Below are 57,671 nucleotides of genomic sequence, written 5' to 3'. Positions count from 1 at the left end.
ACATTATTACGTATGCGGACGTATTCAGCCTTTGTGATATAGGTCGTCCTTTTCGCCAGTCCACTTCCTGCACTGACAATAACGTAGTCACCATTAACCTTGCCAATAAACAGGAATGACTCAAATAACCAACCAGAAAAGTTATTCTGATAGTGGAAAACATACTCATTTGATTCTGCTGTTAATGATTTGTCCAACTTAACAATCAATGGAATCTTGCTTTCTTTTGGAGTACATGTGAGGTTCGTCGTTAAAGGATTTGCAAAGGAAGCAAACGATAGCAATACTAGGCATAATGTTAACGTTTTTTTAGCGTAATGGAATTTCATATGTCTTCCCTCGTCTCGGATGCAACCATGGGCTCAGGTTTTTCTTTTTGCCACAATCCTACTTACATGCGAATAGTGTAATTTAAAATAATCACCCAACTTTTTCCTTGCTCGACACATAGCGCAAACTTACGCCTTGATGTTGCTTTAGATTCTCCAAATAAGGGGTAACATTTTATCGATTTAAATCCATTCTGGAGCTTATGGTTGTTCCATCATAAAATGCCCAGTATTTTGATGGCTTTTATTAAACATTGCTTATAAACAACATTGGACTAGCTAAAAGGCAAAAAGATAGACCTGACCCTATTGGTTTTAAAATAACCTTCAAATTTGTTTAGACTGTTCATTTCACCAAAGGAAGTTACACAAAATCAGAAAGTGCTAAATTAACCCATTGCAACTATTTTTCTAGATTAAAAGTCTATTGAGGCCCCTTAGTGATCATGATCTCCATAAACAAGTATTCTATCTGAATCCATAGGTTTATAGAATCCAACACTTTTTGACTGAGACTTGAAGATTTCCACCGTAACATCTAACTCTTCTAGTGATTTTACCCAAGTAAAACTATCACTAAAACAAGAGGAAAACTCATATTCGAAAGATACATTTGAAGGGTAGCCTCCAAACTCCAATATGACACTTTCCTTAAAAGGCTCAGGACCGCTCACTTTATGTTCTTTGATATAAGAAACGTTTGGGTCTTTAGATTTCCAGTCCATTAGACACTTTCTTTCATAAGGATTAGCTAGAATAAAAACCCCATTCTTATCATGGTTATAACCATAAGCTATATAAATTAATACAAAATTTAGGATTATCGATACCAAAAAAATTATACTTCGCATATGACCCCTTTATTCCCAAAACCACCCAATACCCGAAAGTGAGACTTGCTACCAATCACTGTTTGTGACTCGTAGTTAATTTCAGTAGAATAATCAATTAAATTATCGTTGATTAAGGTTCCATCTTTAAAAAAACTCATACTAATAAAAATCTTCACTATATTGAGCTTGGTTTGTTGTGGTCACATCCACAGTCCCCCAGCAATTGCTTGGATTATTACACGCCCATACGTTGCATTGGTTTGAATTTTCCCAACACCTTTCTAATAGCAGCAGTGATAAAACTATGTTCAAATTTACCCCCCTTGGAGCTCTGATAGAACGCCTCCAGCAGTTGTTTGCTTGAGTTAAAAAGAGCACATCCTTGCTAACATTTACTTTTTGACACTCAACTCAAAAATCAGGTTTTCATTTCCTTCTCTAAGGTAAGCAATTTTAACAACTCGCCCCTCTTGGATTGTATCTGAATCATGCTTTCTATTCGCAAAAAAGGAGTTTTCTGTTCCGTAATCATTGTATTTAAAGCGTACTCCATCAACAGTAAAAGCCTCTTCTCTACTATTTCTTTCAACAATTTGAATATCTTCAATAGTTCCTTCAACTGTAGAATAATCTCCAGAATCTATGTCATTAGATTTTAATGCTAGACCATAAAATGACAGTGACTGCATTACAAAAAAGCCAAATACAAATAAGAAGCCAAACCAGAAGTTAACTTTCTTTTCAAACTGTAGTTTATTTTCGTACCAGTATTTTATCTTCGGGCAGCACAATATTAATAGAACAGAACAAACAAGTGAAAAATAAAAACCAAGCCTGGTGCCTGAAAAATCAGACTGAAAATAAAGTTCATACATTAACTAAATCTCCTATGGCTAATCTATGGGCCGAAGTTGCCGTATGAACCATGCTGGTTTCTTTTCCCCGAGACAATATCGAACGAACACAAAATGGGATCAAGTCTTTCTTTTTTGACCTCAACTAAAGACTAAACTGAAGTGGTTATTATGATTTAGAAGGAAAAATGTAGCTTGACCTCTTTGGATAGATAAAAGCTACTTACCATTATTATTTATTTTTAAAGCTTAAATCATTTTGACAAAAAGCATCTATTAAACCATCACTATCCGCTTTATTTATTTTTGCTTCTTTAGGGAGCTCTATATGCAAATAATCATAGTTGTATTTACCTTCATCAGTTATTCGATTGAGTTTATATCCAATCATAAATTTATCACCTCCACTGTAATCTAACACTGATATGTTACAACTAGTTGTGTAGTTAATCGAAAATACTAATGAAGCTTTAGCATCTTCGAATTCATCATAGCTCCCAAATAGAGGCACTGAGAAACTATCTATCACTCCAGTGTATTCATCAAAAGCTTTTTGTTTATCTAAAAATGAATCTACTTCAGAATTGACAATATTGATAAACTTTTCTATTGAAGGTTTAATATCATCGAATTCAATACTTGTGTTTCTATTCTTAAAGAAAGTCATATCCTCAGCAGTGTAACCATATACTAGGCATTTGTTTGCTGTAAAAATATCACCTCCGATTCGGCCTAACAGATAAGAGTCTTCACAATATTCAGATATAGGCTGTAACGCCATGCAAATGCCGCTTTGGAATAAAAGGATAAAGATAAAATATCTCATAGTAACTCCACCATTTAATTTGAAACTCTACGATTAGCTCAGAAAAAAGCTGTTACGTTGTTTGGCATAGTGCTTAACCATAATCCACGAAAGAGAAAACAAGAACCTACACACACGGTGTCAGGTCTTGCTTTTTGCCACTACCCGACTCGCGCTTGAGTAGGAGAAATGAAGCTTAAGATAATCACCCAACTCTTTTCAACACGTTAAGAATTTCTATTAAACATTGCTTATATATGACATTGGACTAGCTAAAAAGAAATACCTGACCCTATTGGTTTATTATACTAGATCTCAACGCTTACTTTTTATTTTTTATATAGCAAGGACTAAACTTAGTGTACTTTTCGTTTTCATCATATTTATGAACAAAAGAGACCTTATCTAAGACTCGTCTTTCAGAATTATCTTTATGAAAAGTAAATCTAGCTTTTATAAACACATAGCTTTGCACGCAAGCATCAAGTAAATTGACTCCATCATAGAAGGTGATGACATCTAAATATCTATCTTTGAGAAAAAACTCACTATCTGACTTTGAGGGATATAACTCATAAATCCCGCCAGTATTCCTCACAAGATAGCCAGAAAATTTGACTTCCTTATTTAAATATTTGTCAGAGTTTCCTAGCAAAGAATATATATTAGTGAACACTACTTTGCTTTGTAAACTAAAACTAAAAAATAAAAAGCAAAGAAAAAGGGACCTTAACATTTACCATCTCCTGAATATATAGTACAAGACCATCTACCACTATTGCTGTTATATTGATAGTGATAAGTAACTTTTTGGGTAGTCTGATATGCATAAACACTGTATATGCCAATCACTACCGCTCTGTGATAGTACGTGACCATGGGTTAAGCAATGAAATAATCGTACCATGTACAACCCATTAGTTTCCTAACTTTGATCACATATCCCCCACGTATATAAAACGTTAAATAAATCACTTTTGTATGCTGCTAACAGGGTTAAACTCTTGCAGTAATTTAAAATCAGCATCATCTGTATAGGTTGAGTGACTAAATAATAGTTTACGTAACTTAATTTGCAGCTCTCGTTGTTCACCTTGATCACTATTGAACTCTGTGTCATACGCCTTTAAATGTACTACGCCATTAGCTAATTCATTCACTTCTAACCAAGGCACACCGTTTAAAGCAGACTTTTCAAGATTAACCGCTTTAAAAAATGCATCCCCTAGCCACATTTGCGCGGCTACCCCTTCTATATAACCGTGTTTAAATCGCCAATGACCTGGGTTTACTCGGGTATCAATAATTGTTTCATCTAATGGCGGTGGTAGCCCATTACCTATTTTAGGTAAATATTCATGGGACCAACCGCTTAACTCATAACCCCATACTGAATCATCATTTTGTTTCGTGTTATAATCTTGATCCATCAAACGCGCCATTAAGAAATTAGGATGATTTAACAATGGCTTCCACCAAGTGTCGCGGGCTCGAATTAAGTTATCAAAGCCCTTGATGATTAACTGATCTATGCGCCAATCTGAAAGGTGTCCAAATTTTATATAATGCGTTCCCTGTATATTTATATCTGGGCTCGGATGCGTAATTGAAAAAATATCAGATTTTTTTATATCTTTTGCTTTGCTTTTAATAAAGTTTTCAACTTTTATGGTTGTGCCTTTGTTGATATTAACTAACTTAGTTAACTGCTCATGCTGAATGAGGCCGTTGCTTAAATCAGCCAACTCCCAAAGCGCTAACGCTTTGGGAAAGCTCTGGGGCAAAAAGTTGATATTTAAATATAAACTCATTGACCTGTGTACTCCTTAATCACTATTGTTATACCTGCGTGCTCTGCATATGTTTCTAAGACACCTGTAGCAGCAAGGCCCCCAGGTTGAGCACACATGGGGTCAGGTATTGCCTTTTGCCACTACCAGACTCACGCTTGAATAGTGTAATTGAAATAATCACCCAATTATTTTCCTTGCTCGACAAATAGCGCAAATTTTCGGCTTGCTATCGCTTTAGATTTTCCAAATAAGGGGTAACATTTTATCGATTTAAATCCATTCTGGAGCTTATGCTTGTTCCATCATAAAATGCCCAGCATTTTGATGACTTTTATTAAACATTGCTTATAAACAACATTGGACTAGCTAAAAGGCAAAAAGATAGACCTGACCCTTTTAGATTTAGTAGATTTAGAGTTTTATAAAGTCTCATCACACACTACGCTAGTAACGCTTTTTCATCAAAGCCTTGCTCATGTAACTTGACTACAAGCTGTTCAAGGACCTCATCTTTTTTAGGGGCTACAGGCTGCGTTAATAGCAAAGAAGTAACATTGCCAAAACCAGGGTGCTCAAAATCAGGGTTCTCAAGGCCATGTTGTGCTCTTAGCGTTAGCAGCATAAGTGCAGCATAAGGCGTAAATTGCCAGTTCATATTATCGAACTCAAAAAACATCTTACTCGGTGGTGATGCAACCTGAGCGACTTGATCATCACATAACTGATTTAGATAAGCGGTAACTTTTGTTAAGTCTGTACTATCCCAGTTATCTAAAATAGCTTGATAAGCAAAATCATCTACGATCGGTTTTAGGGTATTGCCACCTTCTACCTTATCAAACAACAGGATAATAAAGTCACCTATATGACTTTTCGAACGGTTTATCCAATTTTTCATGTAACCATTTTGAAATAATTTATAAAATTGCTGCGCATAATCATACTGATGTAATAAAACAGCTGTAGCTAATTGAAATACACTTCCAGGTGATATCACTCTTTCATTATCTTCCCCGAAGCGAATAACACAGCGCTTTTGTTTTATATGCACAATTGCTAATTCATAGTATCCATAATTTAAATAATAACTTAAGTGCTCAGTATCAATCACACTGTCATTAACTAAACCAGCTTGTGCAATATTTTCGTAAATTTTACATTGGCCTGACAGTTCAATATTAAGCTTTTCCCAAGGAGCAAAAGGTAATCGATCATTAGAAAACTCTTCCCCCTGGGTTTTACCATGCTCAATATAGTAAGTAATTCTAACAATATTATCCTCAAAAATATTTTTATATTTTACCGGGCCTTTGATTGCATGCTTACGCTTTCGTAAAAATTTTTCTAATATTTTGTCCATTATTTACCTGCTGGAGTCATTGAAATTGTAGCAGTGTCAGCAAGCATCTAGGGGTTAGGTCTGCCTTTGCAACAATCTTACTAACACGCGAATAGTGTAATTAAAATAATCATCCAATTCTTTTCCTTGCTCGACAAATAGCGCAAACTTAAGGCTTGATGTTGCTTTAGATTTTCCAAATAGGGGTAACACTTTGCCGATTTCAAGCCATTCTTGAGCTTGTGCTTGCCCATCGTAAAATGCCCTACACGTTGAGAACTTCTATTAAACCATTGCTTATATGACATTGGACGAGCTAATAGGCAAAAAAATACCTGACCCTATTGGTTTATATGAAAATAGTGCTTTAAACCTAGAGTAAGTTTTAAGTCCTGACTGTCACTAATAACTAAAGTAATTTGCTCATCAAAATTTGTAAAACAGTAAGACTTAACCCCACTTAGTATGCATAATCATCCCATTTCTAAAAAATATTGTTGCAACTTTTTCAATTGGACTAGTGAAAGAAATCCAAGTATCAAAATGGTAATAGTTTTCCAGTAATGAGGTTTAGAAAACATATCAACTGCTGCAAATAAAGCAATTACAACAATATACGATACAAAAACATGCTTATCTAATGTTCTGACATTACTACGAATATTTTTAATGTAGGGCAAAAAGCTATAGCTACCCAAAAACAATAAGCACATCAAAATACCTAATTGCCAGCCATGTTTAGCTAAAAGTACAAGGGGTGCACCATACAAAATAAAGCAGGCTAATGCTTTGTTATTTGAAGATTGCTCCATTGAATTACCTATATTCCTTTATTAATTATGCAAGTGTGCGATATGCACATATGAGGTCTGGGCTTGTATTTTTCTCTCAACTAATAGCTTAAATTTAAATGGTTTTCATAATTCAGTTAGGGAAAGTAAAGCTTAACCGTATTCTCAAATTTTGGTGTACATTTTTTATGATGATGGTAGAGATAACCATGTCTCTTTACTTATCAAAATTACACTTATAATTGACTTTCCCTCCAAATTCAGCACCGGCATATTCAGCGCTCGTCTTCAAAACCAATACCTTCTCTCCTCTAAACTTTGCTGAAATAAGGCAATAATCAGAAAAACCCAAAAACTTTTCAAAAAGACTGACTTCTATAATTAAAAGCCCACCGTCAAAAAATAAAGTACCACTTTCAAATTCATCTCCGGCGCCAATCAATACTGATTTAAAACCTTGATCATAAGTGTACTCAGAGTAAGCAACACCTTCCTGTGTTCTTATTGAACTAAATTCTGTATCAAAGTGAAAATAAAAAGGCTCAAACTGATTTTTAATAAATACACCAGCATCTTTTGTTATGTACCAAAATAAAGTTAATACAATAAAGATAACTAAAAATAGTTTTCCAAAGACTTTCATAAAAACACTCATTAAATTTGAAAAACAAAATCGAGATTATGGATTATCAATACAACGGTCAGCCTACATAGCTAAAGGTCTTTCATATTTGCCTCAACTAAAGACTAAACTGCATTGGTCATTATGATTTAGAAGGAAAATGTAGCTCGACCTCTTTGGATAGATAAAAGCTACTTACCATTATTCTTTATTTTTAAAGCTTAAATCATTATGACAAAAAGCATCTATTAAGCCATCACTATCCGCTTTATTTATTTTTGCTTCTTTAGGGAGCTCTATATGCAAATAATCATAGTTGTATTTACCTTCATCAGTCATTCGATTTAGTTTATATCCAATCATAAATTTATCACCTCCACTGTAATCTAACACTGATATGTTACAACTAGTTGTGTAGTTAATCGAAAATACTAATGAAGCTTTAGCATCTTCGAATTCATCATAGCTCGCAAATAGAGGCACTGAGAAACTATCTATTTCCCCAACGTACTTATAAAAAACTTCTTGTTTGTCAAAGGATGACCCTCCATCGGTATTGACAATTTTGACAAACGTATCAATTGCAGGCTTAATTTTTTCAAATCTAATACTTGTATTAATAGCTTTAGAAAAGAACGCATTCTCTGCATTAAACCCATAAGCCAAACAATTTGTTGCTGCAAAGGTATCACCAGCAAAACTGAGTAACAAATCAGAATCTTCACAATATTCAGATATAGGCTGTAACGCCATGCAAATGCCGCTTTGGAATAAAAGGATAAAAATTAAATATCTCATAGTAACTCCACCATTTAACTTGAGTCTCTACGATTAGCTCAGAATAAAGCTGTTACGTTGTTTGGCATAGTGCTTAACCATAATCCACGAAAGAAAAACAAGAACCGACTCCTAGCTCTGTTGAACTCCATTCAATTTTATTAAAAAAACCATAATGAAAAAGATTACTACAATTGCTATAGATGAGTATTTAATGGCTTTACAAGCCCACTCTTTATCTTCCCGATAGGATTCAACTTTGAACAGCTTAAAACCATGATAAATTGCACCTGTTCCGCCGTAGTAGTTTATGAAAAGCTCTTTTTTTGCGTATTTTGGAGCTAAGATAAACAAAACCATTACAAACAAAAATAAAACAGCCGAAAGTACCATCAAAATAATAAGAAAATAATCTATCATTTCACCAGTTCACATTTACATATTTATCAGTAACTTACTATACCAATAAAAAGCAAGTTATGCTCCAACCAAACTTAAACAAAATCTGGTGTTTTTAGTTGATAGTAAAGCACTGCGTTTGCTATTTTACCCCCTAATACTAAATATGTAATCGAGGACACATGGAAGCGCCTACTTTTGAATTAACCCGTGATAACTTTAACTCAATCTTTTTTCAGACTTTCATAAAAACGAAAGTGCAACCTGAAATACCTATTTTGAGATGCGCAGTCCCTTTACCTAAAGCACAGAAATTCAAAGCAAAATTAATCACTGGTGCTATATTCATCATTGCTTGCCACCTTGTTTGGAAAACACAATCCGGTGCAGGTGCAATTGCCGCTGTGATCATTACTTATCTCAGTTACTTTTTAGTTCAGATGTTTATTGCCAATAAGCGTTATTTCATCCATGAATCCCCGTTGTGCGAAATTAAAATAAACCAAGAACAGGTTTACCTGCCTGCACTTTTATTCGATGACAGAAAACCACGAACAATTAAAAGAGAAGATTTACTTAATGTTGAGGCCATATGGAATTTTACACGCACCAAAAGCGGCTACGATATTAACGATCCACAACCTAGGCGTGCCTATCTATTTTCTGTTATTTTTAAAACTCGCTATGGTGATTCAATTCCTTTAAATGACTGGAGCTTAGAACATCCTGAGCTCTTCAAGACACTTGTTGAGTATGATTACCCAGTCACTATGATCAGAACAGCCAAACGCGGGTCACCAATAACAGTTCACATAAAATGGTTCTTCCTATTTACCTTTATATGTACTCTCATCTACTCACTTACAAAGTATGTGATTTAGCGGACTTATAAATATTCAATTGGCAAAGTAACTGCGAACAAGCGCTTTGCCTTAAACTTAGGCTTTATTGTTAAACAGCATACCAGAGTGATTACTAGAAGTAGGAGCAAACAATGAGTTTATCATCGTAGAAACATTACTTTTTACGGCAAGCTGGACTGCATTTATTTCTTCATCAAGTTGTTTATTAAGCTCTAGTAACTCACTTTCTCGTTGTTCTGGAGCTAGGCCTTTGTTGCTTTTTAAACTATTAATCTTATTTTGTAACTCCTTTATTTTTACTACTAGCTCTTGTTGTGTTTGTGATGTCTTTGATTGAGCTTCTGCTTGTGGATCAGAATCAACGCCCGCTTCTAGTTGTTTAGAGCCTTGAAGGTCTGTTGTTTTTTCACTTGCTGGGTTTAGCTCATTTTTATTTTGCTGATCTAATAATGGCTCTTTTAGGAATGAAGATGTGTACGAAGTTAGCTGCATAGTTTTCCTATCGTTAATTTTTTGACGTTTAGCTATAAACCTTTTGAAAACAAAATAGATGCACAATCCGTACCCATTTACTACCCAAAACTTTTTATGTTGCTAAGCATGTATCTTCCTTTAAGGTTATCGATATTAAACTTTAACTATTAATCCCCTCTTTCACAAACCAATACTAAAAAACCAGTTTTTAACTTTTGAATAACCTTTTGTGATCGCTTTTTAAACACCAGCCGTAAGCCTTATTGAATGGACACGTCGTAACGTCCGAACATACAAAGATATAAGGAAGAACGATGAAATACATACTTCTGGCTAGCAGCTTACTTTTTCTCACCGCGTGTAGCGATGATGATGACGATAATACCGAAGTTGTTACACCTCCCCCAGTTCAAGAATTCACTCCAAGTAAAACCTATTCTGTAACTTTAAGTGGCAAACAAGAAGTGCCAATGAATGACTCAATGCAAACAGCGACTGCAACGGTAGAGCTTGACGAAAGTTTAATGCAATTTCGTGCAACACTTGATGCAAGCTCAGTCGACGGTTTTAGCGCAGCACACATACACGACGGTGATTTAGGCGCTAATGGTGATGTTGCTTTTGCATTTGAAGCCACTACCGATGGTATGTATGAAGTCGCAATTACCGACCTTGATGAAAGCTTGATCGCTGATTTAATAGATGGCGATTGGTACATTAACCTTCATACCGAACAATATGCAAACGGCGAACTTCGTGCGCAAATTGTGCCTGATACAACCAGCATCATCACGTTTGTTTTAAATGGCGATCAGCAAGTGCCTATGAACGACAGTGACGCAATGGGTTACGGCTATGCATCTTATGATAGCGCCACGACAGAATTACGACTTCGTGCGGTGACTATGGGTGTTGATGACGCTACAGCAGCTCACATCCATACAGGAAAATTAGGCTCAAATGGTGATGTATTCGTGACTTTAGAACAAGACGACGAAGTCATGACTGACTGGGTTGTACCAGAAGGCACCATGATCGACAGCGACACTCTGGCAGTACTTTTAGACGGCGGTCACTATGTTAATGTTCATACGCCTGAATTTGCCGGTGGCGAAATTCGCGGCCAAATCTTAACAGACAACTATGCAGTTGCGACCTTTGACTTGAGTGGTGCACAAGAAGTGCCTATGGTCAGCACCATGGCTGATGGTGATGGTTATGCCCTTGTTGATACAACAGACTACAGTGTAGAGCTTACTGTTGTCACGTCAGGCTTAGACGATGCAAGTGCTGCGCATATTCATACAGGTCGTATCGGTACTAATGGCGATGTATTAGTAGCTCTTGAACAATCAATGGACGACAGTAACGTCTGGATGACACCAAGCAACACGCAAATCAATGCAGATATTTTTGCAGTGCTGGCTTCTGGCGGTCACTATGTCAATGTTCATACACCTGCTAATGCTGGCGGCGAGCTTCGTGGGCAAATCCTAACCAGTAACTATGGCTTTACGAGTTTTAAACTAAGCGGTGAGCAAGAAGTTCCTGCCATCGAATCTGATGCAAGTGGTGAAGGTTATGCATTAATCAACATGGATAACTATGCCTTAGAGCTATTAGTAAACACAATGGGTGTTGATGATGCAACAGGTGCACACATTCACACTGGCCGAATTGGCACGAATGGCGACGTACTCGTTGCACTTGAGCAGTCAACAACTGACGCAGGCATGTGGATGACACCAGCAAATACCATGATCAACGCAGAGATATTTGAGGTACTTGCATCAGGTGGTCATTACGTTAACGTGCATACGCCTGCTAACACGGGTGGCGAAATTAGAGGTCAGATCCTAACTGATAACTATCAGCTCGTTACTTTCCCACTCAGTGGTATGCAAGAAGTTCCTGCGGTTGATACGATGGCATCAGGTAGTGGTTATGCCTTAGTCAATATGGATAATTACCATCTAGAATTAAGAGCGTTAACCGAAGGTGTGAGTAATGCTACTGCTGCCCACATTCATACAGGTCGTATAGGCACCAATGGCGACGTTCTTGCCGCGTTAGAGCAGTCAAGCGATAACATGAACCTGTGGCAAACACCTGAAAACACCATGATCAATGCAGATATTTTTGCAGTACTCGCATCAGGTGGTCACTACGTTAATGTGCATACTCCAGCTAACCCAGGTGGTGAACTACGTGGTCAAATCCTTACCGACAACTACGTGTTTGTAACCTTCCCGCTTTCTGGTGAACAAGAAGTACCCGCGGTCACAACGGATGCATCTGGTGATGGTTATGCGCTAGTGAATACCAATGATTACAGTGTTGAGCTGCAAGTATTAACATCGGGTGTAATCGATGCAACTGCTGCACACATTCATACCGGTGTAGCCGGTGAAAATGGCCCTGTGTTAGCTCCTCTTGTACAAGACAGTGATGATATGAATCGCTGGATGAGCAGCACAGGCTTAATGATAGATGCCGATATCTTTTCAGTTTTAGCTTCAGGCGGTCATTATGTAAACATTCATACGCCTGCAAATCCAAGCGGTGAGATACGAGGCCAAATTCAATAATTTTATAGAGTCAGAGGCCAATATTTTTGGCCTCTTTTCGTTACTTTCCTCGCTCAATTAATCTCACAATAGCACCCCTCAGCATCTGAGTTAATAAACTGGCTATTAAAACCCGCACGTAAGTTTGCGATTACTAGCTCAACAAAGCCATTCTGACTTGAACAGGCGAGTCCCTTTGATAATGGCCCTGCATACACAAGCTGTTGATTTTCTGAAACAAGTACTGCGGCAGGTTGAGCGGGTAATATTGCAGCAACCGCAGATGTTGGTTTAAGTTTTATTACTTCAATACCTTGCTCTGCTGCATAGCTGCTAAGGCTTGTTATGTGCGGTTGTGAGCGCTCTGAGCATACACAGGTATTTTCATCAATAATGTACAAGGTATCGGCATTGTTGATGTCAAGCCCCATACTTTGTTGAAAAGCAGGTAACCAATTAGCTGTGGCTAGCTTTTTATCTGGATCAAAGGTGCTTGCTTGTTGAGAATAAGCAAACACCAAGGCTAATGCTACAGAGGCAACCCAAAGTAGAGTTGCCATTATCAGCCATTTGCTATTTGAATTTAGCAATACCTTGCTCCAGTACATCGATACTTACATCAATTAACTGTACGCGATCGGTGAGCTTTTCAATCATCAAGTTGTCGTTGGCTTGGTTAGCAATTAAGGCTTGTGAGTTCTCGGCAATAGCACGTGTATTACCCGCTTGATTTTGCACTACATGAGCAACCGATTGTGAGCTACTTGCGGCAACATTCACCTGCTCTGTCATCTCGGTAATTTGCAGTTTCATCTGCGAACTAATGGCCGACAACTGCTCTATAAGCGCAACACTACCCTGCATAGACTTGGTTGATGAGGCACTGTTTTGCATCAAGCTTTCAAGCGTATTAGTTATTTTATCCGTCGTGTTTTTACTGCGTGTTGCCAAGTTTCTAACTTCATCAGCCACTACCGCAAAGCCGCGGCCTTGTTCACCTGCACGTGCAGCTTCAATTGCAGCGTTAAGCGCAAGTAAATTCGTTTGCTCAGCAATTGACGAAATTTCATTAAGTAATTCTGAGATATGCGAACATGCACTCACCAGTTGGCCTATATTTTGATCTGCTTCTTGAAGGTTATTAGCAAGCTCAGCCGTTTTGCTGTCTGTATTCGCCACTTCATTTAATGCCTCTGTAGCACTTAAATGGAGCTGCTCAAACTGTGTTTGTAGCTCATTACTTTCTTGTTCAACATGAGCAAAGCCTTCGGCGACTCGTTCACCTGACTGCGCGATATCCGTCGATAGCTGCTCACGATTAAGTGCTTGCTCATGCAGTTCGTCGTGTACTTCAAGTAATTGTTTAGACTGGTTTTTTAAAACACTACTTTGGCTTTGAACATCACTAATCACGCTCGATACAAAACCTAGTAAGCGGTTAAAACCCGCCACGGCTTCACTGTGGCTATCATCCGCTCTTAAGCTAATATTTATGCTGTTTTCGTCGGCCATTATCTGCTCTGTAGTTGTGCTTAACGATAAGCCAGAACTACGTTCAAGATGAAGGGTTTTTGCAATGTAGCCAGCTACAATCGCTTCAACAATGGCATACACGGCATGGATAAGTACGGTGCTAAAATACAATCGATCTGGGTCAAAAACGTATAAACCGACTTCGTTTATCTGTAAAAAGTAAAAGCTCAAATGGTGAACTGCCACAAAAGCAAGTGCAGTAATAAACACGCGCCATTCAACAAACATGATCAACACGGCCATTAAAATAAATATTTCAAAGTGAACTTCAATTAAGCCGTAGCTTTGTTGGATGTGTAAAAACGAAAACATCATGCAACCGGCAGCCACAACATGGGCTGTTAATTTGCTCGTTGGGTATTGATGGAGCATCCAAAGCGGTAAAGATAGCAATAATAAACCGGTTACCACACCTGTAATTAGGGTCGAATAGATAAAACCCAAAACTAAAGATTCAACAAACAATAAAAGGAACAAATAAGTAAAAAGGCGGCGCACACTCGTCATAGATAAAGCCTTAATTATTAAATAATATACAAAAATACAATTAATCGAGCCAATACGGTTTGATGCGCATCATGGTTCACTTTATTAATTGCAATAATGCTCTAAATTGATCAGTCCCTGCTTTTTCTAGCCATTGAAATATCAAACTTTCTGTACAAGTAATAATAGCACCTGCTGCCGATAGCTGCTTAATTGCTAACTCTTTGTGTTTTTCGTTACGTGATGCAATGGCATCTTCCACTACAAACACTTGGTAACCATTGGCAATTAAGTCTAAACATGTTTGCAGTACACACACATGCGACTCTGTACCCGTTACCACTATTTGCTTACGGTTAAAGCCAGCCAATAGGTTGTTAAATTGAACCTCTTGGCATGCGCTAAAATGTATTTTGTGATGGCAGTTAGTGCCACTTATAAAAGGTAAAAGCTGTTCACTACTTTTACCTAACTTGGTTGGGTTTTGTTCGGTAAATAAATAGGGAATATCTAAAGCTTTAGCTGCTTTTATTAACTTTTCGGTCTGATTAACAGCTAAGCCAAAGTCGTTAATTACCGGTTCAAGCCCTGCCTGAAGGTCAATAATCAATAACAATGCATTACTTTTTTGGCTTATAAATGAATGGCGCATCACGTTCTCAAATTGCTGATAATTGAACTAGTTATAGCATAGGTTTCAGTTTCAGCAACAAGTAGACCTTATTACTATTTTTTCTTTTCAGAACCATTAATTACGGTCATAATTGTGCTATATTTTGTTAAAAATTATGCGCAAATAATAATTTAGGGTTAATCAGTCAGTGCCTAAACTTTTTCTTTTGATTTTCAGTTTGCTGTTCTTCACGCTTTCCTCTTCGGCGTTGGCACAAAACTATGCTTTGCAAATGCAGCGTATTTCAACCGATGAAGGCCTTACGCAAGGCAGTGTAACTAAAATCGTGCAAGATGATTTAGGCTTTATCTGGATTGGTACCTATCAAGGCTTAAATAGGTATGATGGTTATCAGGTAGCGCCTTTTGCTGGTGAGTACATACTTGATCAGCGACAAATTACCGCAATGCATAAAACTGACGACGGAAACATTTTCGTCAGCACTGAGTTTTCAGGTGCTTTTCTAATAGACCCAAAAACACTAAAAGTTGAAAAAATCTATTCTGGCAAACTAGACCCTGAAGATGTTTTCTTTTCGCCTATTTTAGCAATCACTGAAGACGATTACTTTTTTTACTTCGCTATTGCTCAGCACGTTTATTCATACAACAAGCAATCAAAAAAGTTTTTGCATGAGTTTTCTATCAATAAAGAAGAGCATATTGTTCGGGCACTCACCCTGCACGACAACTTTTTATATATCGGCACATCAAATGGGCTTTTCTCAAAAAACCTTGCAGATGATCATATTTCGCATATTCCGCTAACCGATAAATCTCAGGTCACCGAAGATAATAAAAACGTAAAATTTTTAAGGGTCGATGCGCAACTGGGCTTATTTGTTGGCACTGTAGAGGGCATGTTTGATATACCTTTTAACGCTAACCGTTTATTGGCATTTGATAAGGTAAGGCTGTTAATCCCTAACTTAAATATTTGGGACTATTCTGTTAGCTCATTCGGTGAATATGTTGTCACAGAAAAAGGATTGTTCGAATTTAATCGCCAAACAATGTCGGTTGAGTTCATCTTAAACTTTGAACAAAGTAAGTTTTTGATGTCTGACAATTCAATTCAAGATGTCATGATTGATAAAACAGGGCTGCTGTGGCTTGCCTCTCGCTCACAAGGTGTTTTTACTTGGTCAACACTCGCAAGACGTTTTAAACATATTGAATTAAAAAATAACCAAGCTCGCTTCAACAATAATGTCTGGTCGGTATTACAAGATCAAAACAATACCGTTTGGATAGGTACAGATAATGGCCTAATGAAGTACAACCAAGTTACTAAAGATATTACACCCTACTTAGTTAGTAACGATGAAAAAGCCTTTCATGGTGAGCATGGTATTTATGGTATTACCGAGGCTAACATTGATGACAACAACCGTTATCTGTGGCTAATGAAATACATAGGTCTTGCCTTGTTTGATAAACAGACCGGCGAACTAGTGCCTATAAAAGGCAATGCTGAGGCCATGCACCTTATAAATTACGGCCCTAACTGGGGCTTTCGTGCTATGGGTAATGATCAATTTGCATTTTTAGATGACCAAAATTTTTATAAATACAATGGTAAAACAGGCGAACTTTCAACAATTAAAGGACTAAAAGAACAAGTTGACCTAGTTAATGCCCATGCTTTTTTAAAGCCACTGCCTGATTATCCAGATGAGTTTGTACTGAGTATGTCTGGCAAATTGTACCGCTACAATGAGCAGGCTCAAAAGTTAACACTGATATACCAAACAGAAAACTATAACCCTTTAGCGTTCACCACAATTGATGACTGGGTGATGGATTATAACAATACCCTTTGGCTTGGCTCGGCTGACGAAGGACTTATTGGCATAGATGCTAAAACTTACGAAGTTAAACACCGTATTAATATACAGTCGGGCTTAAAAGCTAAATCTGTTTTTGCATTGCAAATAGATCGTTTTGGTTTTTTATGGTTAGGGACTCAAAATGGCCTTTACCGCCTTGACTTAAGCTCCTTAGAACTTGACCGTTACTTTATTCGCGATGGTTTAGCCGTTAATGAATTTAACATTGATGCCGACACCACCTTACATAACGGACAACTTGCATTTGGTAGTACCCGAGGCGTACTTTTACTTTCACCAGAAGACTTTTTATCGTCGCCTGTAGAGGCAGGTAACATAAATACCGAAATTACCAATGTAACTTTGCTTTCGCGAGAGCTTAACTACCATCCATATAAATATGTGAATACGCCTCTGCAGATCACTCATGATGATATGGGCTTAGCAGTCACCTTTTCTAATTTTGATACCATCAATAAAGATAAAACATCGTACCGAGTGACCCTTGATGGGCCAACCTCACTGCAATACGACAAGCTGACAACCAATGAGGTCTTTTTCACTAAGTTACCGCCTGGTGATTATGTGTTATCAGTGTCGTCGTCAACCGAGTTAAGCGATGCAATATCAGCGTCTAGACAACTAAGATTCAATGTTGCACATGCACCTTGGTCATCCCCTTCTGCAAAAGCAAGTTATGTCATTATTGTTTTAGCTGTTTTGTTTTTCCTATTTTGGCAATACCGTGCTCGTCAGCAAATGATCGGCCGTGCGCATGCAGAAGCTGTAAAATCACAACAACAAACCGAACTCGCTTTAAGTAGCACTAAAAGTGGTGTTTGGGAGATTAACCTAGCAGAACAATTTTTAAGAACGACTCGCTTTTCTGCTGAGCTGGGCTATGCCGAATATAAAGATGGTATAAGCCTAAACGAGTTTGTTGGCTTAGTGCACCCGCACGATCGCAATAATGTAACTAGCCAGTGGCAACTATTTTGTAAGCAAACAAATAACCAACAATGGAATACCACTTACCGTTTAAAACATAAAAATGGTAGCTGGCTTTGGTATGAAGACATTGGTCGTATTGTTGCAACCGATGAAAACAACCGCCCATTAAAAATAACCGGTATTTATACCAATATTACCGAGCAGCGCGCTAATGCCCAGCAAGCCAGTGTGCTCGGCGAAGCATTTGGACAAATAAACGACTGGTTGCTAATTTTAGACAATCAACTCAAACCATTTTCTGCTAATTCTAGTTTTGGTGAAGCATTCGCCACGCCAAACAATGTTGCAGAGCTTACTAGTCGCGACTTTATTGCAGCCATAGGCCGTGCAAAATACCTTGAATATATAGACGTATTAAAAACACTTAAACCAAAGCAAAATTGGAAAACAGAGGCTGTCATTCGTACTTTAAAAAGCCCTGCACACCCAGTTCATATTAGTGTCACGGCTGTAGCCAAGGAAAACCAATCAATTAGTCATTATGTAATTGTAATTTCAGACTTAACAGAGCAAAAGCGCGCTGAAGACGATTTGCGCTATTTAGCAAATTATGACCCGTTAACGGGCTTGCCTAACCGCTCCCTAATGCATACAAAAATTAGTAACTGCATTAATAACGCTAAAAAATACAATAAACTAGCTGCATTATTGTTTATTGATTTAGATAAATTTAAGCCTGTAAATGATTCATTCGGTCATGCTGTCGGCGACCAATTACTTTGCGATATCACGCAAAGAGTAAGCCTAATGTTACCTGATAACGCCGTAATAGGCCGTCAAAGTGGCGATGAGTTTTTGGTACTTGTTAAAGATTTACACTCCCCGCAAACACTCAGTGAGCTCGTTAAAAAGCTCACAGAAGAACTGGCAAGCAAAGTTATAATTGACGACTTTTCAATCAACATTTCTGCGAGTGTTGGTGTCGCTCTTTACCCATTTGATGCGAAAACAGCAGATGATTTAATTAAAAATTCAGATATAGCCATGATGCATGCTAAGCAATCTGGCCGTAACAATTTTAAATACTTCACAGAGCAGATGAATAACCAGCTAACCAAAAAGCTGTTACTTGAAAATGCCTTGAAAGATGCGTTTAAAGACGATGAGTTATTTAATAACTATCAGCCTATTGTTAATGCTAAAACTAAAAAAATAAACGGCGTTGAGCTTTTAATGCGCTGGAAGAACGAGCAAGGTTTTGTATCACCTGCTGAGTTTATCCCTATTGCCGAAGAAATTGGTTTAATCGATGCGCTGACTGAGCAAGCCCTTGATAGAGCGCTAACAGAGCTGCTACCTATGCTGCGTGCTAACCCTCAGTTTTATTTATCATTAAACCTGTCACCGACGCACATTTTAAAATCGAACTTAACTGAACGTTTATTACTTATTTTGAATAATCACATGGTTAAGCCGGTTCAGCTACGTCTTGAAATTACAGAAAATACGCTTTTAGAAGATAAAGAGAAAGCCTCTAAGCAGCTGCAAAAACTTAAAAATGCCGGCTTCAAACTATTACTTGATGACTTTGGCACAGGTTACTCGTCACTAACTTACCTAAGTCAATTCCCGATTGATGTGATCAAAATAGACCAAAGCTTCGTGCGTAATATCGGCCAAGATAAAAGTAATGAATCGATTATTAAAACCATCCATGCGCTGTCATCGAACTTAGGCTTATATTGTATTGCTGAAGGGGTTGAGACAAGTGAGCAAATCAGCTTCTTAACAGAGATGGGCTGCGAAGATTTACAAGGTTACTACTTCGCGAAACCCATGCTGGCCGATGACCTCATTGCAGAAAGTACGATTCAGGCAATCATTGATCGACTAAACGCGCTTTAAACCATTTATTTAAGCAGCGATAAAGCTCATCTTTATTTATGGGCTTTGAGATAAAGTCATCCATACCCGCTACAAGGCAACGTTTTTGATCTTCTTCAAAGGCGTTCGCCGTAATAGCAATAATGATAGCTTCGCCATACAGCGCAGGATTCTGTTTTATTTCTTGTGTACATTGATAGCCATCCATGTGAGGCATTTGGCAGTCCATCAAAATAATATCTGCCGCAAAGCTTTTAAGCTGCTCAAGCGCCTGTAAGCCATCGTTTGCCATTTTGATAGTACAATGGGTGTCTTGCATCATTTTTTGCAGCACGATTTGATTGACAGGATTATCTTCAACAATTAATACTCTAACCCCACTAAGTGTTGGCTTGTCTGTACTTTGTTCTGCCGTAGCTTCTGCGTCGCTCACAGTGACTGGGATGGCAACAGTAAACTCACTGCCCTCACCTTCTTGACTCACTAATGAAAGCTCTCCATCCATCAGCTCTATAATGCGCTTACTAATGGTTAATCCTAGACCAGTACCGCCATATTTACGGGTGGTCGATATATCGGCTTGAGTGAACTCTGTAAACAGTTTGGCCTGTTGATTGGCTGAAATACCAATGCCTGTATCACGAATTGATATTTCAAGAGCGCCATCGACCATTTGGCATTGCATGTTTATTTCACCTGACTCAGTAAATTTACCCGCGTTACTCAAAATATTATTGATTACTTGGCTAAACCTCAGTGGATCTAAACGGATATACTCAGGTATGTCCTTTGCTATGCTTAAGTTAAATTCGACACCCGTTTTCACACTGGTATTGCTAAATACTTTTGCTAATTGTTGCAGTAAAGCCTTAATCTCAACGGCGCGGTTTTCTAATTTAAGTGCCCCCGCTTCAATTTTCGAAAAATCTAAAATATCATTTAAAATCAACAATAAGTTATTGGCACTTTGATGGATCATCGCCAGCTCATCACGTTCAGTTTCGGGAAGTTTAGGATTTTCTAATAGCAGTTGAGTCATGCCTAAAATACCATTGAGCGGGGTGCGGATTTCATGGCTCATGTTCGCTAAAAATTGCGACTTGGTACGGTTAGCTTGGTTCGCTAAGCGCACAGCTTCGACTAGCTCATTAGTTTTATCATTAACTTGTTGCTCGAGCTGGGCATTAAAATCAGTCAATTTGTTATTCAACACTTCGTTTTCGTGATTCGCTTGATGTAAGCGATTAAAATTAAGCGCCAGCTTATTTGCTAAACTCGAAAACTGCGACTGCAAACGACTCACTTCTAGCCAAGTTTGTGGTAAGTCGGTATCTGTGATTGCCCGCTCAGGCTCAAATTTGTCTATTTGTTCAGCTAACTTTTCTATAGGAGCAATTAACCAGCGGCTTAACTGCGTTATGAACACACTGGTTAATAAAATAATGAACAATATCATCACCAAAGACTGACCCCATGCACTCACCGCAACATTGTTGGCATGTTTGCGATTGAGCATGGTCATTACAATCCAGTTATGCTCTGTTGAGCGAGCTTCTCTGGCGTAAAACTGCTGTTCGTTCTCAGCATCAAACATTTTAAAGCGTGCTTCGTCTGCAAATGAATCTATTTCTTCATCTGTTAATTGTTGTAACTCTTTAAAGTCATCTAATGTGCTAAATACCACTTTGTTGCTGGCATCTAAAATCAACAACTCGCCTTGGTGACTAAATAGACTGGGCCTAAGGCCTGCAAAATAATCAAACATCAGTGAGCCTTCAACGACGCCGGTAAAGGTATTTTCAATATAAATCGGTGCTGATACTGCAACTATAGGTAAAGAGCCAAAACCGCGGCCCTTAAATATTGTTGAGATATAACCAAGCTCATTATTAGGCGCATTGATAAAGTAATCTCTATCTGCCACATTGGCGCGAATGTTTGACTGCTGCAAACTAATCGCTAACGATTGTGGATAAAAGTGAGTGACATCAGCAAGGGCATCAACAATGATTTGTGTTCTAAAATCAGGGTATAGATTTGCCATATTTTCAAGGGCAATTTGACGAGGAACTCCATTGGCTATACTTCTGGCAGTAAGTACCACCCCTTTTTTATGGTGATCGAGGTGACCATCAATTGTGCGTGCGATTTCTTTGGCTTTTTCTTTTAACTGTGCATTTATCTCATACTCAATGCGCGCATAATGGTTATTGGTTAGTACTACTGAGGTTAATATAACTACCAGCACAACCAGCAAAGTAACAACATAATTAAGTATTTTATAGAGTGACGAATAATGTTTATGCCACGAATAGCGGCTAAAGAAGAAGCTTAGTAAATCAATAACAGATAAGTAAATTGCCGCATTTAAGCAGTATTTAGCAAGTGCGATGGCAATGGTTAAAATTGGAAGACCTAAAAAGAAATGGCCAAAACTCCAAAGTAAAGGTAAACCAATTACAAACCAAAACAGCATGCCTCGTAAAAAAACTGGCCGCGCTTTTGACAAACAGAATACCTGCAAGCAGATGAGCTCTAAAGCAAACACAATGGAAGGCCAAGCATGCCCCCAGCGGTAAAAAATAAACCCTGTACTTAAAATAAAGGTGATTATTGCGAACCGCCAACCGAATAGCAGCAAGCTTAAGATCACAAAAAACTGACCAAGAAGAAATTCTGAGCTATCTAAAAACCAAATTGGTAATAAATTAACAACTCCCGCAATACAACCAAGCAGTACTGCGGCTAAAAAGTTGAAATATGAAGGCTTATTTTGAAGCAAAAAAGGTATCCTAACTTCATAGTGATACCTTTAAATTAAAAGAAAATTAAACTTTTTGCCACTTTAATTAACATGCTGGCATTCATGACTTTCTATTTGCAGCACACTTTTTCCAATTTTAAAGCGCGATTGCAATAGTTTTTCGACCTTTAAGCGACATGCTTCGTCATGCTTTTCAACGGTACAATGCTGTTTTAAAACAACGTGCGCGCCAACAATAATGTCTTTGTCTTGGCGCATTACCGTGACATTATGAACATTTTGTACATGTTCAACCGAAGCGATACTTTGTTCAATATCAGCTACATTCGGCAGCTTACTTCTATTTTCAAGTAAGCCTTGAATACAACGAATGATCACTTTAACCCCAGTAAACAAGACAAAGGTAGCAATCAACATACTCGAAATAATATCAATTTCGGCCCAGCCAGTTAGGTGGATTAAAATACCAGCGAAGAAGGTTGAAACCGTTGAAATTAAATCAAAAAACGAGTGTAAAAACACCGCATACACATTAATGCTTGCTTTGCGCCCTTTGTATAGCACCCATGCTGCAGCACCATGAAACAAAAAACCAATAGCTGAAATGACCGACATTAAATAGCTATTAATTTGTAAATCATGACCATCGCTATGATGAAGGTAGCGCTCACCCCCTTCATAAAGAATAATTAAGCTAATGCTTAAATATAAGATGCCATTGATCAAACCACCCGTAAGCTCTGCGCGCTGGTAGCCATCATTAAAGTTTTTCGCGAAATATATCGCCATGCTTGAGGCAATAAGCGCGATGAATAAAGAACTGTTATGAACAAACAAATGCCCAGCATCAGCAAGTACAGCAAGCGAATTCGAATAATAGGCGCCAATAACCTGTATCACCATAAACGAGCACGTTATAGCTAAGGCAATCAACAAGCGGCGTCTAGATGCTTGGTGTGTTGTAATATCTGTCATGAAGAAGTGAAATACCTATCAGCTGGAAATGCGGTAATGATATAAAGTCTCAATTGTAATACGCAGCGCACTTAAACGCACTAAAAACTTAGTTAATAGTCCCTTTTTGAAAGTTTTTTGCACGATGTGTTACTAATAAGAAAGGAATTAGCAGCGAATAAGTAAACTGAATCACTCACTTGTAAGCTAAAAAATATTAAGGCGTTAACAACACATGTTGTTAACGCCTTTTACTCGAAGCAGATTTAAAAAGCAGGCTATTAAACTTTAAACTGACTGACTAAATCTTTAAGGTGCTGAGCACGCGATAATAAGCTTTGCGTACCACGCTGTTGTTGCTCTGCGTTATCATGTATTTGCATTGCACTGTCTGAAATATCATGAGCCGACTGATTGATATGCTCAACCACCGTGCCCTGCTCTTCTGTGGCTGCTGCAACTTGGTGATTGCCTTGGCTGATAATCTCAAACTTCTGCTGAATAGACTGAAGTGCAGACACTGCAATATGCGTAAGCTCAGTCACTTTTTGACTACTTTGCGTACCTTCGGCAATCGCTTCTTGTGATTGCAATGATGAGCTTTGTAAACGCGAAATCTGTTCCCTAATTTCAGAAGTCGATGTTTGCGTACGCTGTGCAAGTGAGCGTACTTCATCAGCGACGACCGCAAAGCCACGACCTTGCTCACCCGCTCTTGCCGCTTCAATTGCCGCATTGAGTGCCAATAAATTAGTTTGTTCTGAAATTGCATTGATTACTTCAACAACCGAGTTGATCTCAGCTGCTTGATTTGCAAACTCACCGATACTTTTATCAACCGTGATCAAAATGTCATTCAGTTCATTCATGGTTTGCGCTGTGGCAGCCATACTTTGATTGGTTTGCACGGTTTCTCGTACCGCTTCTTCCGTGTCGCTTGCTGTGCGATGAGCAATATCAGATACCTCGTTAATAGTTTGCCCCATTTCTGTAATAGCTGTGGCAACTTGATCGGTTTGCGCGCGCTGATCTTCGGTAGCAACAAAGGTTTTATTGGCAAAGCTCGCAAGATCGTCAATCCCTTCTCGCATAGCTTGCTCGGTAACACTTATTTCATCTACCAGCTCGGCTACTTTACCAATAATGGCATTAAAGCCCTTAGCAAGATGTCCCAGCTCATTATCAACACTGTCATCTAAACGTTTTGTTAAATCACCGCCGTGACCTGCCATGCCCAGTAGTTCATCACCAACACTGCGTATTTTCTTACTTAGCCAATTAGCAAAATAAAGTGTAAGCACCAAAAAGATACCCGCAAGCACAACACTTACGATAATCGACATCCAAACGACTGTATTAATCGCGCTTGATATCTCTTGCTTAGGCTGAACCGCTACAAGAGTAAGGCCTGTTCCTTCAATTGGCATAACCCCAGCATAAACATCTTCATCTGCGAGCTCGACTTGCGATAGAGTAAAGCCAGTATGTTTACTGCTCAAAAAGCTTTGTAATGCGCTTAATGAAGCGACGCTTGTGACTTGTTTACCAATATAAGCATCGTTTGCGTGTGCAATAATTCGCTTGCTGTCATCAATTAAGAATAAATACCCTTGCTCACCAATTTTACGCGACGTAACAATGCTAGAAATATCTGAAATATCATAACCAAGCCCCGCCACACCGAGTCGTTGCCCTGCAATTTCAACCAAGGTGTTAACGTATAAAGTGAGGTGTCCACCCTGCTCACTCACATCTAAAGCGAGCGCTTGGCGTTTATCTGAGCTAATAAAGTCAAAAAACCAACTGTCTCTTGGCTCACTTTGTGAGATTGATTTGAAAAAGCCGTCTTGTGTGTAATAACTCATTGAGTTTTTGCTTACCCAAAACACTGATGATGCACCGCTTTTTCTTTGTAAGTCAGCAAAGTACGCCATGACACGCTGATGAATTGGCGAGCTTTTCTCACCTTCGCTCATCCACGTATGCAGCATTTGGTTTTCAGCTAACGACTGTGACACAGAGATGGGGTAACGCATTTGAGCGTCAATTTCGGCAGCCACTTTACCCACAGCGTCAGGCAATAATTGCTTTTCGGTTTGTTGGTAATAAAGCCGAGAGAATTGGCTGGTATTGATTAAGGCGCTAACCACAGTGACAACAAACAATGCAATTAACACAAAACTAATAAAAATAGTGCGCAGCGATAGATTTCGCATTCAGCAAGCCTCATACTTAATGGTGGAGTTTTGGTTTTAGATCATCCTTGCGTCCTATCAATAATTTTAGGTAACAAGTCGGTGTTAAGCAATTGCTATTTAAGCTTTTACTGTTGTTTTTGTATGAATAATTATCAAACTCAAACAGAATAGGAACAACCGCCAACTTGTACCTTTTTACTAGTTAAAATAATAGCTACAAACAGCTCACTGAAAAAAGCCGTGCTTATTATGACCCTGCTATTATTGCCATTTTTTGCCTGTAGGTTTTTGGCGACATGCCATACCAGCGATGAAATGCATGATGAAATGCACTAATTTCAGAGTAGCCACATAAAAAGGCGATCTCAGTAACTGAAAGATCTGTTTCGTTTAACAACGACACACTTTTTTGCTGTCTTAAACTTGCTAATTCGTTACTAAAACTTGTGCCCTCTTTTGCAAGACGGCGCTGCAGCGTTTTTTCACTCATATTAAGTGCTTTTGCCATTGCTTTACTGGTGGTTTGGCCTTGAATTAAATGCTCTTCAAGTAAAATTCTCAGTACCTGCGTCACATTCGTTTGCGTCACTAGTTTCATCTGGCTTGATAACACAGGCTCACTATCGGTATTTTCGCTAAAAAACAGGCTATGGGTCGTTGCGCCGTATTCAATGTTGCAATTAAAGTGCGTATTAATCTCACTATGTGGCTCTTTACGCTGCAAACAAATTCGCGTTGGGTGCCAATCTTTTCCCTTTACAGTGCGTGCTATTTTTACACAAAACGCCATGGGCGCTTCGTAGCTTAGCAGTGACATATCACGTTCACCATCACTAAAGTTAAAGCGAAGCTCATACTCACTACCGTGATCGATCAAAGATACATTATGGGTATCGCCCATTAATTTTTGATAACGCAATATCAGCCGAAAAGCACTCAATAACTGAGTTGACTGAATAATCGCCATGCCTACCACCGGAATAGCGCGTACATTCATGTTACTGCCAACATAAAGACCTAAATGGGTGTTTGGTAACATGGCTTGCGCCTGCTTCCAAAGCATACTGACACTGGCTTGTGGGTATCGGGCTGTTTGGCTACTTAATTCTGCCAAAGGAATATTTGCCGCTGCAAACAATTCATTAATTGGTAAACCCTGCCACTTAAACGACTCAGCCATAGCACGAAGCCACCAGCTTGATAAGGTTCTCATGCACGTCCTAAATAAACAATTTAATGACCTATATTATCAAGTAAATAAAAGAATAAAAGCCTATTGTTAACCTGTAATTAACAAAGGAGACAACAATATGGGCACTGTAGCAAGTAAACGCGAGTTCGCGAGCTTTAAAGAGTTTTACCCCTATTACTTACAAGAACACAAAAATAAAGTCTGTCGACGCTTACATTTCATTGGCAGTTGGATTGTTTTGGCTATTTTGTTTGCCGCTATTTATCAGCAGCAATATAGCTGGCTAATTTTATGCCCAGTTGTGGGCTATGGCTTTGCTTGGGTTGGTCATTTCTTTTTTGAAAAAAATCGCCCCGCTACTTTTACACACCCTTTTTATAGCTTTATTGGTGATTGGGTCATGTTTAAAGACATTATTATTCGCAAAGTACCATTTTAGGAAAACACCATGACCATGAAACACACAGTATCAGAGCAAGAATGGCAAGCCCGTGTTGAGCTTGCTGCCGCGTATCGCCTAGTTGCTTTATATGGCTGGGATGATTTAATTTTTACCCATATTTCAATGCGCGTTCCCGGCACAGACAACGAATTTTTGATAAACCCGTATGGCATGATGTTTCACGAAATTACCGCATCAAGTCTTATCAAAGTAGATCAACAATGTAATAAGCTGCATGACAGTGAATACCCTGTTAATCCTGCGGGGTTTAATATCCATAGCTGTATTCATATGGCGCGTGATGATGCCCATTGCGTTATTCACACCCACTCACTCAATGGCACGGCAGTGTCTGCTAACAAAGACGGCTTATTGCCTATCTCTCAGCAAGCTGTTGTTGTGCACTCAGGTTTGGGTTATCACGACTACGAGGGCATTGCCCTTAATCCTGCAGAGCAAGACCGTTTAGTGAATGACCTAGGTTCTAATAACTTTCTAATGCTACGTAATCATGGCCTATTAACAGTAGGTAAAACGGTCGCTGATGCATTTTTGTTTATGTATGTTTTTGAAGCTGCATGCGCTGTACAAACTCGTACTTCACAAAATACCGAGCAACTCGTACAAGTACCTAGCGCGATTATTGAGGGTATCAAAGGGCAAACTGAAGTTGCTACTAAGGGACTGGGTGGCGCAATTGCTTGGCCTGCCTTACTGCGCTTACTCGACAATAAAAGTCCGGGTTACGATCAATAAGGATATACCATGCAAATTGATATCATGACTAAAATAGTGCTGCCTTTAGCACTATTTATCATCATGTTTGGCATGGGCTTAGGGCTTAAAAAGCAAGACTTTGGGGCATTATTTATCAGCCCCAAAGCACTTTCAATAGGCTTAAGCTGCCAACTACTGTTATTGCCTAGCGTTGCGTTTGTATTAGCAATGAGTTTTACCTTGACCCCAGAGCTCGCTATAGGTTTGATTTTAGTGGCTTGCTGCCCTGGCGGTGTGACCTCAAACCTTTATACCTATTTATTCAAAGGGGATGTTGCGCTGTCAATAAGTCTAACAACGCTAGCCACATTTATCTCACCCTTTACCTTGCCACTGATTATGCATTTTGCCATGCAAACATTGAGTGTGCCGGGCCACGAATTCGCTTTGCCAGTGATTAAAACCATAGTGCAAATGCTGATGATAACGGTGCTTCCTGTTTGCTTAGGAATGGTATTTAATCACTTAAAACCCCATTTGAGCTTGAAAATAGAACCCTTTATACGTCGTTTTTCGAGTGTGTTCTTAATTGTGATAGTGCTTAGCATTATTCATAAAAATGCTGACCAAATGCTGAGTTTTTTTGCGACCAGTGGCATTGCAACGCTGACATTAAACCTCAGCACGCTGTTACTAGGGCTGTTTTTTGCAAAAATATCGGGCTTAGATCACAAGCAACAAATGAGCATTGCGGTTGAAGTTGGGCTACAAAATGGCACCCTTGCCATTTTAATTGCGAGTACCTTAATCAATAATGCCGCCATGGCAATTCCTGGAGCAACCTATAGCTTATCAATGTTTGTAACGGGTTATATTTTTTGTCGCTTATTTAGCGCGCATCATACAAAACACCTTGCCATTCTCAACAAAGCATAAAAGCCAAAGTGATGACTAAAAACAAGGAAGTTTTTAATCACACAGTAATAAAAAATAGTTAAAATTTGAGATAACCAAACGAGTCTAAAACACACCTAATAACAAAGTTCATCACCCATCCTAACTATTAATTTTTTTATTTATTTTTCATAACTATACCTAAATCATTAGTTATAATTTTTGCTCTGTGGTCAGTCTTGTTTAATAAGATATTTTCGTTCACTATCAATTTATGGCTTGTTATATAGGGACATATTGTGGCCGAACTTAATAACTCTAAATTGCCCGTTCATGTTGCTGAATTAAAGTTTGCACTTGATAACGTACCCGCATACGTTTACATAAAAAATGAGCTCGGGCATTACGTTTATGCTAATAAGCTTACCTTGGGTTTATTTGCTTGCTCTGAGCAAGAATTACAACATAAAAGTGATGTGGACTTTTTCCCAATTCCTGACGTAAAAAAGCTAGCCAAAATAGACAAGCGGGTGCTCAGCGGTGAGCGTACCCGTGAAGAAGTTGAGCTTACCTTTCCCGACGGACACCAATATATTTTCTGGGAAGTGAAAACCCCTATTATTTGCGACACAGAGCCGAACAAAGTCATCGGCATTTTAGGTATTGCAACAGACATTACCGAACGAAAACACCTTGAAGAACAACTCCTTTATGCTGCCTCTACCGACCCGTTAACTGAACTTTTAAACCGCCGCTATTTTTATATTCGTTTATCGCTTGCGTTACAAATGAGCAAGCGCGACCAAAACTATGGCGCGGTGATATTTATCGACCTGAATAAGTTTAAAAAGTTAAACGACCAATATGGCCACAACACAGGCGATGCTTACCTTGTTGAAATTGCTAATCGAATGAAAACGGTTGTGCGCGAAAAAGACTGTTTAGCTCGCATTGGTGGCGATGAGTTTGTTGTATTACTTGAAGGGCTTGGTCGTGATGAGCAAACAGCTAAACACAACGCTCATCGTGTTGCCGATAAACTGCAAACAGCAATAGAAGCTCAATTTAAGTATCAAAATATAAAATATCTTGGCTCTGCAAGCGTCGGAGTCACCATGTTTTTAGGTACACAAAAAACTGCTGAAGAGATCGTGGCACAAGCTGATCAGCACATGTATTTGATAAAACATGCACTGAATTATTAATACAATGCATAAAGAATAAAACTGCACTTAAATAGGTAACGATTACAAATCAATAGCGTGCTTTGCTTTGTGGTGGTAATCTGAGCAGTGAAAAATAATATTAATTGTATTAAGGAAAGTACATGGACCCCGTTTCTAGCATTTTAGACCTGTTGTTAAATGTAGAAGTCTTTCTTCTAATTTTTGTTTTAGTGCTACTAAAAAGTAGCGTTAAATTTGTGCCGCAAAATCGTGCCTGGTTAATCGAGCGTTTTGGTAAGTACCATTCTACCAAAGAAGCCGGCTTAAACTTTATTGTGCCATTTATCGACCGTATTGCCGCTGACCGCAGCTTAAAAGAACAAGCGCAAGATGTGCCTTCGCAGTCTGCTATCACTAAAGATAACATCTCGCTTATCGTCGATGGTGTGCTGTATTTCCGCGTGCTTGACCCGTATAAAGCCACTTATGGTGTTGATGACTATGTATTTGCGGTTACTCAGCTATCGCAAACAACGATGCGTTCTGAACTTGGTAAAATGGAACTAGATAAAACCTTTGAAGAGCGCGACATGTTAAACACCAATATAGTTACCGCGATTAACCAAGCATCTGAGCCTTGGGGTATTCAGGTTTTACGTTACGAAATTAAAGATATTGTGCCACCTAATTCTGTAATGGAAGCCATGGAAGCACAAATGAAAGCTGAGCGTGTAAAACGTGCGCAAATTTTAGAGTCTGAAGGTGACCGTCAGTCTGCCATCAACGTGGCAGAAGGTAAAAAGCAAGCCCAAGTCCTTGCTGCCGAAGCTGAAAAAGCCGAGCAAATTTTACGCGCTGAAGGTGAAGCGAAAGCGATTATCGCCGTTGCTGAAGCACAAGCAGATGCACTGCGTAAAGTAGGTGAAGCCGCTGACACCGAACAAGGCCAAAAAGCAATTCAACTCGACCTTGCCACAAAAGCCATTGCTGCTAAAGAAGCCATTGCTCGTGAATCATCTGTGGTATTACTTCCTGAAAGTGGTACTGACGCAAGCTCGCTTGTAGCTCAAGGTATGTCTATTATTAACTCTTTGAATAAAAAGCAACAAAGTTAGGTGAGCTAATGGCATTTTTAGATACCCATTTAGCCGAAGCACTGATGATTATAGGTGTTATCGCGCTAATTGTTGAAGTTGCTGTACTGGGTATGAGTACCTATGTATTACTGTTTTTAGGCTTATCTTTATTTGCCAGTGGCTTACTAATGAATATAGGTCTACTTGATACGAGTTACACTACCGCGCTTTGGAGCAATATCGTGTTTACTCTTGGTTTTGCACTCGTGCTTTGGAAACCTCTCAAACGCATGCAGGATAAAACCGATACTAAGCCGATACATAGCGATTTTGCTGAGCTTACCTTTGTCGTTAATGCCGATGTTGATGATAAAGGGTTAACCACACATCAGTATTCGGGTATTACATGGCAATTAAAAAGTCAGTCTCCCATTGCTGCTGGTAGCACAGTAAAAGTAACCGACAAACAAGTTGGTGTACTTTGGGTAGAGGCGGTATAACTCAGCAATAGTTAAACCTCATTTAGAGCCAAAACTCTATTTAGTTTTGTAACCGTGTTTGCTATGGTTAGAAGCACTCACGGTTACAAGCAAGGTTGCGAAAATGAACAATAACAAGGCACTCGTTGTAGAAGGTGGCGCAATGCGTGGTATTTTTGCCACTGGCGTACTAGATGCTTTTATTCAAGCCAATTACCAACCTTTTAATCAATGCTATGGTGTTTCTGCCGGAGCCACTAACATTGCTGCCTATTTGTGCGCCCAATACAAACGTAACCATGCAGTGATCACCGATTACTCTTGCCGACCAGAGTTCATCGATTTTATTCGTTTTATCAAAGGTGGTCACCTGTTTGATTTAGACTGGCTGTGGCAAGAAACCATCCGTGATATTCGTCTAGATCTCGACACCTTCGAAAAACAAGCTAGTGAATTTTATATTGTCACAACCAACATACAAACTGGACAGGCAGAGTACTTAAAAGCAAATGCAACTCATCTTGAACAGCAATTAAAAGCCTCTTGTGCGCTGCCGATTGCTTATCGAGAATTTCCTGTTATCGACAATTTGCAACTTACTGATGGTGGCGTGGCAGATTCTATTCCAATCCGTAAAGCATACGAGATGGGCAATAAGGAAATCACCGTTATTTTATCTCAGCCTCTTGGCTATAAGAAAAAGCCTTCAAAAGCGCCTTGGTTCGTCAAACGTCTTTATAAAAACACCCCTGCATTAGCAGAAGCCACCTTAAGACGCGCAGAAAATTACAATCAAAGCATTGATTTTATTACCAACCCACCAAGCGATTGTAAAATTAATATTATTGCACCGCCACCCAACTTTGCAGTTGGTCGAACAACAAAATCATTTGAAAAACTCAGTGCGGGCTATGAAATGGGCTTAAATGCGGGCTCAAATTTTTTAACTCAAGTTGCCTAAGCTAACGCTTTAAAAATAGGAACAATTTTTAAGCGTTTTCGATGTCATTGGCTATACTTTTAAGAGTTATGTTAGCCAAGGATTGACCATGAAACTCCCCCTACCTTTTATTATTGCCTGCAGGCTTTTAATACTCTCTTTTCTATGTTTGTTTTCATTTTTTAGCCAAGCCATTGAGTGGCCTCAACAAGTGCAAACGTCACAAGGCACACTCATTGTTTACCAGCCACAACCCGAGAAACTAAACGGTAATACTTTAACAGCCCGTGCAGCAATGTCATTTTCGGTTTCAGACAATGACGCTGTGTTTGGCGTATTTTGGTTTAGAGCTAAACTAGATACTGATCGCGAAAACGATACCGTCACCGTTCGCAATATCACTGTCACCGATGTACGCTGGCCTGAATCAAAAGATGCAGAAGAACAAAAATTTACTGCTGTCGTTAATGAAGCAATAAAAGCCAGTCAATTCGAAACCTCGCTTTCGCAACTCACCGCCAGCCTTGAAAGTGCAGAAGCAGCAGAACAAAGTTTAACGCAGTTAAAAACCGACCCTCCAACGATTATTTTCAAAGAGCAACTGTCGGTATTATTGAGTTTTGATGGTGAACCTAAGTTTAGTAAAATTGAAAACAGCCAATATGAGCGCGCTTTAAACACCGCCATGACAGTGATTAAAGATAGCAAAAGCAAACTTTGTTATCTCACCGATGGGCAATTTTGGTATCAGGCAAAACAAGCCAAAGGGCCTTACGAATATACTCAGTCGCCGCCGACTGAACTTGTAAAAATGCTTCCTAAAGATACCGAAAGCTCAGATCTAAGTGCACCACCAGCTATTGTTGTAGCCACTAAACCCACCGAACTTATTGCAACTGATGGCGCAGCTAAATGGAAAAGCTTAACCGGTGGCGAGCTCATGTATGTGTTTAACACTGAAACCCCGTGGCTACGTGAAATGCAAACGAATAACATGTATGTCTTGTTATCTGGGCGCTGGTATCGTGCAAAACAACAAACAGGCCCATGGACATTTGTACGCGGCGATGAACTACCCGAAAGCTTTGCCAATATTCCACCTGAATCAGATTTAGGGGGCCTCAGAGTTTCAGTTGCCGGTACTGAAGAAGCTGAAGAAGCTGTATTAGATGCAAAAGTGCCGCAAACAGCGGCTATCAGCCGTAAAGATACCAGTTTAACTGTGTACTATGATGGCCAACCTAAGTTTGAACGTATTCCGGGCACGCAAGTTTCTTATGCTATTAATACGGATGCACAAGTGCTGCAAATTAAAGGCAAATATTATGCAGTCGATAATGCGGTGTGGTTTAAGGCAGATTCCGCACAAGGGCCTTGGCTTGTTGCTGATAGCATTCCAAAAGATGACATCGCAAAAATTCCTCCAAGTTCCCCCGTTTACAACGTCACTTACGTCGAGATATACGAATCAACTCCTGAGGTGGTGTATGTTGGTTATTACCCAGGTTACATGTGGTCGTACCCTTATTATGGTGTGCCAGTGTATGGAACGGGTTGGTATTACCCGCCATACTGGGGCGGTGGCTACTACTACCCTCGCCCACCAACTTGGGGGTTTAATATTGGCTATAACAACTGGACGGGTTGGTCGTTTGGCTTAAGTTGGAGCAATGGTTTTTTAAATCTAGGGATGAATTGGAATGTTGGTTGGCCAACCCATTATCGACCTTATCATTGCTGTAATGGCTGGTATGGCGGTGGTTACCGCGGCCCAGTTATTATCAATAATGGCAACATCAATATTGGTAACAAGATTAATGTCGGCCATAAACCTGGCCACCATAATAAACAACCAAGACATAACATTTATAAACGCGATCAAAGTAAATCTCGTCTTGCTTCAAAGCAGCAAGTGAAACGCGATTTAAAAACAGCCATCAGCCAACGCGATAAAGCAAACAACGTGTTTGCGGATCAAAAAGGTAACGTGCTCAAGCGTGATGCCGATAAATGGCAACAACGTGTTGAAGGTAAATGGCAAACTCTCCCCGCTGATAAACAGCAACAAATCAAAGATCGGGCACAAAATATTGACCGCCAACAAGTGCAAAATAAATTGCAAAGCATAGATAAAAGTAAAGCGAAGCAAACATTGCAGCAACGCCAGCACACTCAAAATAGGCAACAAAATCGTATGCAGCAATTAAATAGGGCAAATAGAGCACGTCAGCAAGGTATGCAGCGCCAACAAATGCGCCGTAATACACAAAGACAAATGCCTCGGCAAATGCCTAATCGCGGTCATTAATGTACAAATAGGAACAAAACAAAGCCAGTGTAAATACTGGCTTTGTTATCTAAACCAGAGCCAACACACCTCTGTGGCTACCTTTAAGTCGTAATAGATATGCCTCTTAAGAAAAAGCCTGCAAAACAATTGCAAAAACTTGCTTAAAACTATTTCTCTATTAGTTTTAATACTAAGTCCTTACAAAAATTTGCACGCTCATGTTAAATAACTACACCGTTCGTACGCGATTAGCCGTCTTGGCTTTGTTACCGGTTACAGTTTTTGTGATCACCTCTATTTTTACAATGTCTATTATGTCGGGCATGGTAAAAGGCATCGACAGTTTGTATGACGATAGAGTCATCCCCCTTGAGCAGATAAAAACAGTATCGGACAATTACGCAGTTAGCATTGTTGATCTATTCCATAAATACCGCGCTGAGCAAATTTCAAAAACTGACTTTCTATCCGCCGTTGAAAATGCAAAAAATGTTGCTGATAGCAAATGGAAAAGCTACTTAGGGACCAAGCTAACCACAGAAGAGCAGCGCTTAGTTAATATCGTGGAAAAGAATCTCGCTGTAGTAGAAAGCGAACTAAGCACATTTTTAAACCAAGTAAAAAGTGACCAACTTAAAGCAGTACCTAACGAGGTATTCGTAAAAAATCTTTACGATGTGTTTGACCCTCTCAGTGAAAGCTATCAAGGTCTAATAAGCTTACAAATCAATGAGGCTAACAAGTTTAAAAACGCCGCAGATAAAGATTTTGCTCAAGTCAGTATCGCTATGACTGCCTCTATCACTATATTAATAATTTTATTATTGGCTATTGCCTTTATTATATACCGCTCTATCCATAACCCATTGTTATCGTTAAGTGAAACGATAGGTTCTATCTCTGAAAATGCCGATTTACGTCTGCGCGCAAAAACCCATGGTAATGACGAAATAGCCCAAGCAGCAAACCACTTTAATGCCATGATGGAACGCATTCATGCACTAGTAAATGATGTAACCAGCGCAACACTCACCCTTTCATCTGCTGCTGAGCAAATGAACTCAATTAGCGACCAAGTTGCAAGCACAGCCACAGAGCAAGAACATCAATCAGCAATGATTGCCACTGCCATTACACAGATGAGCAGTGCCATTGAGCAAGTGGCCGCAAATGCATTATCAACATCAGAAAAAGCCACTCACACTGATAAAACAGCCAAGCTGGGTCAGCAGTCTGTGCAAGAAAATATCGACGCAATAAACCGTTTATCACATATCGTTAATGCGAATACAAAATTAATCAATGAGTTAAATACACAATCAACCGATATCAATCAAGTCGTTATGATGATCCAAGGCGTTGCAGAACAAACCAATTTACTTGCTTTAAATGCAGCTATTGAAGCGGCACGCGCTGGTGAGTCGGGTCGCGGTTTCGCAGTCGTAGCCGATGAAGTAAGGCAGCTTGCACACAACACGCAAAAAGCCACAGCCAGTATTAACGAAATGATCAGTAAACTACAAACAATGGCGCAGCAAGCAGTGACCGCCATGGGTAATGCTGACGAAAGTGCTAAACAAAGTGTTGAATACGCAGAACGCTCATCACAATTACTGACTGAAATTACTCAAGAAATGGCACTTATCGCCGATATGAACAACCAAGTATCCACCGCAACGGATGAGCAAACCACTGTTGCCAACGAACTAAGTTGTAATATTAATGAATTTAGTAGTAGCATTTCACTGGTTAGCGAAAGCTCGCAACAAAATGCTCAAGCCAGCCAAGAATTGGCCTCACTGGCTTCGCGTCTACAACAACAGGTGCATGTTTTCAAAGTATAGTCGTATAAACGTGCGCTCAAAAAAGGACTTAAATTAATGAACAGAGCAATACTGATATTTCTAATGACATTTGCTCTGTCGAGTCTACAAGTATTAGCTCATGAACAAATTGTTATTCAGCTTGCTAAACCTAGCTATAACGATGCGGCGAAAAATCAATATATTCACGATATTCTCGACAAAAGTTTTGCCGCAATGGGTGCGGATGTTGTACTGCTTTACAATATTAGGCCTATGAATAATAAACGTGTTGTAGAGCAGCTAAGCCATAATAAAACAATTACCTTAGCATGGCTTTCTTTACCCCAGCAGCAAACTGATTCATTAGTCAGAACGACTATTCCTCTCTACAAGGGCTTACACGGCCAACGTTTGCTTATTATCCGCCATGAAGATCAAGAAAAGTTTAGCAAAATCGAAACCCTTGCTGATTTAACTCCCTTGGTTGGCCTACAAAAACAGAGCTGGTCTGATTATAGCGTACTGAAAAACAATGGTTTAACAGTCAATGGCGAGCTTGATTACCCAGGCATGATCAAAGCCCTTGAAACAGGGCTCGGTGATTACTTTCCACGCTCAGTACTGGCTATTGGTAGCGAACTAAATAAACTAAAGCAGTTCAATTTTGTTATTGCACCAAACATTATGTTGCAATACCCCAGCGACTATTACTTTTACTTAAGCAAAGAAAATCAACACATTAGAGATATACTAGAACAAGGTATGCAAAAACTGCAGCAATCAGGTGAACTTGAGAAGCTCTATTTGCAATACTTTGGAGATGTTGAAAAACAATTTTCTTTAAAGCAACGTCACATCATAACGCTAAAAAATAAGGAGTAAGCATGCTAAAAGCGCTGATAATCATCATTATGACATTGGCGATTTTTGCTGCGGGTTTTATAGCTGGAGTGTACAGTTTACCTATTTTAACTGAACAACCAGCACCCGATATTGCTATTTTGAAGCAGCATCAAGGTCGATCGCAGTTTAGTGCAACGTTTAAGCCCGGCCTCAAAGGCTCAGATCGCTTTCATTATGGTGATGGCATGGTGTATCTAACCAATGATGCTATTTCTATGCAAGGCACGTTATCACCAGGTCCCGACTATCAACTTTATCTATCACGAAATTTCATTGATAACGAAGACGATTTTTTAGCACAAAAAGGCACCATGCAGCGTATTGCGGGGGTACGTTCGTTCAATGGCTTTAAGCTAGTTGTACCACAAGGTATTGATGTCGGCGATTACAATACAGTGGTTATTTGGTGTGAAAGTTTTGAGGAGTTTATTACTGCAGCACAGTACCAATAGCTGTATTAATAAAAACAAAGCCGCCTTTGGAGAGGGCGGCTTTAAAGCGGCAGCTATGGGTGTGAGCTGCCTAATCAAGAGTCATTGTTTATGCAACTAATTAGGCTGCATCTTCTGTGCTTTGAGTTTCATCGCTGTGGCGAATTAAGTAATCAAATGCACCTAAGCTTGCCGTTGCACCACTGCCCATAGCAATAATGATTTGCTTAAACGGCGTTGTTGTTGCATCACCTGCCGCGTAAACACCCGGTAATGATGTTGCACCTTTGCTATCAATTTCGATTTCGCCAAAGCGAGTCAGTGATAACGCTGAACCTTTTAACCATTCAGTGTTTGGCACCAAGCCGATTTGCACAAAGATACCTGCAAGCTCAAGTGATTTTTCATCGCCAGAGATGCGATCAATATAGCTTAAGCCTGTTACTCGTTTACCATCACCAACAACTTCTGTCGTTTGCGCGTTTTTGATAATAGTAATGTTGTTTAAGCTATTTGCTTTACGAATAAGTACTTCGTCAGCACGTAAGGTATCAGCAAATTCAAGCACAGTGACATGCTCAACAATGTTTGCAAGGTCGATTGCAGCTTCAATACCAGAGTTACCACCGCCGATAACAGCTACAGCTTTGCCTTTAAATAACGGACCATCACAGTGAGGACAATAAGCAACGCCATGACCGCGATACTCTTTCTCACCTGGCACGTTCATTTCACGCCAGCGTGCACCGGTTGCTAACACCACTGACTTAGCATTTAAGACCGCGCCATTTTCTAGCGTAATTTGATAATTATCTTGCTTAGTAAGCGATGCCGCACGTTGGTTTTGCATTACATCAACATCGTATTCTTTTACGTGCTCTTCAAGTTGTGCAACCAATTTAGGGCCTTCGGTCGCTTTAACTGATATAAAGTTTTCAATTGCTAATGTGTCTGATACCTGACCACCAAAACGCTCTGCAATCACACCCGTATTTAAGCCTTTACGTGCTGAATAAATTGCCGCAGAAGCGCCTGCAGGGCCACCACCAACAACAAGTACATCGAATAACTCTTTATCGTTCAGTGCTTCGGCTTGGCGTGCAGCCGCTTTGGTATCTACTTTATTTAAGATATCAGTCAGGTTTACAGCGCCTTGGCTGAATAACTCACCATTTAAGTACACAGCCGGTACTGCTAACACATTACGCTCGTTCACTTCGTCTTGGAACAAGGCGCCATCAATCATCGTAGCCGTAACATTTTCATTGTGTGCCGCCATCAGGTTAAGTGCTTGCACTACTTGCGGACATGTTTGACAACTCAATGAAATATACACTTCAAAGTTAAGCGGCCCAGGCAATGATTTAATTTGTTCAATTTCAGTCTCTGATGCCTTACTTGGATGACCGCCTGTATGCAGTAGAGCAAGGATCAAACTGGTGAATTCGTGGCCCATAGGCACACCCGCAAATGTGATTTGCGTATTGTTAATAGGTGAAGATACCACCATAGATGGACGACGCACATCTTGGCTAGGGTTATCTCGCACCGAAAATTTGTCGCTTAACGAAGCTAAATCGTTTGCTAAGTTTTTAAGTTCTGTTGATTTATTGCTGTCATCCAAGGCGATAAGCAGCTCAACAGGGCTGGTAATAGAAGCAAAGTGGCTTGTTAATTGGTTTTTGATATTCGTATCTAACATGGCTTAGCCCTTGAGTTCAGAATAAATAATCTAGAAAAATTTTAGGGATAACTGCCCATCACCCGCTAATGTGCTTAATGTGAGTTGTGATGGGCAATTAAGGTTGCATTGAGATAGCAAAGCAAAGCTTTGCTATCGTTTAATGCTGTGGCAAATTAGATTTTGCCAACTAGGTCTAGTGAAGGAGCAAGTGTCTCTTCACCTGGCTGCCATGATGCAGGACATACTTCACCGTCGTGGTTAGCAATGTACTGTGCAGCTTGTACTTTACGTACTAACTCTTTCGCGCTACGGCCGATGCCTAAGTCGTGAGTTTCGATTACTTTGATTTCGCCTTCAGGGTTCATTACGAATGTACCGCGAAGAGCAAGACCTTCGTCTTCAATCATCACACCGAAGTTACGTGTAATACGACCTGTAGGGTCACCAATCATTGGGAATTTGATTTTACCAATTGTGTCAGACGTATCGTGCCATGCTTTGTGAGTGAAGTGCGTGTCAGTTGATACTGAGTAAACTTCAACACCCATTTCTTGAAGTTGCTCGTAGTAATCAGCAACATCACCTAGCTCTGTAGGACATACGAAAGTGAAATCTGCTGGGTAGAAGAAGAAGATTGACCACTTACCTAGCACGTCTTTTTCTGTTAGTTCTACAAAGTCACCGTTGTGGTAAGCTGTTGCATTGAATGGTTGTAGTTTTGTGTTAATTAATGAAGTGCTCATAATATTCCTCATTGATGTATTTAAAAAAGTTTAATTAACGCAGCCTTGCGTCTGCTTGATTAATACAATAGAGGTGTGAGCGATCAAAATAAAATTGATTGTTTAGATTAAATTGATTTGTTTTTTAGATTGAAAGTTTGAAAATACCAAAAACTATAAAGCCCTCAATCACTTATGTAATCAAGGGCTTTCACTTCAGGGAATAAAATTACTTACTAAAACCATATAAACTCTTTGGTTTAATGTAGTTAGGCTCAATTCCTTGCTCTTTTGCGGCTGCTAACATCACTTGCTCAATCCAACCTGCATCCATAATGTTCATATAGTTACCATCTGGGTCAAAGTTAATGTTAGATCCCATAACCACCATAAAGGTATCGGTCACTTCAGTGTTGTCTGCTGGTACCTGAAATTGATGAATCGAACCGCCTGGCTCAAACAAATAGCTACCAGCCACTTGTAAATCGTCAGGGTATTCTGTGTAGTGCCAGCTGCCTGCTAGGGTATATAAATGTACAACCCCAGTATGAAAGTGCTTTGGCAAAACCGTACCCGGCTCAAATAAAACACGTAATACCCATACCCCATTTTCAGAATCCAGCATGAGTGGATAAATGTGCACGCCTGGTAAAGCGTTTTTAATTAGCTTTTCATCATTTGTATGAATAGTCAGTAAGAAATCTTGATGATTAATAATATCTGGTAATGCCATATGTGTGCCCTCTTTTCACTTGCTTTCAATAAGTTAACTAGTTGCCTTTAATTTGCTGTGGCGGTATCTGTGCGTGGTTCTTCTTTACAAAGCCCTTGTTCATACGCCCACTGCAATGCATGTTGCATACCTTGCTGTAAGGTAAATTCTGGTTTATACCCAAAAATGTTTTGCGCCTTTTCATTACTGTACGCTGCACTTTTACGACTTAGCATGCGCATGGTCGACGGATTGATATCTGTGGTTTTACCAACAAGGTGATAACACCACTCAATGAACCCTGTTAGCTTTAACGCTAAAGCCAAATTCACTACTGTGACGTGCTTTTTCCCTTGTGCCTGTGCCAAGTAATTAAAATAAACTTGATTAGTCACTTGCTCAGGGCCTGATAGATTAAAAATTTCACCGCTTGCATCGTCGCTCATAGCACTTTGGTAAATGCCTTTGACTAAATCATCAATGTAAACAGGCCCAAACATGCCCTCTGGTACCATAAACTTGCCTTTGGCGATTTCTTGTAATGGGTAAGCTATCCACGGTCTTGAGCCGGGCCCATAGACATCGCCAGGGCGAATTATTGTGACATTGAGTTTTTTACTGGCGTGATAGCTTAGCGATAAATGCTCGCTCATCATTTTCGAATCGTTATAGGCTCTGCCATCAGGGAACAAAGGCGCATCTTCTTTAATATCAGTTTGCCAATCACTACCATAGACGGCCGTCGATGAAATATGAATAAAGCGCTTTACTGTGTTTACAGCCATTGCTGCATCGAGTAAGTTTTTCGTCCAACCCACATTCGCCTGCCATGTTTGCTTATAGCTAAACGCATTTGAAACAATAGCCGCTGTATGAATAACTAAAACGCAGTCATTCATTAATGAGCGCCAACTCGCTGGCTCATTCAAATTACCTGCAACAATGTTAAATTCTTCACAGGGTGTTAAATCAACGCCGCATACATCGACTCCATGCGCCTTAAAGTAGCGCGCAAGTGTCCGGCCAATAAAGCCATTACCACCACTAATAAAAACTTTTGAGTAGTTCATTGTGTGTTCCTCTAAGCACGTTACAGCCTTAATTGCAGCTAGCAGGCCAAATGGTTAATACATTGTTAAACTTTAATGAGCTGCATTACTTTACTTTTAACGCAATTTTTTTTACTTTTTACGCCAACGCACTAAAAAAGAGCACACTATGCCCCGATTAACACAAGCACCCGATCTAATTAGAGCATCTGCTCTACACGGCTATATTGAACTGATCGAAAGTAAATTGGTGAACCCTGACGCACTACTATCGCGCGTTGGTTTAGACAGAAAACAATTACAAGATGCCAATAACTTTGTGCAGTATCAGCAACTCATTCAGCTATTAGAACTCACGGCCAAGGAATTAAACCTGCCCTATTTCGGGCTAGAATTAGGCCGTTGGCAAAGCTTGAATATTTTAGGGTCTGTTGGTTATTTGATGGGCAATTGCGACACCCTTGAAATGGCGCTAAAAAATTTAACTAAGTACTATCATGTTCATCAAAATAGCGCTGACTTACTCCTTGAAGTAGACCAAGACTATGTAAAGCTATCTTTTTTAGTTCGCACTAGCCTAAAGGTAAGTGTTTATCATGGTGCCGACTTAGCCTTAAGTGTTGGGGTCAATTTATTAAAGCAGTTAACCGATGATCAAATAAAACTGTCTCGTTTGGAGCTTCCCCATAGCTGTGATGACAACCAAAGTGTTTATCGCCAAGCGCTAGGGCAAATTCCAATATTTAACTGTGCACACACGGCAGTAGTATTTGAGAAAAAATACCTAAAGCTCCCTATTAAGAATTCAGATAAGCAGTTGTTTTCTATACTTAGCCAACAGCTTGGACAGCCAGCAGACAAAAAACGTGAAAACATTGCAGATCATGTTGAAGTACTGATCAAGCAATACTTACTCCACGAAGAATTTGGCGTAAACCTAATAGCCGAAAAGCTATCAATGAGTGCTCGCAGCTTGCAGCGTCACTTAACAAAGCATGACACAACCTTTCGTGAATTAGTTGATGATGTACGCTGTAATCTAGCACACCAATATTTAACAGAATCTAGCCTCAGTTTATCGAACATCTCAGATATCTTAAGCTTTTCTAATTACAGCGAGTTTACTCGCGCTTTTAAGCGCTGGTATGGCATTCCACCAAAAGATTATCGTAAGTCACACTCGAGCTAATGGCGCAAAAAGTTAAAAACGAGTCGTTTAAAGCTAAGTTTTCTGTTAACAATTTATATATATTGACTAGCTAGTTTCGCTAATTAGTGGTCGTGCAATGTTAAGAAGAGTGTTTATTACCGGTGCCAACAGTGGCATTGGGTTCGAATTGGCAAAGCAATATATTAGCCGTGGTGACGATGTCGCGTTATTTGACGTACATTTCAACGAACAAACAAAACAATCGTTAAGTGAGCTTGCTGATGATTACCAATACATTGAGTATTTTGCTACGCATATCTGCGATAATGAAGCACTGCAAACTCAAGTAAATAATGCAATCGCAGCGATAGGAAACCCTGATTTAGCTATTTTTAGCTGCAATATCAATGAGCAACTAAGTAAAGAAAATAGTATTGCTTGTCAGCACTTTGCAACACTAATTACGCCACACTTAAGCATGAATGGCCACCTAGCAATTACATCCCCCCTTATTGATGCAACTAAATTTACGCCAGAGCCAAACGCCTTGATTTTAGCCAAAAAGCTACGCAAGAAATTTAAGCCAAACAACATAAAAATCAGCTTAATTTGCTCAAGCAAAACATCTAAAGCCATAACAAACCCAGCCAATACTGCAAAACACATTTTGCGCAGCTTAGATAAACAAAAATTAATGGTGATCCTAAGCTTACAATCTAAACTAACCTATATCATGAGTCGTTACTTACCGAATTGGATAATGGGTTCTGTGATGGATCGCCTCATAAAACAACAATTAATAAGAACAACACGCTAAGGAATCCCCATGAACACACATGATAACCTAACGCAATTAATAGAGCATACTTGTCAGACTTATGCCGACCTTCCTGCCTATAACAGTGCAGGTAAAACACTCAGCTATGCCCAAGTTGAACAACAGTCTCGCTATTTGGCACAGTGGTTTCAACAACAAAGTGGTCTTGTTGCTGGAGACAGAATAGCCATTCAACTACCTAATATTGTTGATTACCCTATCGTTACCTATGCAGCATTTCGTGCAGGTTTAATCGTAGTCAATACCAACCCGCTTTATACTGCCCGTGAAATGCTACATCAGTTTAATGATGCAGATGTTAAAGCCATTGTTATTCTTGATGCTCTTGCCGATAAATTAGCAACGGTTATCAATGATACGTCGATCAAAACAGTTATTGTTGCAGCGGCTGTTGCTGAGCCAACATTGCAAGAGGGTCAATTTTCGTTAAACGAACTCATTCGCCAAGGTGAAAGACTCGCTCCTCTTGACGCTCATCAAGCAAGTCGTGACGATATTGCAGTTTTACAATACACCGGTGGTACCACAGGGGTTGCCAAAGCAGCGATGCTTAGTCATGGCAACATTTTAGCCAATGCCGAGCAAATGAATGAGCGCTTTGATGACATTTTAAAGCCCGGCCAAGAAACGGGTATTTGCCCGCTTCCGCTTTATCATATTTACGCCTTTACAGTGAATATGGTTGGCCTATTTGCCATGGGGCAATTTAACGTACTGATCCCAAATCCTCGTGATTTAGATGCGTTAGTAAAACAAATCGAACCATTTGAGATTAATTACTTTTCAGGTATTAACACCTTATTTATTGGCTTGTGTATGCACCCAGGGTTTAAAGCACTTAATTTTTCAAACCTAAAAATGACCGTTTCAGGGGGCGCAGCTTTAACACATGCTGCAGCTGATGCGTGGATGAACACCACAGGTTGTACAATCACAGAAGGCTACGGCTTATCAGAAACCTCGCCTGTTGCAACCTTAAACGACTTTAAAAAAGAAGAAATTGGCAGCATTGGCCGCCCACTCTCAAACACTACTGTGGAAATTTGGGATGAAAACGACGAGCCTGTTGCTGACGGTGAGTCTGGCGAAATTGTTGTTAAAGGCCCGCAGGTGATGATGGGTTATTGGCAGCGCCAAGATGAAACCGACAAATGTATGAAGCGAGGTTTTTTCAAAACCGGTGATGTGGGTCTAAAACTACCAAGTGGTAATTACAAAATTGTAGACCGTTTAAAAGACATGATTATTGTTTCTGGCTTTAACGTGTACCCTAACGAAGTTGAAAACGTACTTTGTCAGCACCCAGCTATCTGTGAAGCAGCCGTTATTGGTGCAAAAGATGAAAAAACCGGTGAGCGTGTCTGTGCCTACATTACTTTAAAAGAGCAGATTGATGAGCAACAGGTGAGTGACTATTGCCGCGAAAACTTAAGTGCTTACAAAGTGCCTAAATCAATCATTTTTATGGAACAATTGCCTAAATCGACGGTTGGCAAAATTCTACGTCGAGAATTACGCCAATAATAAAGCGATCGTTTTAGCCGCCTAACTGGTATAAAATAGTTATTAAATAAAGCATACCGTTAGGTATGCTTTTTAATTTAAGCGGTTTAAAGGTCATTATGGAAAAGTTTATTAATCACATTCAACTTGGTTACTTAGGTTTACTACCATTTTTAGGCTGCGTAGGTTGGCCACTTATTGCTGGAAGTAATGCCGTCAATTTAGACTTTTTCACTTTTTATAGCATCGCTATTTTAGCCTTTATGGCTGGCAATTTATGGCATGCAGGTCAGCAAACGCATGCTGATGCTATTAAAGCAATTATTCCTATCTTACCGATTGGCTTTTTAAGCTTTTTACCAGCAACTTGGACTCTAGTCTGGCTCGCAGCAAGTTTTTGGTTAGTGCTGTTATTTGAAAAAAGCTCACCGCAGTGGCAAACCTATCACGTTGATTATCAAAAAATGCGTTTTGTTTTAACGTCTGTGGTATTTGTATGCCACATATTTGTAATTGGCATGAATATCTATCCTGAGTAGCCCTTTTCTTGCGTTTGCGGTAACATCCGCGGCTCAGTTTTTTAAGGACTTGCTATGATAGATCAACTGCGCGCTAAACTAGACCACCTTGGCGAAAATTACGTAGAAAAAAACGCTCACTTTAAAATAAAAGTGATCCCGTTTTTTTGTGCGATTCACATTAAAAAAGATCATAAAAACCAAGGCAATTTAAAGCTATATTCAAATCAGTTGATTGAAATATTTTTAGCTACCATGTTCTTGTTATTCGGCTTAATGCTTTTTGACACAGACGCGGGTTTTACCCATGGTCCTATTCATATCGTTATTGCCGTATTGATTAGTTTTAACTTAATCTTTAAGCAAATAGCCATTGAAGGGCTTAAAACTCGCTTAGCCCTTTGCCCTGAAATCGCACAAGAAACAGCGCCAGCACAAGGCAAATAACAACATGTTTTTAGACCCTAGTTGGCGCATATTAACGGTTGGCGATGGTGATTTATCATTTTCACACTCTATTGCGCGTTATATAAAACCGGCCAAGCTTGTTGCTTCAACTTATGATGATGCAAACACCATAGAACAAAAATATGCCGACAATGCACTTAGCGCCTTGCGACTACTTAACATTGAAACACTCACCGAGTTTGATGTAACAAAGCCAGACTCGTGGCAGCGCTTAGATGGCGCTTGTTTTGATGTGGTTATTTTTCAATTTCCACTTATACCCGCGTTTAAAGGTGAAGCTGCATTTAAAGCAAATACCCAACAAGGTGGTATGAATGTTTTAAACCGTGCTTTGTTGCATCGCTACCTAGACTACGCAAGCCAGTTCGCATTAGATAAAAACGGCCCAATGCTCTGCTACATCACCTCTAAGGATGTAAAACCTTACCGCGAATGGAATATTGAAGGCAGCTTAAATCAAGGGCTAAACTGCCATTATCTAGGGCAAATGCCATTCGATATTAATTTATTCCCAGGCTATAAAATTCGCAATGTAGACCGCGATAAACACGTTAAAGACACCAGTGGCATTACCTATGTATTTAGCAAAAAAGCTGACAATAGCATTACTGTAAAGCTGACTTTACCCGCTTATTTAGGTGATAAACACTGTGCATTATGCCGCGTAGGCCCTTATATGGCTCAAGAAGATGAAGACAAACATTTGTTAAGCAAAAAACATAAACAAATGGAAAAGTTTGAACAGGATTGGCAAGCATGGCTTGCACAAAACAGCGAGGAGTAACCATGAACTTTGTGATTGTAGGTACCAATTTTATAAGCGATACACTACTGAGTGCAGCTAAACAAATTGAACAATTCTCCTTATATGGTGTGTGCTCTCGAGAGCAGCAAACAGGCGAGGCTTTCCTTGCAAAGCACGATGCTCAAAAGGCTAAGGTGTTTACCAATATTGAGCAAGTATGCGAAGACCCATTAGTCGATGCCGTCTACATTGCTGCGCCAAATAGCTTACACAAAGACTATGCTGTAATGTGTTTAAAAGCCGGTAAACATGTTTTAGGTGAAAAGCCTTCGGCTGCTAATAGTAAAGAACTTGAGGCCATCATTCAGGCGGCCAAAACACATCAACGCTTATACATGGAAGCGATGATGACCACCCATTTACCAAACTTCGCACGCTTAAAAAATGCAATTGCAAAGATTGGCACACCCCGCAAATATATTGGTCAATATAGTCAGTACTCATCACGTTACGATAAATATAAAAATGGCGAGCGACCAAATACTTTCTTGCCAGAATTTGCTAACGGTGCATTAGTCGATTTAGGTATCTATCCGCTGTATATTTTACTCGCATTATGGGGCGCGCCTCAGATTGTAAAAGCCAGCGGCGTGTTACTTGAGACCGGCGTTGATGGAGCTGGCGATGTATTATTAAATTACGCAGATAAGCAAGCGGTGATCAGCTATTCGAAAATCTCGCAAGGCGATAATTTTACTGAGATACAAGGTGAAAAAGGCCGTATTCGTATAGAAGCAGTCTCTTTATTAAAGCGTATGCAATACATAGGTAACGATGGCACGGTTGAAGAACTCTCTGAGCCATTTGATGAACACTTTATGCGCCATGAAGTAAGCCACTTTATTCAAGCAGCGAATGCCGGACAAATTGAGTCTTCAGTTAATACTCATACGCTGTCAAAACAAGTTATGGCGGTGCTTGATGAAGCGCGAAGCCAACTTGGCGTTGTGTACCCCGCCGACCAATAAATTTAATATTCAAGGGCAGTTGACACTGCCCTTGTCATTTTAAGCCTCTTTATTACAAGCTTAAATGATGACCTCTAATTAACTTACTCGTAATTTTTATTGAAATTAGATTTTTGTACTATGGTTAATAATATTTACTTTCAATGAGAAGGGTAATATTTTGACTATTCGCTTTTTACTCAGAGCTGTTTTCACAGCAACCATTGCCCTTGCAGCAGGCCTACTCCTCATTATTCTATTTTTGCAATCAGGCCAAGACGAAAGTATGGAGTCGGCCCAACAGCGTTATGAACTAAGTCATCTTGCTAAGTTTTCATCTTCAAACTCGATTCACCTTACAGAACTTGCTCGTCAACATGTTGTAACCTTAGATCCTCGCTATGAAGCTGAATACCATCAACTTGTTGATCAAATTCAAGGCAAAGCAGCTTGGCTAAATGGCGAAAAGAAAAGCTATGAACAGCGTTTAAGAGCGTTTAATGTAGCCGCTGATGATTTAGCCCTCTTGCAAAAATCTAACGACTTATCACTTAAATTAGTTGAAACAGAAGAAAAAGCATTTAGCTTGGTCAGTGATTTGCTTGGCCGAGATACCAATAACTTAACCCCTAGCGAGCATAAAAGGTGGGTGCAAGCTATCGAGCTTTTAACCAACGATGCTTACATGGCAGAAGTTGAGAAAATTCAGCAACCTGTGCAAGCGTTTTTAAGCTCTATTGAGAAAAAAAGTGCGGCTGAAGTCAAAGGAAATCACGACCGTGTGGTTACCTTGAGTTTAATTAGCACAGTTTTAGTCCTGACTATTATTGCTACCTTGATATTGTGTTACTGGCAATTAGAGAAAAAGGTAATTAAAGCAACCCATGCCTTGATTGCTGAAGCCAAGCGTATCTCTGAAGGGGATCTATCTCGTTATATTGACCACAAAGCCGATGACGAAATAGGCCAGCTTGCGAGCAGCTTTAATATTATGGTTGATAAGCTATCTCAGCTTCTTAAAGAGATACATGATCAATCAGAGCAAGCGCAAGTGGCAGCAAAAAGCCTAGATGAAATTTCACAGCAAGCTAAAACGCTAAATGATATTCAAAGCCAAGCGATTGAGGTGATTTCAAGCTCAGTCTATGAAAACTCAACGGCCGTTAAAGAAGTGTCTCAAAACTGTGCAGAAGCGGCAAGCAGTGCCACCGCAGCTAATCAGAAAACCCAAGAAGGTCTACAGGTTGTACAACAAGGAGTTAGCTCTGTTGAATCAGTGGCCGATACACTCACCAAATCACTAACAGACCTTAACCAACTCGAGTCCTCTGTGAATGAAGTCACGGTTATTTTAAGTGTTATCAGTAATATAGCCGAACAAACTAATTTATTGGCACTTAATGCCGCAATCGAAGCTGCGAGAGCAGGTGAACAAGGCCGAGGTTTTGCCGTTGTTGCTGATGAGGTAAGAACTTTGGCTAGTCGCACACAAAGCTCTACTCTTGAGATCCAAGATAAAATTGACTCATTACAATCTGCAACCAATGCTGTGACGCAGAGGATACGCTCTAGCGATAATCAAATTAAAGAAGCGGTGATAAACTCAGAAAAAGTGGGCCATATGCTCGATGAAATTAGCATACAAGCAAAAGCCATTTCTGATGCCAATATGACCATAGCTTCTGCATCTGAGCAGCAATCTCAAGTAACAGAAGAAATCGCCCAGCGTTTAAACGAAGTACAAGACACCAGTCGAAAGTCGCAGCAACAAACGCAAAGCATTTCGGACTCATCGAGTAAGCTGGCTAACTTGGCGAATAACTTAAACGGGCAAATTAATCGCTTTAAATTAAGCTAGTCGCTGATCAAGCTCAGCGACTAGCGATTAGTTTAAAATCGGTAAGTAACAGATGCACCGATAGTTTGCGGGTTAACCACTGCCACATAGCCTTGTGGGTAACGACCACTGACAGGTTCTTGTGAGGTATATGCTTCTTCATCTAAGGCGTTGTTGATGAAGGCACTTATCAACCATTGTTCAGTATCATAAGTCATCGATAAACGCGTAATGGTGTAATCACCTGCAACGCGCTCTTCTGTGTTTGTTAAGTCGCCATAAAACTCATCAACATAATTGGCACTTAAATTCACTTTTAGACTATCGGTAAACCAATGCGACAGACCTAAACTCGCCGTTAACTCCGGTGCAGAGTTTAAATCATTGCCAACGGCATCAGGAAAGGCTGATGATTCATCAATTTTAGTTTTCAATAAACCGAAACCGCCATGTAACTGCCACTGATCGCCCAACATGCTGTAAGCTTCAACTTCTAAACCATAGCTATGAGCATCTTCAATATTAGTGATTTTACGTGCTGAGCTAAGCGCTTGATAACCGTTGAAGTTATTGTAAAACACATTAGCACTGATATTCATGTCACCATTATTTAAAACGCTGCGCGAACCAATTTCATAGGTATTAACGGTTTCTTCGTCGTAGTAGTAATAATCTTCAGCAGTAAAATCGAGTGCGCCACCACCCGCGTTGTAGCCACGACGTGCACTAGCAAATAATGTCGTTTCGTCACTAATATCATATTGAATCGCGAGCTTTGGTAAACGAAGTGTGTGTGAATTATCAAGTTGCTCAACGAGCATATCACCACGAAATGCCATATTGAAATTACGTAATTGTTCTTCACGCTCAATACGCAGACCCGCTGTTAATGTTAATTCGCGGCTTAGGTTAAAGCTTGTTTCACCATAGACTGCGGTCGATTTACTGCTATCGTCGCCGTAATAGTTTGTTGCTCCCACACTTTCAAAGTCTTGGTCACGATCAAAGTAAGCAAGACCAATGAAGCCTGAGTAAAAATCATTGCTTAAACCAAAGTTAAGTTTAGAATCTACAGTGATATTACTCTCATCCATTGATACGTCAGATTCTGCGCTTTCAAGTGGCTCGTATGCTTCAAAGCCCCATTTGTAATCCATGTAAGCAACTAAAACATCTAACGATAAATCATCGTTAATCTTGTAATCAACATTTACTTGCGTGGTTTCAGATTCAGTATCCATAATACGTTGATATAGCGGCTCATAATCAAATGGCTCATCCGCTAAAAAGTATTTACGACCCGAATTACCTTCTTCACTGTAAGTTGAATAAGTTAGCTGTACAGCAAGATCTTCATTTGGTGTGTAAAGTAATTTAGCGCGTGTGCTGCTGGTATTTAGCTTGTTTAATTCACGATCAGTTGGATTTGTTTCGTATACCGGTGGATTCGAAAACGTTTCGCCATCAACATACTGAGTTGATAAACGAAATGCTAATACATCTTCAACTAACGCCCCTGATACCACTGCGGCAGTATCTAGGTAGCTATCTTGGTTACGATAACCGACACGTACTGCTCCTTCAAATTCTTGAGTAGGTGCTTTTGTTGTCATGTAGACAGCCCCCGCAATACTGTTACGACCATTACTGGTTGATTGCGGCCCTCGGTAAACTTCAATTTGTTCTACATCCCACAGACCCGTATCACCGGTTAAATCGGCTACAAACGGTTGGCTAACACCATCAATCAAGGTTGAAACACGAGCCTTTGAGCCACCACTAAATGAGTTAAAACCTGTTGCACCACCATTACCAGATACGCCTCGCATATCTGGCACCGAGCCTGTTAAAACTACAACGTTCGCCATTTCTGATAGTGCTTCAGATATCGACGCAAGTTGGCCGTTTTCTAAAAGCGACTTATCAACAACCGCCACTGACGACATGGTCTCTTTAAGTGACTTCTCTGTTTTTTCACCTGTAACAACAATGGTATCCATGGATTTTCGACTGCTTTGGTCGTCAGCCCATGCTGAGCCTTGCGTAACAAGTAATGATGTAAGCATAACTTTGGTGAGTGAATTAAGTTTAAATGCAGTAGCCAATGTCCTTTCCCCGTAAGAGATTATTAGAATTAAACAAATTAAGTTTGATAAAAAAGCGCTAGGAAATTAACACAAGCTTAATGATATTGCAATTGAGTTTAGTTATCATTTACAATGACATTTAACATCAACTACAACTATAATCTTATGCTCATTTTTACCGTTACCCTGCTTGTCGTTTTCGCTGTCAGTATTTTCTACTGCACCAGAAAGCAGCAGCGATTCTTAAAAAAACCAATTAAAAAACAATGGAGATTACTTTCAATTACGTTAACCGTTTGCGCACTAATACTTGCCCTTCAACAGTTTTCAACCACGGCAACCGTGTTCTTCATCATCTTTAGCATCATGCTAATGTTGATGCTGATCCCTTTTATTAGCCTGCTGCAAAGAAAAGGATAATTCATGACAAGCTCATCTAAACGCCAGCCGACTTGGTTAGGAAAAACCCTAGCAGGTACATTCTTAGGGCTGGCACTCTCATTTATTTTCGTTGCTTTTTTTGCTTGGTATGGCCCAGGAGGCATTGATGCTCGCGATAAAGTGCAATTTAACATGTGGATGATCACGCCTGTTTGGCTAACCATTTTTAGTTTTAGTTATTTATTCAACTCAGCAAAACAAGCGTGGCTTGTCCTTGGCAGCTTAACTGTGCTGCTTTATGGCGTGTTTTTTATGCTAAGGAGTGCATCATGAAAGTAAGATCGGATATTCTTCGCACCTATCAAGGTGTCCATACATGGACAGGCATCATTGCAGGTTTAGTGCTGTTTATTGGTTTTTATGCGGGCAGTTTGACCATGTTCAAACATGAAATACAGCAATGGGCAGCACCTATTCAAGCCCCTAAAGTCACCAGCTCTAATTATGACTACCAAACGCTAGTAGATACGGCAATTAATGAGCAAGGCGAACAACTTGCCAAAGGCTTTAACCTTGATTTACATACCCAAGATGCACCTCTTTCGTGGTATATCAAAGGCAATGCCCGAGGCATGGAGCTTGATAAACAACTTAACTTCGCACACCTAAATGCTGATGGCACTTTAAACGTCAGCGCACAAACCGAAAACGAACTTGCCGATTTAGTTGATTATTTACACCGTACAGCAGGCTTTATAGGCGAAATTGGTCATGACCAATCTGGTGTTTATATTCTTGGTATTGCCTGTATTTTGTATTTTTTAGCTTTGGTCTCTGGGGTAATAATTTTACTGCCGACATTAGTTAAAACCTTTTTTGCACTGCGAAAAGAAAAAGGGCCAAGTCGATTCTGGCTAGATAGCCATAACCTTATTGGTATCGCCAGTTTACCATTTCACTTAGTCATTGCATTTACTGTGGTGGTGTTTGCGTTTCATGATTTTATTTATGGTGGTTTAGCGCAATTTTATGATGGTAAGCCATTGTTTCAGCGCCCTGCACCTGCCGCGCAAAGTTTTCATATTGAAAACTTACCACGTATTAATGAGCAAGTACTCGCAGCGAAAAACTATGCTCCCGGCTATGAGCCTATCCACATTCGCTATAGTAATTTAAATTCGGCATCACCTTCTGCGGTGTTTATGATGAGTAACAATAATGCGGTAGTACGTGGCCCGGATACCGATTACTTATTTATGAACCCATACACGCTAGAAGTGGTTAACTCAAGCTACCCGCAAGGCGAAGATGCGGTGTGGGGTAACATGGTTGCCAGTATTTTCTCACTCCATTTTGGCACCTATGGTGGAGATTGGGGTCGTTGGGGCTACTTTATTATGGGGTTACTAGGCGCCTTCTTATTCTATTCAGGTAATCTACTGTGGATAGATAAACGCTTTAAAAAAGATCCCAATAAACGCAGTACCTTGTTTATGGCTAGGCTCACTATTGGTGTTTGTTTAGGGTCTATGATAGCCGTTGCTTTCACACTCGTTGCTGCCAAATGGCTACCTACTCTTGTGAGCAACACAAACTACGCAACCCTATACAGTTACTACGCAGCATTTTTTGCTTTTGTGATATATAGCTTCTTAAAGCCTGTACAAAAGGCAACCACTGCTGGCTTTTACATGCTAGCGAGCCTGTGTGCGTTGATGGTGTTATCTACACTTTTAAAACTTGCCTCAAGTGACGTTAATTCGCTTTTTTACTCAAGTTATATAGTCGACATTGTCGCTGCTGTATTTGCTGCTATTTTCTTTAAAATGGCCAAACGCCAGCAACAAAAACAGACCACGCAAAACATCATGCCAGCCTTTGAACAAGCAAGTCGAGCTTAAGCATTCTGAGTATGGGTATCAAAGCAATTTGATACCCATAATTTTGCTTTATCGAAAATCTGTGTCCGTTTAACGAAAAACATTTCTTCTCCAATAAAACATCAGTAGAATCGCCGCAAACTTGAGCTATTAACTTTCATAAGGACAGTGATGCAGCGCACCATTCCACCGTTTTTTATTGCTGTTATTTGCGTGCTTCTCGCAATGGTTACCATTCAATCTGGTGCCTCCGTTGCAAAGCAATTATTCCCTTTAATTGGCCCTGAAGGCACCACCGCACTGCGCTTAGGCTTTTCAGCTGCTATTTTGTGCCTTGTGTTTAAACCTTGGCGCGCATTTCCACCTATTGGGCAACGTATGCCTATCATCGTTTATGGCTTGAGTTTAGGTGGCATGAATATTCTGTTTTATTACGCGATTGAACGTATTCCTTTGGGGATAGGTGTTGCGCTAGAGTTTACTGGCCCCCTTGCGGTTGCTCTGCTTTCGTCACGTAAAAAACGCGACCTATTTTGGGTAGCCTGCGCCATTGCTGGCATTATTTTATTATTACCCGATATGAAAGGCGAAGACAGCCTCGACCCTGTAGGTGTTATTTTAGCCCTGGCGGCGGGTGCCTGTTGGGCGTTTTATATATTGTTTGGTAAAAAGACCGGAAACCAAGGCTCAGGCGGAATGACCGTTGCCATGGGAATGAGCGTCGCCGCGATTGTACTTGTGCCTTATGGTGCTGCTTCTCAAGGCGCTGCACTATTGAGTTGGGAAGTGTTACCGCTCGGTATTTTAGTGGCAGTCATGTCAAGTGCACTGCCCTATACCTTAGAAATGGTGGCACTACGCAATATGCCAGCGCAAGGCTTCAGCATTATGATGAGCCTAGAGCCAGCCATTGCAGCACTGGCTGGCTTTATAATCCTAGGTGAATTTTTAAGCCTGTGGCAATGGTTAGCTATTTTATTAGTGATTACCGCTTCGGTTGGCAGCTCAATGTCGAGTAATTCTGAGGATCAGAAAAGTCAGAAAAACAGCTAATTTAACATTAAATATGCATTTTTTAGTACTTAAAGATTAAGTTTCAGACTTAAAAACAGCTTTTATCGGCATTCGTAAAGTGAGGGTTCTCACTATAATGCTCACTATTAATACAAAGTGGTCTTATCTCTTTGTGTCGGAATAAACCTAATAGTGGGATTTACTTATGTCGATAAAAACTAACTTGTTACTTTCAAGCCTTGCAGTTGCAAGTACACTCGCTGCATCAAATGCTGTGGCAGCAAGCTGTCAGGGCGAAATTTTTGCAATGAACTCAGGCCGTGGTGAAACCGGTGTTGTATTTAGCCTTGACGAGCAAAACAAATCGGCTACGGCACATTCAATCGCCCAGTTTAGTTCTGCTGCGATTGCTTATGATGCCTCAACAAACCGTACTTATTATGCTTCATCACCTATTCCGCTACAGTACAAAGTTGATGTTAGTCACCTTGATGTTAGTGATGAGCAGTATTCTCACCTACCTATTCGTGCCGATAAATTCAAATATAGTCGCTTAGCCTATTTAGATCATGCAACAGGTGAACATGTTGTGGTTGGTACAACTAAATCTGTAATTGGTATGACCTATGATGCAAGCTCTGATTCACTACTTGCAGTTAGTTTTACCAAGCTATATAGCATTAATAAAAACACTGGCGAAGCAACTGTACTTGCAGATTTTAGCGACATTGATGGCTTAAGCCGCGCTGATTTAGTCGTTAAAAATGGCGAGCTTTTGCTAATAACCACAACCTCAGTTTACAGTATTGACCGCACAAGCTTTGCGGCTACCGAGCTTTCAAAACATGAGCTAATCGCGGTAGGTGGTGCGACAGTTAATAACAATGGCGACCTTGTGATCAGCCGCTCTGTCATCAATGACCATGGCGATAAAAACGAATCTAAGCTATACCGTTTAGATCCGTACTCAGGCGAAACCTGCCTTGTAGCAACACTACCAGTTCGCATTAACGACTTAACGACCAATACGCAAAATGCTGTAGCATGTGATGTAGAGCCTAGCTGCTCATTACCGAGTGAACTAATCCCTTACTATTCAGAAGCAGTGATTAAACAGCTAGATAGCAACTGGAAAAGTTATGACTTTGGTGATCAAGAATTTACCGCACCAGCTGTATTTACCTCTGCGCCAACATTTAATGGTAAACACGGTGGTACAAACCGTTTAACTGACGTATCACCAACGGGATATTCTGTATCTTTCCAAGAGTGGCAATATCTGCAAGACGGCCAAGGTCACCCTAATATTGAGTCGTTTGACTTCTTAACAATGGACGAAGGTCGCTACACAATGAGCGATGGTACTATCGTTGAAATTGGCAGCTTTATTTTAAACGATACTAAAGCTTATAAAGCGGTAGAATTTAGCGAAGCATTTACAGCAAAACCACATATATTCTTGCAAACACAAACTTTTAATGGCCCTCATACAGTTTATACGCGCGTTGCAGGCTTAAATAATGCAGGTTTTAGTGCCGCATTTTATGAGCAAGATACTCTAAATGAAGGCCACCGTAATGAACGTGTTGCTTACTTTGCGATTCTTCCTGGCTCAGGTACAACGGGTACTCTAGAAACTCGTGCAGGTAATAAGCAATACAGCTTACACCAAGCTGATATAGATCATAACGGGGGCCAAATTGGCGATCATTTCTACCTGATACACGAAGAGCAATCTTTAGATGCTGAGGTAGTTCACACTAAAGAGCGAGTACAAGTAATGGATATCGAGGAAGTGAGCCTTGCTCAATCTATTACAAGTAGAGGTCCAGATAACTTTAGTATCCGCAGAAAATAAATACTCCTAAATCTAGGCGCCTTAGGGCCAATGCCAGTCAGTTAAGCTGACTGGCATTTCTTTTTTTATGTGGGTACTTTGATGGCTTAGGCTTTATCGCTCTTGGGTATCGCCTATCTTCTCTTCTAGGTGGCAGTTTAAATAGTCTCAGCGTACCTAACAGATG

50 protein-coding genes (1 of these 50 running past the window's edge) are annotated in these 57,671 nt (G+C 39.8%); 26 read left to right on the top strand and 24 right to left on the bottom strand.

Going from position 1 to position 57,671, the window contains the following annotated elements; all coding sequences use genetic code 11:
* The 11 genes from WA256_RS06615 to WA256_RS06565 form a co-directional block, all read right to left on the bottom strand.
* Positions 1-329: the 5' portion of a hypothetical protein gene (locus WA256_RS06615; protein ID WP_335989983.1), read on the bottom strand. The gene continues 175 nt to the left of window position 1, outside the view; 329 of the gene's 504 nt are visible here — the first part of the coding sequence; it begins with the start codon at positions 327-329; the stop codon falls past the left edge of the window.
* Positions 330-766: 437 nt separating this feature from the next.
* Positions 767-1,054, bottom strand: a complete 288-nt coding sequence (locus WA256_RS06610; RefSeq protein WP_150114719.1) for a hypothetical protein — start codon at positions 1,052-1,054, stop codon at positions 767-769.
* Between the two features lie 500 nt (positions 1,055-1,554).
* Positions 1,555-2,037, bottom strand: a complete 483-nt coding sequence (locus WA256_RS06605) for a hypothetical protein (protein ID WP_335989977.1) — start codon at positions 2,035-2,037, stop codon at positions 1,555-1,557.
* A 211-nt stretch (positions 2,038-2,248) separates the two neighbouring features.
* Positions 2,249-2,842, bottom strand: coding sequence for a hypothetical protein (locus WA256_RS06600; RefSeq protein ID WP_335989975.1), 594 nt, complete (start codon positions 2,840-2,842; stop codon positions 2,249-2,251).
* A gap of 301 nt (positions 2,843-3,143) precedes the next feature.
* Positions 3,144-3,557, bottom strand: a complete 414-nt coding sequence (locus tag WA256_RS06595) for a hypothetical protein (RefSeq protein WP_335989973.1) — start codon at positions 3,555-3,557, stop codon at positions 3,144-3,146.
* Positions 3,558-3,792: 235 nt separating this feature from the next.
* Positions 3,793-4,632, bottom strand: a complete 840-nt coding sequence (locus tag WA256_RS06590) for a hypothetical protein (protein WP_335989971.1) — start codon at positions 4,630-4,632, stop codon at positions 3,793-3,795.
* A 421-nt stretch (positions 4,633-5,053) separates the two neighbouring features.
* Positions 5,054-5,974, bottom strand: a complete 921-nt coding sequence (locus WA256_RS06585) for a hypothetical protein (protein WP_335989968.1) — start codon at positions 5,972-5,974, stop codon at positions 5,054-5,056.
* Between the two features lie 452 nt (positions 5,975-6,426).
* On the bottom strand, positions 6,427-6,765 hold the full coding sequence (locus WA256_RS06580) for a hypothetical protein (protein WP_062565739.1): 339 nt from the start codon (positions 6,763-6,765) through the stop codon (positions 6,427-6,429).
* 196 nt (positions 6,766-6,961) lie between these two features.
* Positions 6,962-7,387 (bottom strand): hypothetical protein, encoded by a 426-nt coding sequence (locus WA256_RS06575; RefSeq protein WP_062565740.1) that lies wholly within the window; start codon positions 7,385-7,387, stop codon positions 6,962-6,964.
* 180 nt (positions 7,388-7,567) lie between these two features.
* Complete coding sequence (locus WA256_RS06570; protein ID WP_335989964.1) at positions 7,568-8,164, bottom strand: hypothetical protein; 597 nt, start codon at positions 8,162-8,164, stop codon at positions 7,568-7,570.
* 111 nt (positions 8,165-8,275) lie between these two features.
* Positions 8,276-8,563, bottom strand: a complete 288-nt coding sequence (locus WA256_RS06565) for a hypothetical protein (protein ID WP_335989961.1) — start codon at positions 8,561-8,563, stop codon at positions 8,276-8,278.
* 161 nt (positions 8,564-8,724) lie between these two features.
* Here WA256_RS06565 and WA256_RS06560 point away from each other — a divergent pair, with 161 nt between their 5' ends.
* Positions 8,725-9,423, top strand: a complete 699-nt coding sequence (locus WA256_RS06560) for a hypothetical protein (RefSeq protein WP_335989959.1) — start codon at positions 8,725-8,727, stop codon at positions 9,421-9,423.
* Between the two features lie 57 nt (positions 9,424-9,480).
* Here WA256_RS06560 and WA256_RS06555 read toward each other — a convergent pair whose 3' ends face one another.
* Positions 9,481-9,897, bottom strand: coding sequence for a hypothetical protein (locus tag WA256_RS06555; protein WP_063529948.1), 417 nt, complete (start codon positions 9,895-9,897; stop codon positions 9,481-9,483).
* Between the two features lie 296 nt (positions 9,898-10,193).
* Here WA256_RS06555 and WA256_RS06550 point away from each other — a divergent pair, with 296 nt between their 5' ends.
* Positions 10,194-12,467, top strand: coding sequence for a CHRD domain-containing protein (locus WA256_RS06550; protein ID WP_335989955.1), 2,274 nt, complete (start codon positions 10,194-10,196; stop codon positions 12,465-12,467).
* Between the two features lie 53 nt (positions 12,468-12,520).
* Here the strand turns inward: WA256_RS06550 and WA256_RS06545 are convergent, their stop codons facing one another.
* The 3 genes from WA256_RS06545 to WA256_RS06535 form a co-directional block, all read right to left on the bottom strand.
* Positions 12,521-13,006: a DUF6436 domain-containing protein gene (locus WA256_RS06545; protein WP_335989952.1), complete on the bottom strand. Its 486-nt coding sequence runs from the start codon at positions 13,004-13,006 to the stop codon at positions 12,521-12,523.
* Between the two features lie 13 nt (positions 13,007-13,019).
* Positions 13,020-14,486 (bottom strand): methyl-accepting chemotaxis protein, encoded by a 1,467-nt coding sequence (locus tag WA256_RS06540; RefSeq protein ID WP_335989950.1) that lies wholly within the window; start codon positions 14,484-14,486, stop codon positions 13,020-13,022.
* A gap of 76 nt (positions 14,487-14,562) precedes the next feature.
* Positions 14,563-15,117, bottom strand: a complete 555-nt coding sequence (locus tag WA256_RS06535) for an isochorismatase family protein (RefSeq protein ID WP_062565747.1) — start codon at positions 15,115-15,117, stop codon at positions 14,563-14,565.
* Between the two features lie 253 nt (positions 15,118-15,370).
* On the opposite strand from WA256_RS06535, the gene WA256_RS06530 reads away from it, so the two are divergent.
* On the top strand, positions 15,371-19,822 hold the full coding sequence (locus WA256_RS06530; protein WP_335989946.1) for an EAL domain-containing protein: 4,452 nt from the start codon (positions 15,371-15,373) through the stop codon (positions 19,820-19,822).
* Here WA256_RS06530 and WA256_RS06525 read toward each other — a convergent pair.
* The 4 genes from WA256_RS06525 to WA256_RS06510 all read right to left on the bottom strand — a co-directional run bounded on the left by WA256_RS06525 (position 19,797) and on the right by WA256_RS06510 (position 26,930).
* Positions 19,797-22,583: a response regulator gene (locus WA256_RS06525; RefSeq protein ID WP_335989943.1), complete on the bottom strand. Its 2,787-nt coding sequence runs from the start codon at positions 22,581-22,583 to the stop codon at positions 19,797-19,799. The genes WA256_RS06530 and WA256_RS06525 overlap by 26 nt on opposite strands.
* 63 nt (positions 22,584-22,646) lie before the next feature.
* The gene (locus WA256_RS06520; RefSeq protein WP_250660429.1) at positions 22,647-23,540 is read right to left on the bottom strand and encodes a cation diffusion facilitator family transporter; all 894 of its coding nucleotides are present in this window, start codon (positions 23,538-23,540) and stop codon (positions 22,647-22,649) included.
* 260 nt (positions 23,541-23,800) lie between these two features.
* On the bottom strand, positions 23,801-25,735 hold the full coding sequence (locus WA256_RS06515) for a methyl-accepting chemotaxis protein (protein WP_063528629.1): 1,935 nt from the start codon (positions 25,733-25,735) through the stop codon (positions 23,801-23,803).
* 229 nt (positions 25,736-25,964) lie between these two features.
* Positions 25,965-26,930, bottom strand: coding sequence for an AraC family transcriptional regulator (locus tag WA256_RS06510; protein ID WP_250660427.1), 966 nt, complete (start codon positions 26,928-26,930; stop codon positions 25,965-25,967).
* A gap of 97 nt (positions 26,931-27,027) precedes the next feature.
* On the opposite strand from WA256_RS06510, the gene WA256_RS06505 reads away from it, so the two are divergent.
* The 11 genes from WA256_RS06505 (at position 27,028) to WA256_RS06455 (ending at position 38,073) form a co-directional block, all read left to right on the top strand.
* Entirely contained in the window at positions 27,028-27,348 is a 321-nt protein-coding gene (locus tag WA256_RS06505) for a DUF962 domain-containing protein (RefSeq protein ID WP_054562470.1), read from the top strand.
* Between the two features lie 9 nt (positions 27,349-27,357).
* Positions 27,358-28,107 carry a class II aldolase/adducin family protein gene (locus WA256_RS06500; protein WP_251601646.1) on the top strand — a complete coding sequence of 250 codons (750 nt, stop codon included), beginning with the start codon at positions 27,358-27,360 and terminating at the stop codon, positions 28,105-28,107.
* A gap of 9 nt (positions 28,108-28,116) precedes the next feature.
* Complete coding sequence (locus tag WA256_RS06495) at positions 28,117-29,004, top strand: bile acid:sodium symporter family protein (protein WP_269407211.1); 888 nt, start codon at positions 28,117-28,119, stop codon at positions 29,002-29,004.
* 257 nt (positions 29,005-29,261) lie between these two features.
* Entirely contained in the window at positions 29,262-30,167 is a 906-nt protein-coding gene (locus tag WA256_RS06490; protein WP_250660425.1) for a sensor domain-containing diguanylate cyclase, read from the top strand.
* 122 nt (positions 30,168-30,289) lie between these two features.
* Positions 30,290-31,243, top strand: coding sequence for an SPFH domain-containing protein (locus WA256_RS06485; RefSeq protein WP_054562473.1), 954 nt, complete (start codon positions 30,290-30,292; stop codon positions 31,241-31,243).
* A gap of 8 nt (positions 31,244-31,251) precedes the next feature.
* Complete coding sequence (locus WA256_RS06480; RefSeq protein WP_054562474.1) at positions 31,252-31,704, top strand: NfeD family protein; 453 nt, start codon at positions 31,252-31,254, stop codon at positions 31,702-31,704.
* A 103-nt stretch (positions 31,705-31,807) separates the two neighbouring features.
* Positions 31,808-32,644, top strand: a complete 837-nt coding sequence (locus WA256_RS06475) for a patatin-like phospholipase family protein (RefSeq protein WP_335989928.1) — start codon at positions 31,808-31,810, stop codon at positions 32,642-32,644.
* Between the two features lie 88 nt (positions 32,645-32,732).
* A complete protein-coding gene (locus WA256_RS06470) occupies positions 32,733-34,931 on the top strand; it encodes a carbohydrate-binding family V/XII (RefSeq protein ID WP_335989925.1) in 2,199 nt (732 codons plus the stop codon).
* 200 nt (positions 34,932-35,131) lie between these two features.
* Complete coding sequence (locus WA256_RS06465) at positions 35,132-36,757, top strand: methyl-accepting chemotaxis protein (RefSeq protein ID WP_335989922.1); 1,626 nt, start codon at positions 35,132-35,134, stop codon at positions 36,755-36,757.
* Positions 36,758-36,793: 36 nt separating this feature from the next.
* Entirely contained in the window at positions 36,794-37,600 is an 807-nt protein-coding gene (locus WA256_RS06460; RefSeq protein ID WP_335989919.1) for a substrate-binding periplasmic protein, read from the top strand.
* Between the two features lie 2 nt (positions 37,601-37,602).
* Positions 37,603-38,073, top strand: coding sequence for a DM13 domain-containing protein (locus WA256_RS06455; protein ID WP_335989916.1), 471 nt, complete (start codon positions 37,603-37,605; stop codon positions 38,071-38,073).
* A gap of 100 nt (positions 38,074-38,173) precedes the next feature.
* Here WA256_RS06455 and ahpF read toward each other — a convergent pair whose 3' ends face one another.
* From ahpF to WA256_RS06435, 4 genes are all read right to left on the bottom strand, one after another.
* Positions 38,174-39,754: an alkyl hydroperoxide reductase subunit F gene (gene ahpF, locus WA256_RS06450; RefSeq protein WP_335989913.1), complete on the bottom strand. Its 1,581-nt coding sequence runs from the start codon at positions 39,752-39,754 to the stop codon at positions 38,174-38,176.
* Positions 39,755-39,909: 155 nt separating this feature from the next.
* Complete coding sequence (gene ahpC, locus WA256_RS06445) at positions 39,910-40,479, bottom strand: alkyl hydroperoxide reductase subunit C (protein WP_054553958.1); 570 nt, start codon at positions 40,477-40,479, stop codon at positions 39,910-39,912.
* Positions 40,480-40,687: 208 nt separating this feature from the next.
* Positions 40,688-41,191, bottom strand: coding sequence for a 2,4'-dihydroxyacetophenone dioxygenase family protein (locus WA256_RS06440; RefSeq protein WP_054562481.1), 504 nt, complete (start codon positions 41,189-41,191; stop codon positions 40,688-40,690).
* Positions 41,192-41,238: 47 nt separating this feature from the next.
* Positions 41,239-42,240 carry an NAD-dependent epimerase/dehydratase family protein gene (locus tag WA256_RS06435; protein ID WP_335989903.1) on the bottom strand — a complete coding sequence of 334 codons (1,002 nt, stop codon included), beginning with the start codon at positions 42,238-42,240 and terminating at the stop codon, positions 41,239-41,241.
* Between the two features lie 148 nt (positions 42,241-42,388).
* On the opposite strand from WA256_RS06435, the gene WA256_RS06430 reads away from it, so the two are divergent.
* The 8 genes from WA256_RS06430 (at position 42,389) to WA256_RS06395 (ending at position 50,306) form a co-directional block, all read left to right on the top strand.
* Entirely contained in the window at positions 42,389-43,408 is a 1,020-nt protein-coding gene (locus WA256_RS06430; protein ID WP_335989900.1) for an AraC family transcriptional regulator, read from the top strand.
* Between the two features lie 97 nt (positions 43,409-43,505).
* On the top strand, positions 43,506-44,186 hold the full coding sequence (locus WA256_RS06425; protein WP_335989897.1) for an SDR family NAD(P)-dependent oxidoreductase: 681 nt from the start codon (positions 43,506-43,508) through the stop codon (positions 44,184-44,186).
* A 9-nt stretch (positions 44,187-44,195) separates the two neighbouring features.
* Positions 44,196-45,731, top strand: a complete 1,536-nt coding sequence (locus WA256_RS06420) for an AMP-binding protein (RefSeq protein WP_335989895.1) — start codon at positions 44,196-44,198, stop codon at positions 45,729-45,731.
* 98 nt (positions 45,732-45,829) lie between these two features.
* Positions 45,830-46,249, top strand: a complete 420-nt coding sequence (locus tag WA256_RS06415) for a DUF3429 domain-containing protein (protein WP_062565938.1) — start codon at positions 45,830-45,832, stop codon at positions 46,247-46,249.
* A gap of 54 nt (positions 46,250-46,303) precedes the next feature.
* The gene (locus WA256_RS06410) at positions 46,304-46,675 is read left to right on the top strand and encodes a hypothetical protein (RefSeq protein ID WP_062565765.1); all 372 of its coding nucleotides are present in this window, start codon (positions 46,304-46,306) and stop codon (positions 46,673-46,675) included.
* A gap of 4 nt (positions 46,676-46,679) precedes the next feature.
* Positions 46,680-47,480 carry a class I SAM-dependent methyltransferase gene (locus WA256_RS06405; protein ID WP_062565766.1) on the top strand — a complete coding sequence of 267 codons (801 nt, stop codon included), beginning with the start codon at positions 46,680-46,682 and terminating at the stop codon, positions 47,478-47,480.
* Positions 47,481-47,482: 2 nt separating this feature from the next.
* Positions 47,483-48,469, top strand: a complete 987-nt coding sequence (locus tag WA256_RS06400; RefSeq protein WP_335989888.1) for a Gfo/Idh/MocA family protein — start codon at positions 47,483-47,485, stop codon at positions 48,467-48,469.
* A 160-nt stretch (positions 48,470-48,629) separates the two neighbouring features.
* Positions 48,630-50,306: a methyl-accepting chemotaxis protein gene (locus WA256_RS06395; RefSeq protein ID WP_062565768.1), complete on the top strand. Its 1,677-nt coding sequence runs from the start codon at positions 48,630-48,632 to the stop codon at positions 50,304-50,306.
* A 32-nt stretch (positions 50,307-50,338) separates the two neighbouring features.
* Here WA256_RS06395 and WA256_RS06390 read toward each other — a convergent pair whose 3' ends face one another.
* Complete coding sequence (locus WA256_RS06390; RefSeq protein WP_062565939.1) at positions 50,339-52,351, bottom strand: TonB-dependent receptor; 2,013 nt, start codon at positions 52,349-52,351, stop codon at positions 50,339-50,341.
* A gap of 444 nt (positions 52,352-52,795) precedes the next feature.
* Between WA256_RS06390 and WA256_RS06385 the strand changes: the two genes are divergently transcribed.
* The 4 genes from WA256_RS06385 (at position 52,796) to WA256_RS06370 (ending at position 57,505) form a co-directional block, all read left to right on the top strand.
* Complete coding sequence (locus WA256_RS06385) at positions 52,796-53,086, top strand: hypothetical protein (protein ID WP_058584702.1); 291 nt, start codon at positions 52,796-52,798, stop codon at positions 53,084-53,086.
* Positions 53,083-54,654 (top strand): PepSY-associated TM helix domain-containing protein, encoded by a 1,572-nt coding sequence (locus tag WA256_RS06380; protein ID WP_335989880.1) that lies wholly within the window; start codon positions 53,083-53,085, stop codon positions 54,652-54,654. The genes WA256_RS06385 and WA256_RS06380 overlap by 4 nt, the downstream gene beginning before the upstream one ends.
* A gap of 150 nt (positions 54,655-54,804) precedes the next feature.
* Positions 54,805-55,686 (top strand): EamA family transporter, encoded by an 882-nt coding sequence (locus tag WA256_RS06375; protein WP_250660411.1) that lies wholly within the window; start codon positions 54,805-54,807, stop codon positions 55,684-55,686.
* Positions 55,687-55,852: 166 nt separating this feature from the next.
* Positions 55,853-57,505: a hypothetical protein gene (locus tag WA256_RS06370; protein ID WP_335989876.1), complete on the top strand. Its 1,653-nt coding sequence runs from the start codon at positions 55,853-55,855 to the stop codon at positions 57,503-57,505.
* The last annotated feature ends 166 nt before the right edge of the window (positions 57,506-57,671 follow it).

It is taken from the genome of Pseudoalteromonas sp. CH_XMU1449-3, from assembly GCF_037027245.1.
GTDB lineage: Bacteria > Pseudomonadota > Gammaproteobacteria > Enterobacterales > Alteromonadaceae > Pseudoalteromonas > Pseudoalteromonas shioyasakiensis.
This window is presented reverse-complemented; position numbering and strand designations above follow the sequence as displayed.

Excerpts from the sequence above, each read along its gene's own strand:
- WA256_RS06400 (WP_335989888.1), top strand. The coding sequence starts at position 47,483 with ATGAACTTTGTGATTGTAGGTACCAATTTTATAAGCGATACACTACTG.
- WA256_RS06575 (WP_062565740.1), bottom strand. The coding sequence starts at position 7,387 with ATGAAAGTCTTTGGAAAACTATTTTTAGTTATCTTTATTGTATTAACT.
- ahpC (WP_054553958.1), bottom strand. The coding sequence starts at position 40,479 with ATGAGCACTTCATTAATTAACACAAAACTACAACCATTCAATGCAACA.
- ahpF (WP_335989913.1), bottom strand. The coding sequence starts at position 39,754 with ATGTTAGATACGAATATCAAAAACCAATTAACAAGCCACTTTGCTTCT.
- WA256_RS06440 (WP_054562481.1), bottom strand. The coding sequence starts at position 41,191 with ATGGCATTACCAGATATTATTAATCATCAAGATTTCTTACTGACTATT.
- WA256_RS06465 (WP_335989922.1), top strand. The coding sequence starts at position 35,132 with ATGTTAAATAACTACACCGTTCGTACGCGATTAGCCGTCTTGGCTTTG.
- WA256_RS06515 (WP_063528629.1), bottom strand. The coding sequence starts at position 25,735 with ATGCGAAATCTATCGCTGCGCACTATTTTTATTAGTTTTGTGTTAATT.
- WA256_RS06505 (WP_054562470.1), top strand. The coding sequence starts at position 27,028 with ATGGGCACTGTAGCAAGTAAACGCGAGTTCGCGAGCTTTAAAGAGTTT.
- WA256_RS06430 (WP_335989900.1), top strand. The coding sequence starts at position 42,389 with ATGCCCCGATTAACACAAGCACCCGATCTAATTAGAGCATCTGCTCTA.
- WA256_RS06510 (WP_250660427.1), bottom strand. The coding sequence starts at position 26,930 with ATGAGAACCTTATCAAGCTGGTGGCTTCGTGCTATGGCTGAGTCGTTT.
- WA256_RS06415 (WP_062565938.1), top strand. The coding sequence starts at position 45,830 with ATGGAAAAGTTTATTAATCACATTCAACTTGGTTACTTAGGTTTACTA.
- WA256_RS06590 (WP_335989971.1), bottom strand. The coding sequence starts at position 4,632 with ATGAGTTTATATTTAAATATCAACTTTTTGCCCCAGAGCTTTCCCAAA.
- WA256_RS06375 (WP_250660411.1), top strand. The coding sequence starts at position 54,805 with ATGCAGCGCACCATTCCACCGTTTTTTATTGCTGTTATTTGCGTGCTT.
- WA256_RS06470 (WP_335989925.1), top strand. The coding sequence starts at position 32,733 with ATGAAACTCCCCCTACCTTTTATTATTGCCTGCAGGCTTTTAATACTC.
- WA256_RS06520 (WP_250660429.1), bottom strand. The coding sequence starts at position 23,540 with ATGACAGATATTACAACACACCAAGCATCTAGACGCCGCTTGTTGATT.
- WA256_RS06555 (WP_063529948.1), bottom strand. The coding sequence starts at position 9,897 with ATGCAGCTAACTTCGTACACATCTTCATTCCTAAAAGAGCCATTATTA.
- WA256_RS06580 (WP_062565739.1), bottom strand. The coding sequence starts at position 6,765 with ATGGAGCAATCTTCAAATAACAAAGCATTAGCCTGCTTTATTTTGTAT.
- WA256_RS06385 (WP_058584702.1), top strand. The coding sequence starts at position 52,796 with ATGACAAGCTCATCTAAACGCCAGCCGACTTGGTTAGGAAAAACCCTA.
- WA256_RS06530 (WP_335989946.1), top strand. The coding sequence starts at position 15,371 with ATGCAGCGTATTTCAACCGATGAAGGCCTTACGCAAGGCAGTGTAACT.
- WA256_RS06595 (WP_335989973.1), bottom strand. The coding sequence starts at position 3,557 with ATGTTAAGGTCCCTTTTTCTTTGCTTTTTATTTTTTAGTTTTAGTTTA.
- WA256_RS06475 (WP_335989928.1), top strand. The coding sequence starts at position 31,808 with ATGAACAATAACAAGGCACTCGTTGTAGAAGGTGGCGCAATGCGTGGT.
- WA256_RS06540 (WP_335989950.1), bottom strand. The coding sequence starts at position 14,486 with ATGACGAGTGTGCGCCGCCTTTTTACTTATTTGTTCCTTTTATTGTTT.
- WA256_RS06550 (WP_335989955.1), top strand. The coding sequence starts at position 10,194 with ATGAAATACATACTTCTGGCTAGCAGCTTACTTTTTCTCACCGCGTGT.
- WA256_RS06495 (WP_269407211.1), top strand. The coding sequence starts at position 28,117 with ATGCAAATTGATATCATGACTAAAATAGTGCTGCCTTTAGCACTATTT.
- WA256_RS06460 (WP_335989919.1), top strand. The coding sequence starts at position 36,794 with ATGAACAGAGCAATACTGATATTTCTAATGACATTTGCTCTGTCGAGT.
- WA256_RS06435 (WP_335989903.1), bottom strand. The coding sequence starts at position 42,240 with ATGAACTACTCAAAAGTTTTTATTAGTGGTGGTAATGGCTTTATTGGC.
- WA256_RS06565 (WP_335989961.1), bottom strand. The coding sequence starts at position 8,563 with ATGATAGATTATTTTCTTATTATTTTGATGGTACTTTCGGCTGTTTTA.
- WA256_RS06600 (WP_335989975.1), bottom strand. The coding sequence starts at position 2,842 with ATGAGATATTTTATCTTTATCCTTTTATTCCAAAGCGGCATTTGCATG.
- WA256_RS06570 (WP_335989964.1), bottom strand. The coding sequence starts at position 8,164 with ATGAGATATTTAATTTTTATCCTTTTATTCCAAAGCGGCATTTGCATG.
- WA256_RS06560 (WP_335989959.1), top strand. The coding sequence starts at position 8,725 with ATGGAAGCGCCTACTTTTGAATTAACCCGTGATAACTTTAACTCAATC.
- WA256_RS06370 (WP_335989876.1), top strand. The coding sequence starts at position 55,853 with ATGTCGATAAAAACTAACTTGTTACTTTCAAGCCTTGCAGTTGCAAGT.
- WA256_RS06545 (WP_335989952.1), bottom strand. The coding sequence starts at position 13,006 with ATGGCAACTCTACTTTGGGTTGCCTCTGTAGCATTAGCCTTGGTGTTT.
- WA256_RS06535 (WP_062565747.1), bottom strand. The coding sequence starts at position 15,117 with ATGCGCCATTCATTTATAAGCCAAAAAAGTAATGCATTGTTATTGATT.
- WA256_RS06380 (WP_335989880.1), top strand. The coding sequence starts at position 53,083 with ATGAAAGTAAGATCGGATATTCTTCGCACCTATCAAGGTGTCCATACA.
- WA256_RS06455 (WP_335989916.1), top strand. The coding sequence starts at position 37,603 with ATGCTAAAAGCGCTGATAATCATCATTATGACATTGGCGATTTTTGCT.
- WA256_RS06605 (WP_335989977.1), bottom strand. The coding sequence starts at position 2,037 with ATGTATGAACTTTATTTTCAGTCTGATTTTTCAGGCACCAGGCTTGGT.
- WA256_RS06485 (WP_054562473.1), top strand. The coding sequence starts at position 30,290 with ATGGACCCCGTTTCTAGCATTTTAGACCTGTTGTTAAATGTAGAAGTC.
- WA256_RS06420 (WP_335989895.1), top strand. The coding sequence starts at position 44,196 with ATGAACACACATGATAACCTAACGCAATTAATAGAGCATACTTGTCAG.
- WA256_RS06610 (WP_150114719.1), bottom strand. The coding sequence starts at position 1,054 with ATGGACTGGAAATCTAAAGACCCAAACGTTTCTTATATCAAAGAACAT.
- WA256_RS06405 (WP_062565766.1), top strand. The coding sequence starts at position 46,680 with ATGTTTTTAGACCCTAGTTGGCGCATATTAACGGTTGGCGATGGTGAT.
- WA256_RS06480 (WP_054562474.1), top strand. The coding sequence starts at position 31,252 with ATGGCATTTTTAGATACCCATTTAGCCGAAGCACTGATGATTATAGGT.
- WA256_RS06585 (WP_335989968.1), bottom strand. The coding sequence starts at position 5,974 with ATGGACAAAATATTAGAAAAATTTTTACGAAAGCGTAAGCATGCAATC.
- WA256_RS06390 (WP_062565939.1), bottom strand. The coding sequence starts at position 52,351 with ATGCTTACATCATTACTTGTTACGCAAGGCTCAGCATGGGCTGACGAC.
- WA256_RS06410 (WP_062565765.1), top strand. The coding sequence starts at position 46,304 with ATGATAGATCAACTGCGCGCTAAACTAGACCACCTTGGCGAAAATTAC.
- WA256_RS06425 (WP_335989897.1), top strand. The coding sequence starts at position 43,506 with ATGTTAAGAAGAGTGTTTATTACCGGTGCCAACAGTGGCATTGGGTTC.
- WA256_RS06500 (WP_251601646.1), top strand. The coding sequence starts at position 27,358 with ATGACCATGAAACACACAGTATCAGAGCAAGAATGGCAAGCCCGTGTT.